The following is a 47,884-nucleotide window of genomic DNA, read 5'->3' as shown; positions in this document are numbered from 1 at the left end:
TCCCCCAACCCCCCCGCCTCGGCCCCCCCCCCCCCCCCCCCCCCCCGCCGCCGACACGCCCGTCAGGGTCAACCAGCTCGGCTACCTGCCCGACGGCCCCAAGCGGGCCACCGTGGCCGACTCCGCGACCGCCCCCCTCCCCTGGCAACTGCACGACGCCTCCGGCACCGTGGTCGCCACGGGCACCACCACCGTGCACGGTGCCGACCAGGCCTCCGGCCAGTCCGCGCACCTGGTGGACTTCGGCGCCTACACCGGCACCGGAACCGGCTTCACCCTGGTCGCGGGCGGCCGGACCAGCCACCCCTTCGACATCTCCGCCTCGCTGTACGACGGACTGCGCGCCGACAGCATGTCGTTCTTCTACCAGCAGCGCAGCGGGATCGCGATCGACGCCGCCCTGGTGGACGGCAGTGCCCATGCCCGCCCCGCCGGGCACCTGGGCGCCGCCCCGAACAAGGGCGACACCAGCGTCCCCTGCCAGCCGGGAGTGTGCGACTACGCCCTGGACGTGCGCGGCGGCTGGTACGACGCCGGCGACCACGGCAAGTACGTGGTCAACGGCGGCATATCCGTCTGGGAACTGGTCAACTCCTATGAACGCGCCAGGCGTTCGGGTGCAGACGCGGCGCTCGGCGACGGGACGCTGCGGGTGCCGGAGCGCGGCAACGGGACACCGGACGTGCTGGACGAGGCCCGCTGGGAGCTGGAGTTCCTGCTGCGGATGCAGGTCCCGGCCGGGAAGCCGATGGCGGGCATGGCCTTCCACAAGATGCACGACGCCCAGTGGACCGCCCTGCCGACCCGGCCCGAACTCGACCCCGAACGACGCGAGTTGCACAAACCGTCCACCGCCGCCACGCTGAACCTGGCGGCCACCGCAGCGCAGTGTGCCCGGGTGTACGCACCGTACGACTCCGCGTTCGCCGCCCGCTGCCTGGACGCGGCCCGCCGCGCCTGGACGGCTGCCAGGGCGAACCCGAACGTACTCGCCCCCGCCGGCGACAACACCGGCGGCGGAGCCTACGAGGACGCCGACGTGTCCGACGAGTTCTACTGGGCGGCCGCGGAACTCCTGGCCACCACCGGCGAGTCGCAGTACCGGGAGGCCGTCACCTCCTCCCCGCACCACACCAAGCCCGCCGACGCGTTCTGGTGGGGCGGCACCGCCACGCTCGGCCGCATCACCCTCGCCACCGTCCCCGGATCCTTCCTGCCCGCCGAGGACACGGCCCGGCTGCGCGGCCTGCTCACCGCGGCCGCCGACGCCCATCTGTCCACCATGGCCGGCCAGGGCTACGCGGTCCCCCTCCCCGCCACCGGGTACGTGTGGGGCTCCAACAGCGCCGTCGCCAACAACGCGATGGTGCTCGCCGTCGCCTACGAGCTCACCGGCCGGCAGCGCTACCGGACCGGAGCGCTGGAGTCCCTGGACTACCTGCTCGGCCGCAACGCCCTCGACCTCTCCTACGTGACCGGCTACGGGGACCGCTACTCCCAGAACCAGCACCACCGGTTCTGGGCGCACCAGAACGACGCCTCGCTGCCGCACCCCCCGGCGGGCTCCTTCGCGGGCGGTCCGAACGCGGGCCTGGAAGACCCCGTGGCCAAGGAGAAGCTGGCCGGCTGCGCACCGGCCGCGTGCTACGTGGACGACATCGGCTCGTACTCCACCAATGAGGTGGCCGTCAACTGGAACGCCTCGTTGGCGTGGCTGGCGGCCTTCGCGGCCGAGCGGCGCAGCGCCCCGGCGGCGCCCGCGGTCCAGGTGGCGCCGGCGGCCGTGACGGTCCCGGAAGGCGGATCGGCGAAGGTGGGCGTCCGACTCTCGGCGGCCCCCGCGCAGAACGTCACGGTGACGGTGGCCCGGAGCTCCGGGGACCAGGACCTGTCGGCGGCCGCGACCCTGGTGTTCACCCCGGCCGACTGGGCCACGGTGCAGCAGGTCCAGGTCTCCGCCGCGCAGGATGCCGACACGTCCCCGGGCAGCGCCACGTTCTCGGCCGGCGGCGCCGGTGTGCAGACGGCGACGTTCACGGCGACGGAGGCGGACGACGATGCCCCGGCGGCCTCCTGCACGGTGGCGTACCGGATCGACAACGCCTGGGGCAACGGCTTCACGGCGACGGTGACCGTGAAGAACACCGGGACCGAGGCGATCTCCGGCTGGACCCTCGGCTGGAGCTTCGCGGGTGACCAGCGGATCGGCAATGCCTGGAACGCCGCCGTGAGCCAGTCGGGCAGCGCGGTCACCGCCCGGGACGCCGGATGGAACGGCACGCTGGCGCCCGGCGGCAGCGCGAGCTTCGGCTTCCAGGCGGCGTACTCGGGTGCCAACACGGTCCCGGCGGGCTTCACCCTCAACGGTGCACCCTGTTCCTGACCCCCCTCACACCGCGCCCGCCCGCCGACCGGGGAGCCGGTCGGCGGGCGGGCGCGTGCGGGAGGTGCGTCAGGTGCGGGTCCACCGCTGGTTGCCGCCGTTCGAGCAGGTGTAGAGCTGGATCAGGGTGCCGTTGGCGGTGCCGTTGCCGACGGCGTCGAGGCAGAGGCCGGACTGGACTCCGACGATCGAGCCGTCGGAGTTCAGGCGCCATTTCTGGTTGTCGCCGCCCCAGCAGCTGTAGATCTGGACCTTGGCGCCGATGCCGGTGCCGGCGGCATCCAGGCACTTGTTGCCGTAGACCCTGAGCTCGCGCTCGGCGGTGTACGACCACTGCTGGTTGACGCGGTTGTTGCAGTCCCACAGGTTGACCTGGGTGCCGTCGGCGGTGGCGGCCCCGGGCACGTCCAGGCAGCGTCCCGAGCCGACTCCCCTGATCGGCCCGGAACCGGGTGCCGGGGTCGGGGTGGTACCGGCGTTGAGTGCGTTGAGCACGGAGGCGTAGGCGGGCTTCTTGTTGCCGCTGCCGTCGAACAGCAGCGGGGACTGCTCCGACCGCCAGGAGTCGGTGTCGCGCACCCCCCAGACGGTGATGCCGAGGCAGCGCGCAACGGCCAGGCAGTCGTTGGTCACGTTGGCGTACGTCGTGCCCGAGGCGCCCTGGATGTCGAGTTCGGTGACGGCCACGTCCACGCCGAGGGCGGCGAAGCTCTGGAGGGTGGTGCGGAAGTTCGCGTGGTACGGGCTGTCGTTGTTGAAGTGGGACTGGAAGCCGACGCAGTCGATGGGCACGCCGCGCTGCTTGAAGTCCCGGACCATGGCGTACACGGCCTGGGTCTTGGCCCAGGTCCAGTTCTCGATGTTGTAGTCGTTGTAGCAGAGCTTGGCGGCCGGGTCCGCGGCGCGCGCGGTACGGAAGGCGACCTCGATCCAGTCGTTGCCGGTGCGCTGCAGGTTGGAATCGCGCCGGGCCCCCGAACTGCCGTCGGCGAAGGCCTCGTTCACCACGTCCCACTGGGCGATCCGGCCCTTGTAGTGGGCCATCACGCCGTTGATGTGGCGGGTCATCGCCTGCCGCAGCGTGCTGCCGCTGAGGTTCTGCATCCAGCCGGGCTGCTGGGAGTGCCAGGCCAGGGTGTGGCCGCGTACCTGCTTGCCGTTCTGCACCGCCCAGTTGTAGACGCGGTCACCGGCGGCGAAGTCGAACCGGCCCTGCTGCGGTTCGGTGGCGTCGATCTTCATCTCGTTCTCGGGGGTCACCGAATTGAACTCGCGGCCCGCGATCGCCGTGTACGCCGGGTCGCCGAGCCTGCCCGAGGCGATGGCGGCACCGAAGTAGCGGCCGCTCTGCGCCGCCGCACCGCCGAGCGTGCTCTCGGCGGCCTGCGAGGGCGCGGGCGGCACCAGCACGGCAGCCGCGCCGAGGACGCCGACGAACAGCGCCGCTCGCAGTGCGCCGGTCTTCCGGCGGACGGGGGGCGGGGGAATGGCGGGTAATCCCATGAGGAACCTCCAGGACGGACGTGGTGTGTGACGGGGGAGGGGAGGGGTCAGTAGCCGTAGATCATCTTGTAGGCGACCTCCGGCAGGAACTGCCCGGCCGAGGAGCCGGCACCGACACCGCAGTTGCCGTCGGACTCGCCCGGGATCTTGATCCACAGCAGCATCTCGGCACCGCCGCCGCTCCGGCTGGGGGTCCCGATCCGGCGGCCGGCGGGGTTGCACCACTGGCCGTTGGAACCGTTGCCGTTGCGGCTGGTGTCGACGACGAACGGCTTGGTGTAGCCGTAGGAGGCCAGGGCGGAGTTGACCGCGTTGCCATAGGCCGTGTTCTGCTCGGTGGTGAAGTAGTTGGAGACGTTCAGCGCGAAGCCCCGGGCCCCACTGACACCCGCGGCGGCGAGCTGCTGCGCCATGGTGGAGGCGGCCACCCAGCCCGGGTTCCCGGCGTCGAGGTAGACCCAGGTGTTCGGCGCCTTGGCCTTGAACTGGGCGATCGCGTTCTTGAGCATGGCGTTGCGCTCGGCGATCTGAGCGGCCGTCATGCAGCTCTCGTGGCCGAGCGCGTCGGGTTCGAGGACGACGACGGCCGGGCGGTTGCCGATGCCGCCCGCGAAGGCGGCGATCCAGGTGTCGTACGCGGCGCGGCTCCCGGCGCCGCCGCCGGAGTGACCGGCGCAGATGTCCCGGTTGGGGATGTTGTACGCGACCAGGACCGGCAGCTTGTCGGAGGAGTCGGCACGGCCGACGTAGGCGCCGGCGGCCGCGCCGATGTCCCCGCTCCAGTTCCCGAACCAGCGGGCCGCCGGGGTGTTGGCGATGAACGCCCGGATCGCCGCCGCCCGCCCGTCGCCCGGGTTGGCGCCGGCCCAGCGCAGCGCGGAGTTGTCGGGGTCGGTGTAGAACCCGCTGGTCATGGTGGTCGGGTCGGCTGCGTAGGCCGGGCCGGTGCCGGTCAGGGCGAGACCGGCGGCGAGGACACCGGTGAGCAGTGCCGATACGGCTCGGATGCGTGTGCGCATGGTGGTGCTTCCTCCGAGAGGTGGGGAAGTTGGAAGCGCTCCCAGTCTTCCGTGCGGGGGTCGCGCTGTTGGGATGATTGGGGGGTGCGCCACGGTGTGTCAATAGGTTGAACGCAGAACAAACAAATGCCGCCGTCATGCCTCCACAGCTTGGAGGCAGCGCTCGGCCGGGACCCGCGACCATGCCCCTGACCAGGTGCGCAGCCGCGAGGAGCCGGGGCGGTTCACCCGCCGTTCCCGCCCGGGTACGTGAGGGTGAACCACCTGAAGTGGGCCTCGCTGGTGGAGGGGCGGCCGTGGGAGGTGGCGTACAGGCCGAGCTGGACGCTGGTGAACAGCGGGGTGAGGAAGGTGGCGTCGAGGGTGGTCAGGTCCTGCCAGGCGCCGTCCGGTGCCGCGTGGGCGAAGGTGTGGCGGAAGCCGCGGATGCGGACCCCCAGGCGGACGGGGCCCGGGGGGAGGCGGGTGGCGGCCAGGACCTCGGGACCGCGGCGGAGGACGAGCCCTTCCGCGGTGCGGAGGAAGAGGAGGTGTCTGTCGTCGTCGAGGACCACGGCGAGGCCCGCCTGTTCGTCCGGTGCGGCGGGGGTGAAACGCAGTTCGGTGGAGACCTCGCAGTCGGGATGTTCCTGGGGCCGTACCAGCAGGGACGGTGTGGTGCGCTCGCCCAGCCGTTCGGGGCGCAGCCGCAGGCGGAGCCCGTCCCCGGTGCTCCAGAACGGCGCGCGGGGGGTGCGCAGGGTGCTCCAGTCGGCGGAGAGGGTGGCGAAGTCCTCGTGGAGGGGGCGCCGAGGGGCCCTGTGGACGACGGGGGAGAAGAGCGGCAGGCCGTCGTCCCAGTCGATCCGGCTGAGGAACGTCTCGCGGCCGAGGGCGGAGCCCGGCCGGACGCCCAGCAGCACGGCCCGCCAGTCACCGTGCGGGGTCCGGACGAGGTCGGCGTGCCCGGTGCAGGTGACCGGGCCCTCGGCGGGCGGCAGCACCGGGTTGCCGGGGGCGCCGCGGTAGGGGCCGGTCACGCGGTCGGCGCGGGCCGCCACCACGCTGTGGTCCACGTCCGTACCGCCCTCCGCGGTGAGCAGGACGTAGCTCCCGCCGACCTTGTAGAGGTGCGGGGCCTCCGACCACCGGGCGCCCGGGCGGCTCCCCGCCCACAGGACGTGCTCCGGCCCCGTGAGCCGCCGTTCGTCCGGAAGGTATTCGCGCATCCAGATCTCGGTGCGCCCGGCGGCCTCGTCCACCACGCGGGCGGCGGTGAACCAGGCCCGGCCGTCCCCGCCGTCCGGTCCGTCGTCGAAGAACAGCGACGGATCGAAGCCCTCGCCGTCCAGCCAGTGCGGATGGGACCAGGGCCCGGCCGGGTCGGTCGCGGTGACCACGAAGTGCCCGGGACCGTCCATCAGCGTGCAGACGAGGTGGAAGACCCCGCCATGGTGCCGGATGGTCGGAGCGAACAGGCCCCGTGAGGGCCCGCACCCGTCCAGGTCGAGCTGGGACGGCCGGTCGAGCGCGGACCCGATGCGCCGCCAGTCGAGGAGATCGCGGCTGTGGAACACGGGAAGACCCGGGAACCACTCGAAGCTGGACGTCACCAGGTAGTAGTCCGCTCCCACCCGGCAGACCGACGGGTCGGGCCGGAACCCGGGCAGCACGGGATCACCGGAGAATCCGGAGAATCCGGTCATGGCACGGGGGTGATCTCGACCGGCACGGACAGCACCCGGTCGGCCCCCGGGTGGCGTACAGGGCCCTCCAGGGTGAAGGAGCCCCGGAGCGAAAGGTCGCCGCTGGACCGTCCGACCGCCACGCCCACCTCCCCGGGTTCCACTCTCCGGCGCAGGTCGAGCCCCGTGAAGGAGGTCCGGTCGGCGTGGACGGAGAAGGTGACGCGGGCGGCCGCACCCGGCCGCAGTTCGACCCTGGCGAATCCGGCGAGCCACCGCTGCGGGCGGACGACGGACGCCACGGGGTCGGAGAGGTACAGCTGGACCACCTCCGTCCCGGTCACCTCGCCGACGTTGCGTACGGTGACGGACACGGCGACCGTCCCGTCCGTCGCGGCGACGGGGTCCACCGCGAGGTCCGCGCAGGTGAAGTCGGTCCAGCTCAGCCCGTGTCCGAAGGGGAACAGCGGGGTCGGGTCCACCGAGCTCCAGGGGGTGTGCCCGCCGAGCCTGCCGTGCAGGTAGGTGCCCGGCTGCCCGCCGGCCCGCCGGGGGATGGAGACGGGCAGCCGCCCGGCCGGTTCCGCGGCCCCGCCGATGATCCGGGCCAGCGCCGTCCCGCCCTCCTCCCCGGGGAAGAAGGCCTGTACGACGGCCGATGCTCGCTCGGCCAGCCCGCCGAGCGCGTAGGGCCGTCCGGAGACGAGGACCAGGACGGTCGGCACCCCGGAATCCAGAACGGCCGAGGCGAGCGCGGCCTGGTCGCCGGGCAGGTCGAGGGTCTCCGCGTCGCAGCCCTCCCCGGAGGTGCCCCGGCCGAACAGGCCCGCCCGGTCGCCGAGCACCAGCACGTTCACGTCGGGGTCCTCCCGGGTCACCGTGAACCCGGCGGCGGTGAGCGCCTCGCCGAGCGTCGGTATCTCCACCCCGGGATCGCCGGGCGGCGCGACGTGGTTGGGGAAGGAGTAGCAGCCGAGGAAGGACTGCGGGTCGTCGGCGTACGGCCCGGCGAGCGCCACCCGGCACGGCCGCAGCGGCAGGACGCCGTCGTTGGCGAGCAGCACGGTGGACCGTTCGGCCAGGAGCCTGGCCAGGGCCCGGTTCTCCGGCGGGTCGAGGTCCACCGGCTCGGGCTCGGCCGGTTCCCAGTCGGGGTCGAGGAGGCCGAGTTCGGCCTTCTGCCGCAGCACCCGCTCCGCCGCCCGGTCGACGAGCTCCTCGGACAGCTCTCCCGACCGCACGCGTTCCGTCAGCGGCGCGCCGTAGCAGCGGGCCGTGGGCAGCTCCACGTCGATTCCGGCGGTCAGGGCCAGCGCGCCGGCTGCGCCGCGGGATCCGGCGACCCCGTGCCGGGTCTCCAGGAAGGAGACGGCGTAGTAGTCGGCGACGAGCACCCCGCTGAAGCCCAGGTCTTCCCTGAGCAGCCCGGTCAGCAGCCGTTCGTCGGCCGCCACCGGGACCCCGTCCACGTCGGTGTAACTGTTCATCACCGACCGGGCCCCGCCCTCGCGCAGGGCCCGTACGAAGGGCTCGACGAACACGTCGCCGAACTCGCGCGGCCCCGAGGCGACCGGTGCCATGTTCCGGCCGCCGCGCGAGGCCGAGTACCCGGCGAAGTGCTTGAGCGTGGCCACGATCCCGGCGGCTTCCAGCCCCTGCACGTAGGCGGTGCCGATCGCTCCGACGAGGTAGGGGTCCTCGCCGATGCACTCCTCGGTCCTGCCCCACCGGTAGTCGCGGACCACGTCGAGCACCGGGGCCAGCCCCTGGTGGACGCCGACCCGCCGCATCCCGGTGCCGATGGCGGCGGCCATCCGGCGCACGAGCCCGGGATCGAAGGAGGCGCCCCAGGCCAGGGGCCCGGGGAAGACCGTCGCCCCCAGCGTCATGAACCCGGTCAGGCACTCCTCGTGGGCCACTGCCGGGATGGCGAACCGGCCGGATCCGGTCACCTGTCGCTGGAGCGAGGCGAGCCGCTCCATGCCGGCTTCCGCCGGGACGGGCGCGGTGCCGAACACGCGGGTGAGCTGGCCGAGTCCGTGGCCGACGAGGTCGTCGAGGCCGGGCGCGGACTCGCCGGAGTCGTCCTCCACCGGCGCGACCGGTGCCCCCGGATCGGAGGGCAGCGCCCAGAAGCCGGTGAGCTGGCCCGCCTTCTCTTCCAGGGTCATGCGTTCCAGCAGGTCGGCCACCCGTACGGACACGGGCAGCAGGGGGTCGCGCCAGGGCTCGGTCAAAGGAGTTCTCCTAGAGACGGGGCGGGGCGGTGGAGAGCCGGACCTTGAGCTCGGTCGAGAGCTCCATCCGGGGGCTGACCAGGGGCTGGCCGTCCAGGAGCTGGAAGAGCGTGCGGGCGGCGAGCCGGCCCATCTCCTCCAGCGGCTGGCGCACCGTCGTCAGCGGCGGTGACAGCCATTCGCACATCGGCAGGTCGTCGAACCCGACCACGCTGAGGTCCTGCGGGACGCTCAGACCGCGCTGCCGGGCGGCTTCGTACACGCCCATCGCCTGCTGGTCGCTGCCGGCGAAGACGGCGGTCGGCGGCTCGGGGAGGGCCAGCAGCTCCCGGGCGCACCGGAAGCCGCCCTCGTGCTGGAAGTCGCCGAAACGGATCAAGTCGCGGTCGACTTCGACCCCGGCCCGCTCCAGCGCCGCCCGGTAGCCGTCGATACGGGCCTGGCTGCAGAGCATCTCCCTGCGCCCCCCGATCGCGGCGATCCGGCGGTGTCCCAGCTCCAGCAGGTGCTCGGTGGCGGCCAGGCCGCCCGCCCAGTTGGTCGCGCCGATGCTCGGCACCCCGTTGCCGGGCAGGTCGATGGGGTCGATGACGACCAGCGCCACCCCGGCCTCTTCGATCTGGGCGCGCTGGGCCCGGGTGACGGAGGCGGTGACGAGGATGACGCCGTCACTGTGGTGCAGGACCGGCAGTGCGGCCCAGCTCGACGGGGTGGCCTCGCCGGGCGGGACGAGCGAGACGACGGTGCCCACGCTCCGCTGTGCGCACTCGGCCTCGACGCCGCGCAGTATCTCCACCGCCCAGGCGCTGTCCAGACCGCCGATGATCAGGTCCACCAGGCCGGACCTGCGGGCCCTGCCCTGGCGGCCGGGGTGGAGGTAGTTGTGGGAGTGCAGCAGCCGCTCGATCCGTTCACGAGTCGAAGGCGCCACGTCGGAGCGTCCGTTGATCACCTTGGACACGGTGGCCTGGGAGACCCCGGCCTCGGCGGCGATGACGGCCAGGGTCGGACGCGGCTCGCTCAACTTCTCTCCTCTGCGTGTACGCCTCGGGCTGGCGACAGGTATCGCAAACTTTCGATGAGTCTCCGGGCGCCGTGAGCGGGTTGTCAACAGTCAAGAAGGCTCCAGGCAACGGGAATTCGGTGAAATGCCTTGACCGGGCGATCGTGTGTTCCTAGTTTGTGGCACCACGAATTCGAGAATGTTGCGAAACATTTTCGAACTCGCACCGGCATCCCCCTCCCGGAGGTTCCATGGCCAGCACACCCCCGAGCCGACGAAGCTTCCTTGCGCTCTCGGGCCTGACCGCTCTGTCCGCCTCGCTGACCGCGGCCTGCGGCGGCGGAGAATCCGGCGCGGGCCCGGGCGCCGACGGCAAAGTCACTCTGGCGTGGTGGAACATCGCCACGACGGAGCCGGGCAAGTCCCTGTTCCCGCAGATCTCCTCGGCGTTCACGGCCGCTCACCCCGGCATCTCGATCAAGACGACCTCGTTGGAGAACGAGGCGTTCAAGTCCAAGCTGACGGCCACCACCGCCTCGGGCCGGCTCCCGGACGTCTTTCAGACCTGGGGCGGCGGGGTCCTGCGGCAGCAGGTCGATGCGGGACTGGTCGAGGACCTCACCGACGCGTTCGGCTGGTCGTCCGACCTCACCCCCGTCTCGCTGCAGGCCTACCGGTTCGAGGGCCGGACCTACGCGGTGCCCTACGACGTCGGCATGGTCGGCTTCTGGTACAACAAGAGGCTCTTCGCCGAGGCGGGCATCACCGCCCCGCCGGCCACCTGGGCCGGGTTCCTGGAAGCCGCAAGGAAGCTCAAGGCCGCGGGCATCACGCCGATCGCCCTCGCGGGCAAGGAGAAGTGGCCGGGCCACTTCTACTGGGCCTACCTCGCGATGCGCGTCGCAGGACTCCCCGCCCTGCAACAGGCCGCCACCACCAAGGACTTCACCGGCGCCGGATTCGTACGGGCGGGCGTCCTCCTCAAGGAGCTGGTCGACCTGCAGCCGTTCCAGACCGGCTTCCTCGGCGCCGGCTACGCCACCCCGGGCGGCCAGGCGGCGACCATGGGCAACGGCAAGGCCGCCATGGAGCTGATGGGGCAGTGGGGGCCCTCGGTCCAGAAGGACGCGGGCGCGGACCTCGGAGCGGACCTCGGCTTCTTCCCCTTCCCGGCGGTCGAGGGGGGCGCCGGCCAGGTCACCGAAGTGCTCGGCGGCGGCGGCGGTTTCGCGCTGCGCAAGGGTGCGCCGAAGGAGGCGATGGACTTCCTGAAGTTCTTCGTCCTGGAGAACGAGGCGAAGCTGCTCGCCTCCAACGGCTACCTGCCGGTGGTCAAGGGCGCGGAGAGCCGGCTCGCCGACGCCAACAAGAAGGCCGTGGCCGACAGCCTGCTCAAGGCGACGGGTTTCCAGCTCTTCCTCGACCAGGCCTACCCGCCGGCGGTCGGCCAGGAGATCAACGACAGCGTCGCCGACCTCATCGCGGGCAGGAAGACGCCCGAGCAGGTCACCCGCTCGATCACCGATGCCGCGAAGGGTGCCTAGCTCCGTGGCCACGCCGACCAAGGAGCGCACGCAGGACACCGCGCCTGCGGGCCGGGCCGCCCCGGCACGCACCCTCCTGCGCGGTCTGCGCGGTCTGCACGGCCTGCGCGGCTGGGCGTCGGTCGCCTGGTTCCTCGTCCCGGCTCTGGTCCTCTTCCTGGTCTTCGTCCTCGCCCCGATCGCCGTCGCCGTCTGGACCGGGTTCCACAAGTGGGGCGGGATCGGCCCCATGGACGACTTCGTCGGCTTCGGGAACTACGCCGCCCTGTTCGGCGATCAGGTCTTCCTCGGCGATCTGGCGCACGGGCTGTACCTGATCGCCCTGTCGCTCACGGTGCAGTTGCCGTTCGCGCTGTTCACCGCCGTTCTGCTGAACCGGCGACTGCGCGGCCGGGCCGTCTACCGGATGCTGTTCTTCGCGCCGTACGTGCTGTCCGAGGTGGTCACGGCGGTCCTGTTCACGATGATCCTCCTCCCCGGCGACGGGATGGCCGACCAACTGGCCGGCGCGCTCGGCCTGGAGGGGCTGCAGGGCAGGTGGCTCGCCGACCCCTCGACGGTCATACCGACCCTGTTCGTGGTCATGACCTGGAAGTACTTCGGCTTCCACATGATGCTCTTCCTCGCCGGGCTGCAAGGCATCCCGGCCGAGGTCATGGAGGCCGCCGCCATCGACGGCGCCGGCGCCTGGCAGAGCTTCCGCCGCGTGACGCTGCCCCTGCTCGGCCCCACCATCCGCATCAGCGTGTTCCTTTCGGTCATCGGGGCCATCCAGCTCTTCGACCTCGTGTGGGTCATGACCGCCGGCGGGCCCAACCACTCCTCCGAGACGATGGCGATCTCGATGTTCCAGTTCGGGTTCAAGCGCTACCAGGTCGGCTACGCCAGTGCGATCAGCGTGGTGCTCTTCATGATCAGCTTGGTCTTCTCCCTCTTCTACCAGCGCTACGTGCTGCGCCGCGACCTGAGCGGGGCCCTCACCGCGGGAGGTGCCCGGTGAACGCCCGCAGAACGGTGCGGGGCCTCTCGCTGCACGCCGTGGTCTGGCTGATCGGCGCGTTCGTCGCCGTGCCGCTGGTCTACGCGGTGGTCTCCGGTTTCAAGAGCACCGGCGAGCTGACGGCCAATCCGTTCGGCCGGCCGGAGCACTGGAGGGCCGCCAACTACACCGGCATCCTCGGCGACGGGATGTTCTGGAGGCAGATCGCCAACAGCGCGGGCATCGCGATCGGCACCACGTGCTGCACGGTGGCGGCGTCCGCGATGGCGGCGTTCGTCCTCGCCCGCTACGCCTTCCGGGGGAGGGAGCTGTTCTACACCCTGTTCACCATCGGGCTCATGTTCCCGTTCGCGGTGGCCGTCCTGCCGCTGTTCCTGCTGCTGCGCACCTTCGGCCTGCTCGACAACCCGCTCGGGGTGATCCTCCCGCAGGCGGCCTTCGGACTCCCCATGACGATCGTCATTCTGCGCGGCTTCTTCCGTACCGTCCCGGCAGAAGTCGAAGAGGCCGCCATCATGGACGGCTGCGGCAAGTTCCGCTTCTTCTGGCAGATCCTCCTGCCCATGGCGCGTCCGGCGCTCGGGACGGTCTCGGTGCTGGCGGTCGTCGCGAGCTGGAACAACTTCTTCCTGCCCCTGCTGGTGTTCAACGACCCGAAATGGCAGACGGTTCCGGTCGGAGTCCAGCAGTTCCAGGGCCAGTACTCGACGGACTACGCCCTCGTCCTCGCCTACATCGTGCTCGCCATGGTGCCCGCCCTCGCGTTCTACGCCGTCGCCGAGCGGCAGCTGGTCGGCGGCCTCACCGCGGGCGCCACCAAGGGCTGACCCGTCCCGGGCGGCCCCGGAAGCGGCCTCGCCCATGCCGTCCGCACTCTTCCGTTCCGCATTTTGTTAGCGCTAACATCCCGGTCACTCCACCCCCCTCCCGCAAAGGAGCCTTCCCATGTGGTTTCGCCGCCCGTACGCGGTGCATGTGAGACGCCTGCCGGCCGTCCTCCTGCCGTTGCTGCTCCTGACCGCCTTCCTGACCGTGCAGCCCGCCAGGGCGGCGACCGTCGATCCCAACGCCTCGTACGTGCTGGTCAACCGCAACAGCGGCAAGGCCCTGGACGTCTACAACCTGGCGACCGGCGACGGCGCCCGCATCACCCAGTGGACCAGGAACGACCAGAACCAGCAGCAGTGGCGGCTCGTCGACTCCGGCGGCGGCTACTACCGCATCACCTCCCGCCACTCCGGCAAGGTGCTGGACGTGCAGAACGCGTCCACCGCGAACGGCGCCGCGATCGTCCAGTGGACCGACGTGAACGCGACCAACCAGCAGTGGCGGCTGGCCGACAGCCCGGACGGCTACGTGAGGCTCATCGCGCGCCACAGCGGCAAGGCCCTCGAAGTGCAGGGCGGATCCACCGCCGACGGCGCGAACATCGTCCAGTACGACGACTGGGGCGGCACCAACCAGCAGTGGCAGCTCGTCAAGGCCGGAGCGGGCAGCCCCGGCACGTGCGCCCTCCCGACCGCGTACCGCTGGAGCTCCACGGGCGCGCTGGCCCAGCCCAAGGCAGGATGGGCCTCCCTCAAGGACTTCACCGTCGCCCCGTACAACAGCAAGCACCTCGTCTACGCGACGACGCACGGCGCGGGCACGGGGACCGGCTGGGGCTCGATGAACTTCGGCCTGTTCGGCAACTGGCCGGAGATGGCCTCCGCCGCACAGAACACGATGGCCGACTCCGCCGTCGCGCCCACCCTCTTCTACTTCGCGCCGAAGAGCATCTGGGTGCTCGCCTACCAGTGGGGCGGAAGCGCCTTCTCCTACCGGACCTCGACCGACCCGGCCAACCCCAACGGCTGGTCCGCCCCGCAGACCCTCTTCTCCGGAAGCCTCCCCGGGCCCGGTACGGGACCCATCGACCAGACGCTCATCGCCGACGGCACGAACATGTACCTGTTCTTCGCCGGGGACAACGGCAAGATCTACCGGGCCAGCATGCCCATCGGGAACTTCCCGGGCAGCTTCGGCTCCTCGTACACGACGGTCATGAGCGACACGACGAACAACCTGTTCGAAGCCCCCCAGGTCTACAAGCTCCAGGGCCAGGACCGCTACCTCATGCTCGTCGAGGCGATCGGCTCGCAGGGCCGCTACTTCCGCTCGTTCACGGCCACCAGTCTCAGCGGTTCGTGGACGCCCCAGGCCGCGACCGAGGGCAACCCCTTCGCCGGCAAGGCCAACAGCGGGGCCACCTGGACCAACGACATCAGCCACGGCGAACTGATCCGCACCACCGCCGACCAGACCTTCACCGTCGACCCCTGCCGCCTGCAGTTCCTCTACCAGGGACGCGACCCCAACTCCGGCGGCGACTACGGCCAGTGGCCCTACCGGCCCGGCCTGCTGACACTCCAGCGCTGAGGGTGTGACACCGGTCCGGCCCCGCAGGGCGCGGGACGGCGGGCCCGGCCTCGTGCCGGGCGCGCCGTCCCGCATGCCCGGGGCCCGGGGGCACCGGCTTTGGCCGCGTGCGTGCGCGGACGTTAGGGTCGGTCGCCGTGTACCAGGAAGGCGGGGGCAGGGCTCATGAATGCGGATCACGTGGGGCTGGTCCTCGCAGCTCAGGCCGGTGACGCCCGGGCGCGCGAAGAGCTGGTCGCCGCCTACCTGCCGTTGGTCTACAACATCGTCCGGCGAGCGCTGAGCGGACATGCCGACGTCGACGACGTCGTCCAGGAGACGCTGCTGCGCGCCGTGCGCGACCTGCCCGCCCTGCGGGCCCCCGAGAGCTTCCGCTCCTGGCTGGTGTCGATCACCCTGCGCCAGATGAAGGCCCACTGGCAACGGCAGCACACCTTCACCGACCGGACCGCGGCCCTCGACGAGGCGTCCGCGATACCGGCCGTCGGCGCCGAACCCGAGGACGCGGCGATCCTGCGCCTGCACGTGGCGGACGAGCGCCGCCAGATCGCCGAAGCCGGGCGGTGGCTCGACCCGGACCACCGGGTGCTCCTGTCCCTGTGGTGGCAGGAGCAGGCCGGCCTCCTGAGCCGTGAGGAGACGGCCGCCGCGACGGGCCTCACCCTCGCCCACACCGGAGTGCGCCTGCAGCGCATGCGCGAGCAACTCGACCTGAGCCGGACGATCGTCGCCGCGCTGGCGGCCCGCCCGCGCTGTCCGCAGCTGGACGAGACCGTCGCCGGCTGGGACGGACTCCGCACCTCGGTGTGGCGCAAGAGGATCGCGCGGCACACCCGCGACTGCCCGGTCTGCACGGCGACGGCCACCCGCCGGGTCCCCGCCGAGCTCCTGCTGCTCAGCCTCGCGCCGCTCACCGTCCCGGCCGGACTGCTCGCCGCGCTGGCCGCCAAGGGCCTGCTGTCGGGGTCGGCAGCGGGCACCGCAGGGCTGGCCGCGGCACCGGTGGCCGCCGCCACGGCCACCGGCGGAGGCGGCCTGAAGGGCGTACTGGCCGGCAAGCTGCCCGCGGTGACCGCCCATCCGCTGATCGGCCTCGCCGCCGGTGCGGTGCTCATCACCGGGACCGCGACCTACGCGACCTGGCCGGAACCGGAGCACCGGGCGCCCGGCGCCGTCGCCGCTCCGACGGCGGCCGCCACGAGGGCGGGCAGCCCCACGCCGCACGCGCCCGCGCCGGTCCCGTCGAGCACCCGCCCGGCCGCCGCACCGCCGTCGGCGAGTCCGTCCGCCGCCGCAGGGACGGTTCCGCTGGGCGCACGATCGCTGGAATCCGCCGACGAACCCGCCTCGTACCTCGCGTATGCCGGCGACTTCGCGACGCTCGGCCGGCTGTCGGCGTCCAGCAGCCCGCAGGCACGGCAGCGGGTCAGGTTCACGGTGGTCCGCGGACTGGCCGACGCGGAGTGCGTCACGTTCCGTGCCGCCGACGGCCGCTACCTGCGCCACAGCTACCTGCGGCTGCGGCTGAGCCCGGACGACGGCAGCGCCCTGTTCCGGGAGGACGCCACCTTCTGTCCGCGCCCCGGGTCGGTCGCCGGGTCGGTGACCCTGCACGCCCACAACTATCCCGGATCGGTCCTCCGCCACCGCGACGGCGGCATCTGGCTGGACGGCTCCGACGGCACGCGCGCCTTCGCCGGCCAGGCGTCCTTCCTCGTACGCGGCGCCCGCTAGGACACGGCCCGGGGAGTCGGGGAGGGACCACCGGTCCGCGGGAGGGGCATAACGCTTTTCGCCTGTGGGATGGATCACCGGGCGATCACGGGGGTGGCGCCGTCGTTTTCGTTACGCGCCCCCGGCCCCGGAAGCCTCCACTTCGTGGGGCGCCCCTTCCTCCCGCTCACCGTGCGTGGCGGCGTGGGGGTCCCCATCCCCACGACGTATCCCTCAAGGAAGCACTCCTCATGAAGCGACATCCCCTCGCACCCCGGACGACCCGCACCCCCCGGGGTGGCGCATGAGGGGCGTGCACCGGCTCCGCCGGCGCCGCCGCACCTGGGTCATCGGCCTGTCGGCCGCATCGTTGCTGGCGGGGGCCGCGACGCTCCTGCCCGGCTCGGCCGGGGCCGCAGCCCTGGGCACCCAGGCGGCCCCCTCGGGCAGGTACTTCGGTACCGCCGTGGCCGCCGGCAGGCTCGCAGACCCGGCGTACACCGCGATCTCGGACCGGGAATTCACCATGATCACCCCGGAGAACGAGATGAAGTGGGACGCCACCGAGCCGTCCCGCGGCCGCTTCGACTTCGGCCCCGCGGACCGGATCGCCGACCGTGCAGCGGCGCACGGCCAGCGCCTGCGCGGCCACACCGCCGTCTGGCACTCGCAGCTGCCCTCCTGGGTCGGCGCGATCCACGACGCGGACACGCTGCGCAGCGTGATGAAACACCACATCACCGCCCTGATGGACCACTACAAGGGCAGGATCTACGCCTGGGACGTGGTCAACGAGGCGTTCGCCGACGGCGGCAGCGGCGGCCTGCGCAGCTCGGTCTTCCAGAAGGTGCTGGGCAACGGCTTCGTGGAGGAAGCGTTCCGCACCGCCCGCGCAGCCGACCCCTCCGCCAAGCTCTGCTACAACGACTACAACATCGAGAACTGGACGGACGCCAAGACCCAGGGCGTCTACCGCATGGTCAAGGACTTCGCGTCCCGCGGTGTGCCGATCGACTGCGTCGGATTCCAGAGCCACTTCGGGGCGGGCGGACCGCCGGCGAGCTTCAGGACCACCCTGGCCGCCTTCGCCGCCCTGGGCGTCGACGTCCAGATCACCGAGCTGGACATCGCCGGGGCGTCCCCCGCCGCCTACGCCGACACGGTCAGGACCTGCCTGTCGGTGGCCCGGTGCACCGGCATCACCGTGTGGGGCGTCCGGGACAGCGACTCCTGGCGCCGAGGCGAAAGCCCCCTGCTGTTCGACGGCAGCGGCAATCCCAAGCCCGCGTACAGCGCCGTCATGAACGCACTCCGCTCCGGCTCCGGCAGCACCCCGTCCGAACCTCCCCGGGGTACCGGGGAGGTCAAGGGCGCGGCCTCCGGCCGCTGCCTCGACGTCCCCGGCTCCGCCACCGCCAACGGCACCCGGGTGCACCTGTGGGACTGCGGCGGGCAGGCCGGCCAGCGCTGGACCCGCACCGCCGCCAAGGAGCTGAAGGTCCACGGCGACAAGTGCCTGGACGCCGAGCGCAAGGGCACCGCCAACGGCACGCCCGTGGTCGTATGGGACTGCAACGGCGGCGCCAACCAGCAGTGGGACGTCCACCCCGACGGCACCATCACCGGCGTCCAGTCCGGGCTGTGCCTCGACGCCGTGGGCGCGGCCACCGGCAACGGCACCCGGATCCAGCTGTACACCTGCGCGTCCGCCGGAAACCAGAAGTGGTCCGCCCCGGCCGGGACGGGCGGCGGCACGTGCGCCCTTCCGTCGAGGTACACGTGGAGTTCCACGGGACCCCTCGCACAGCCGTCCCACGGGTGGGCCGCGGTGAAGGACTTCACCCACGTGATGCACCGGGGCAAGCACCTGGTCTACGCGTCGAGCGCGTCGGGCACCTCGTACGGCTCGATGGCGTTCAGCCCCTTCGCGCACTGGGCGGACATGGCGTCGGCCGGGCAGACCGGGATGAGCCGGCAGGCGGTGGCGCCCACGCTGTTCTACTTCGCGCCGAAGAAGATCTGGGTGCTGGCCTACCAGTGGGGCGCAGCACCGTTCAGCTACCGCACGTCGAGCGATCCGACCGACCCCGACGGCTGGTCCGCGCCGCAGCCCCTGTTCACCGGCCGCCTCCCCGACTCCGGCACCGGCCCGATCGACCAGGCCCTGATCGCCGACGACCGCACCATGTACCTGTTCTTCGCCGGGGACAACGGCAAGATCTACCGCGCGAGCATGCCGATCGGGAACTTCCCGGGCAGCTTCGGCACCGCGTACACCACGGTCATGAGCGACACGGCGAAGAACCTGTTCGAGGCACCGCAGGTCTACAAGGTCCAGGGCCGGAACCAGTACCTCATGATCGTCGAGGCCCGGGGGGCGAACGAGCGCCGCTACTTCCGCTCGTTCACGGCCACCAGTCTCAGCGGTTCGTGGACGCCCCAGGCCGCGACCGAGGGCAACCCCTTCGCCGGCAAGGCCAACAGCGGCGCCGCCTGGACCGACGACATCAGCCACGGTGACCTGGTCCGCAGCAACCCCGACCAGACCATGACCGTAGACCCCTGCCGCCTGCAGTTCCTCTACCAGGGCAAGTCCCCGCGCGCGGACGGACCGTACGACCGGCTGCCGTACCGGCCGGGTCTCCTCACCCTGCAGCGCTGAGTCGCCCCGATCCCCGCCGAAACGCAAGGAGCACACCTCTTCATGAACATCCCCACCCGCGGCAGGAGCCGCGGCCGCCACCGCCGCCGCTGGAGCGCCACCGCCCTGCTGCTCGCAGTGCCCGCCGCCGTCGTGCCGTACCTTCTGCTCACCCAGGGGGACTCGCAGGCCACGACGGCCGCCGGGGCCGGACCCTACGTGTGGCGCAACGCGCAGGTGGCGGGCGGCGGTTACGTCACCGGGCTGGTGTTCAACGCCCGGGAGAAGGGCCTGCTGTACGCACGTACCGACATGGGCGGCGCGTACCGCTGGGACACCCGCGCCCGGCAGTGGACTCCGCTGACCGACTGGGTCGGTGAGAAGGACTGGAACCTGCTGGGCATCGACGCGGTGGCCACCGACCCCGTCGACCCCCGGCGCCTCTACCTCGCGGCGGGCACCTACACCAACGACTGGGCCGGCAACGGCGCGATCCTGCGTTCCGCCGACCGGGGCCGCACCTTCAAGCGCACCGACCTGCCGTTCAAGCTCGGCGCCAACGAGGACGGCCGCGGGGCCGGCGAGCGGCTGGCGATCGACCCCGCGCAGCACGGCACCCTCCTGCTGGGCACCCGCAAGAACGGGCTGTGGCGCAGCACCGACCACGGTGCCACATGGCGCCAGGTCTCCTCGTTCCCCGTCAAGGACGGAGCGGGCAGCGGCGCGGGCATCTCGTTCGTGACGTACGGCCCGGCCGGCAGCAAGACCGTCTACGTCGGCGTCGCGGACAAGTCCGCCTCCCTGTACCGCTCCACCGACGGCGGCCGCACCTGGCGGGGCGTCTCCGGGCAGCCCACCGGGCAGATGCCGCAGCACGGGGTGCTCTCCGGTGACGGCTCGCTCTACCTGACGTACACCAACGCCCTCGGACCCAACGGCGTGACGGCCGGTTCGGTGTGGAAGTACACGCCGGCGACCGGTGCGTGGAAGGACATCTCGCCCTCCCAGGGCGGTTACGGGTTCTCCGGCCTGGCCGTCGACCCGCAGAAGCCGTCCACCGTGATGGTGGCCACCCTCGACCGGTGGTGGCCGGAGGACGAGATCTACCGGACCACCGACGGCGGCACGACGTGGAAGGCGCAGGCCGCGGTCTCGGTGCGGAACGCCTCCGGCGCTCCGTACGTCGGAACCGGTACCGGGCACTGGATGACGGCCCTGGCCATCGATCCCTTCGACTCCGGGCACGTGCTGTACGGCACCGGCAGCGGCATCTGGCGCAGCAGGGACGCCGCCGCCACCGACAGCGGCGGCACGAGCCACTGGGCCGTGGGGGCGCGCGGGCTGGAGGAGACGGCGCTGATGGACGCGATCGCCCCGCCCGGCGGCGCGCATGTCATCACCGCCATGGGCGACTTGGGCGGATTCCGCCACGGGTCCCTGACCAAGGTGCCCGCCGGGCGGCTCAAGAACCCCATGATGACCAACAGCACGTCCATCGACTTCGCCCAGTCCCGCCCTTCGATGATGGTCCGCGTCGGCCGGGGCGGCGCACAGGACGGTGCCTACTCGACCGACGGCGGCCGCAGCTGGAAGGGCTTCGCCTCGGAACCGGTGGCCGGCGCCGACAGCGGCCGCGCAGCGCTCGCGGCCGACGGTTCCGCCATCGTCTGGACCCAGTCCGGCCAGGCCCCGTACCGCTCGACCGACAAGGGGGCCACCTGGTCGCAGGTCCGCGGGCTGGGCACCGGCGCCGTGGTCGTGGCCGACCGGTCGTCGGCCGCGGTCTTCTACTCGCTGGCCGGCGGCACGCTCCACGCCAGCACCGACGGGGGAGCGACCTTCAGCGCCCGGGCCGCGGGCCTGCCCGCCGACGGCCGGCTGGAGGCCGTACCCGGGGTCCCCGGGGACCTGTGGATCGCCGGCGGTGGCCGGGGGCTCCTGCACTCCACCGACGGCGGCCGCAGCTTCACCGCGCTCGCGGGGGTGCAGTCCGCCTCGGCACTGGGCTTCGGCAAGGCCGCACCGGGCACCTCCTACCAGGCCCTGTACCTCATCGGCACGGTGAAGGACGTGACCGGAGTCTTCCGGTCCACCGACCGGGGCGCCACGTGGGTCCGCGTCAACGACGACGCACACCAGTGGGGCAGCATCGGCGGCGTCGGCGTCATCACCGGTGACCCCGACACCTTCGGCCGCGTGTACGTCGGCACCAACGGACGCGGGCTCCTGTACGGCGACCCGTCCTGACATCCGCCGCGGCGGGGCCCGGGGTCGGCGGCCCCTGGCCCCGCCACGGCCGCGGAACCGGGGCGGGCGGGCCGGCCCGCGCAGTCCGCTCGACACGCTGTGCGCGGCGGACGGCCCAATCGATCTTGGGATCACATAATGCCGCCATGGGTTTCCGTCGAAAACTGTCGGGCGCAGCACGAGCAGTGCTGTCGTTGGGCATGGGTGCGTGTCTGCTCGGTTCCGCGCCCATGGGCGGAACGGACGGCGGCGTGCTGAGGATTGCGGTGTCGACGAACAGCGTGCCGGGCACCGGGGTCCACGTGCGGCCCGGGCAACTGCTGGTCCGCGTGTACCGGCTGCGCAACAACGCGGAATACGGCCTGCGCGGGGTCCGGGTGCGGGACGCGCAGGCCACCGGCGGACGCGTGCACTGCCCCCGGTCTTCCATGGCGCCGCTGGGGACGATGACCTGCCGGGCGGCCATCGCCGCTCTCACGGGCCGCCACCGCGTCCGGGTGACGGCCACCGGCACTGCGGCCTGGCCGGAGTACCCGGGCGGTCGCGCGTCGGCCACCGCGGGGTACCACGCCCGCGCCTCCGTCCTGGTCCTCAAGCGCCAGGCGTCGCAGAAACGTCTCTCCTATCGTCTGATGTACGCAGGCCCCGCCCCCTTGGACGACGTGCGCCTTCGCGACCCGCTGCTGCGTGCGGCCGGTCCGTTGACGTGCGCCGGCGGAGGGGGCGTCCCACCCCGGCTGCAGCCCGGTACGAGCGTCGAGTGCTGGGCATCGGCCCCGACCGCGCCCGGGCGCCATGCATCCGTGGCCGTGGCCACCGGCACGACGGCGGACCGGGCCGTCTCCGCGACCGGGTCGTTACTGCCCCCGCTGGCCCTGGTCGCACGGGCCGCCGCCGGGTACGCGGTGCCCCACCCCCGGCCGGTGCCGCGCCCGCCTCACCCCCCGGCGAGCCGGCAGCCCCGCCCCCCTGCCCCGCCTCGTCCCCCCGCCGCGCCGCAGCCCCCGGGCACGCCCCAGTCTCCGGGAGTTCCGCAGCCTCCCGGAGTTCCGCAGCCTCCGGGTGTACCCCCGTTCCCCGGTGTGCCGCAGCCCCCGGGCACGCCCCAGTCTCCGGGCGCCCCTCCCCGCGCATCCGTACCGCCCGGGGCTCCTCTGCCTCCGGGCCTTCCTCTGCCGCCGGGGGTGCCCCTGCCTCCGGGCCTGCCGCTGCCCCCTTGGAGCCCCTTGCCCCCGGGCGCGCAACTGCCCCCCGGTGCACCGCCGCCCGGCGAGGGCACGGCTCCGGGCCCCGCGGCGCCGCCGGGCGGGGATGCACCGGCGCCGCCCGGCGAGGGCGCGGCGGGCGTCGGCACCGGGCCGGCGGCCGCGGCCCAACTGCCGCCCCTGGCCCTCACCGCACCGGGAGGGCAGTTCCTCGCGGCCGGTCAGGCGGGGCGTGCCCGAGGGCAGTCCACCGCGGCGAGGCCCACCGCTCCCGAAGAGGCCGAGGCCGCCCGCGCACGCCCTCCGGGCACGTCTCCGGCCCGGTCCAGGCCGCGGTCCGAGCCGCTCATGGACCGGATGGACTGGGCGGTGCTGACCCTGGTGCTCGTGCTGTTCCCGGCTTTGCTGGCCGCGATGAACTTCGAGTCGCGGCGCACATCGAAATCCCGTGAGGAGTAGGGCCTGACATGTTCGGCGTGGGTGTGTTGTTCGCGTTCGTGGGTGCGGTGACGGCGTGCGGCCTGACGTGGGCGCTGTCCCGCAGCGAGGCATCCAGGAAGGCTCACCTGGAAGCTCCCGCGCTGGGCTTCGTGGGCAGCGCCACTCTGGCGCTGTTCGTGCTGACGGCGGCCTTCCTGGTGGCGAGTTCCTGGCAGCAGCGCAATGCCGCGAGTGACCACACCTACCAGGAGGCGCGTGCGCTGGAGGCCGCCTTCGGGGACATGCGGGAGCTGCCGGCCGTGGTGCGTCCGCAAGCCCGGGAGCAACTCAGGCAGTACACCGCGGAGGTGGCCGGACCGGAGTGGGTTCTGATGCGGGACCGGCAGATGAGCACGAAGGCCGCCGGCCTGCTCGACCAGGCGCGGCTGACCGTCGCGCGCGTACAGGGGACGGGGGAGGAGCAGACCGCCCGGGACGCGGTCGGCACCGCCCTGGACGGCGTGGCCACGGCACGCAACCAGCGCTCCAGCGACATGCGGTGGACCGTCCCGGAACCCATCTCGTACGCGCTCGTGGCCACGGCCCTGCTGGTCGTCCTCTTCCCGGCCCTGGTGGGCATCAACGCCGGTCCGCGGCACATGCTGGTGATGCTGCTGCTCGGCACCGTGCTGGGATTCGGCGTGTACCTGGTGTCGATCCTCCAGCACTCGTTCAGCCCGCCCCTCGGCATCGAGCCGGACGCGTACCGGCAGGCCCTGATGCGGTTCGACCAGATCGAGGCCGCACGGTAACGGACGACGCAGCCAAGTGATGCCGGTCTTGGGCTGATTGGGCTAAACCCTGTCATGCGCGCGAGTGTGGCGGGCAGTTGGCGCGGGCCCCGTTGCATGGTGAGGCGATGCGAGCCATTCGATCAACGAAGTCCTCCGGCGCGCCCTCCGGGCCGGGCCCCCTTTCGCGGCGCGAGTTCGCCGCGGGCGCCGCCTCCGCGGCAGCCGCTGTCGCCGGCGCCACGGCCGCACCGGCGACGGCGGCCGGTCCGGGACCGGCCCTCCTGGCCCCTCCGGCGACTTCCGCACCGTCCGGTCGCGCCCTCCGGGTCGCGCACGCGCTGCTGATGCGCGGCCCCGGAGGGGAGGACCTGGTCCCCTCCTACCTGCGGGTGCTGGTCGGCGACGGCCTGCCGAGGACTTCCGCGGCGCCGAAGAAGGTCCTCGTGGTCGGGGCCGGCCCGGCGGGGCTGGTGGCGGCGCTGCTGTTGCGGCGGGCCGGGCACGCGGTCACGCTCGTGGAGGCGAACGGCAACCGCGCCGGAGGCAGGATCAAGACGTTCCGCAAGGGCGGCCACGAGGGGGCAGCCCAGCCCTTCGCCGACCCGCTTCAGTACGCCGAGGCCGGAGCGATGCGCATCCCGCAGAGCCATCCCCTGGTCATGGCCCTGATCGACCACCTGGGCCTGCCACGCCGGAAGTTCCGCCTGGTCGACGAGAACCCCGACGGAACCCGTGCCCTGCGGACCTGGATCCACGTGAACGGAATCCGCGTGCACCGGGCCGAGTACGCGCGCAACCCGCGCCGGGTGAATCGTTCCTTCGGAGTGCCCCGCGCCCTCTGGGACGTGCCTTCCGCCACGATCCTCGCCGACGCGCTGGCACCGGTGCGGGACGAGATCAGTACGGTGGCGGCCGACGGGCGCCGCGTGGACAAGCCGGCCGGGGAACTGATCGCCGGATGGGTGCGGATCGTCGAGCGCTTCGGCGACTGGTCGATGCGGCGCTTCCTGCGGGAGTCCGCCAAACTCGACGACGCCACGATCGACCTGGTCGGCTGCCTGGAGAACCTCACCTCCCGCCTCTCCCTCTCGTTCCTCCACAGCTTCCTCGGCGCGGCCCTCATCGCCCCCGACACCGCGTTCTGGGAACTGCGCGGCGGTACGGCGACCCTCGCCGACGCCCTGCTGGAAGAGGTCCGGGAGTGCGTCCGCTTCGACCGGCGGGTCACCAGGATCGAGTACTGGGACCCGTCCCGTCCGCACGCCGACACCCCGCACGTCGGCCCCGACGGTCCGCGCGTATGGGTGGACACGGTGTCCGAAGGACGCGAAGGCACGCCGGTACGGGAGCAGTTCACCGCGGATGCCGCCGTCATCACGGTGCCCTTCTCGGGACTGCGGCACATCCGCATCGCCCCGCTCATGTCGTACGGCAAGCGCAGGGCCGTCACCGAACTCCACTACGACAGTGCCACGAAGGTCCTGCTCGAATTCAGCCGCCGCTGGTGGGAGTTCGACGAGGACGACTGGAAGCGGGAACTCGCCACGATCGACCCCGGCCTCCACGAGGCCTACCAGAAGGGGCGCGCCCCCGCCGACGGCAGCCTCCTGGGCCGCCACGGCTCCGTCACCGGGGGCTTCCTCTCCGACAGCCAGCGCGTGTACTACGCCGCGTACCGATCCGTGAGCCGCGACCAGCCGGAAGCCGTCGGCAGTCTGGGAGGCGGATCGGTGAGCGACAACCCCAACCGCTTCACGTTCAACCCCTCGCACCCCGTGCCGGGCAGCGCCGGGGGAGTGGTGCTCGCCTCCTACAGCTGGGCGGACGACGCCAGGCGCTGGGACGCCCTCGACGGCGACTCCCGCTACCCCTACGCCCTCTGCGGCCTCCAGGAGATCTACGGCCAGCGCATCGAGGTCTTCTACACCGGTGCCGGGAAGACCCAGAGCTGGGCGCGGGACCCCTACGCCTACGGCGAGGCATCCGTCCTCCTCCCCGGCCAGCACACCGAACTCTTCCCCGACATCGGCACTCCGGAAGGCCCGCTCCACTTCGCGGGCGACCACACCTCCCTCAAACCCGCCTGGATCGAGGGAGCCCTGGAATCGGCGGTCCGCGCCTCCCTGGAGGTCCACACCGCCGACTGACGGCCGCAAGCCCCTGCCGCGGTGGCGGGCGTGACGGCGACGCTGTCCGCAGGGGCCGGTCGGCGGCGCCCGCGGCGTCCCGCACGGCCGGGTGCGGGGCCCGCGGCTCAGCGGCCGACGTGCGTGAGCTGCCGGTTCAGCTCGTGCAGGAAGCGCACGACCGTGTGGAGTTCGCCGGCGTCGAAGCGCGCCCGTACGGCGTCCGTGGCGCGGGCCAGCGGTCCGAAGTACTCGCGCGCCACCTCCCGGCCGGCCGGCGCGTAGTGCAGGTGCACGACCCGCCGGTCGTCGGCCGCCCGGGAGCGCCGGATGTGGCCCGCCTTCTCCAGCCGGTCGATGCAGGCGGTCACCGCCCCCGAGGTGAGGTTCATGCGAGCGCCGAGCCGGCCGGGGGTCATCGGCTCGCCGTCCTCGTCCCGTTCGGCGTCCAGGACGGCGATCAGGGCCTGGACGTCGGTGAGGTGCAGGCCGTGGGAGTGGGCGAACTCCTGGGCGATGCGGTTGAACTCGGCGTTGAGCCGTCGCAGGAGTACCGCGAAGGACTGCAACCCGATCGGGTCCTCGTCGGGAGTCGCGGGCGGAGGAGTGACGGCGCTGCTCATGACCTCAGTCTATGATCTCTCGATGATTGAGATACTTTCTCGTAGAGTTGTCGGAGGCTGTCCATGAGGAGCACGTCGCGCCGGGCCCGGTGGCTGGTCCCGCTGGCACTGCTGCTGGTCTGGCTGGGGATCGGCGGGACGCTCGGCCCCTACGCCGGACGGCTCGGGGAGGTCGCGACCAACGACCAGGCCGCGTTCCTCCCCGCGAGCGCGGAGTCCACCCGGGTCCTCGAAGCCGGCAAGCCCTTCGAACGCACCGCATCGGTGCCCGCGGTCCTCGTGTGGCAGGCTGCCGGCACCGGCCGCGTCGGCGAGGCGCAGCAACGGGCGGCGACACGGGCCGTTGCGGGCCTGGCAGGCCGGGAAGGCATCGCCGGGCGGCCCTCACCCGCCCTGCTCTCCGAAGACGGCCGGGCGCTGCAGGCGGTCGTCCCCCTGGCCCCCGACCTCGGTGACGAACTGCCCGCCGTCCTCGCGGAGGTGCGCGCGGCCGCGGAGGCGGTGCCGGGGCTGACCGCCGGGATCGCCGGCCCGGCAGCCACCCGGGCGGACCTCTCGGACGCCTTCGCAGGCATCGACGGCCTGCTCCTCGGCGTCGCCCTGGGCGCCGTCCTGCTGATCCTGCTGCTGGTCTACCGGAGCCTGCTGCTGCCGCTGGTGATCATCACGGGCGCCGTGATGGCCCTCGGCCTGGCCTGCGCCGTGGTGTACGCGCTCGCCGACCGCGGGATCGTGCGCGTGGACGGACAGGTCCAGGGCATCCTGTCCATCCTCGTCATCGGCGCGGCCACCGACTACGCGCTGCTGCTGGCCGCACGCTTCCGGGAGGAACTCGCCGCCCGGGCCGACCGCACGGCCGCCGCCGTCGCGTCCGTGCGCCGGTCGGCCGGTGCGATCACCGCCAGCGCCGCGACCGTCGCCCTCGGCCTGCTCGCCCTGCTGGCGAGCGACCTGACGAACAACCGGGCACTGGGCCCGGTGGGCGCCATCGGCATCGCCTGCGCGGTGCTGAGCACCCTGACCTTCGTGCCCGCCGTACTCGCCCTGCTCGGGCGCAGCTCGTTCTGGCCCGCGACACCCGAGCCCGCGGACGCCACGACCGACGGGCACCGCATCTGGCGCCGGATCGCGGCCGTGATCGACGCCGCCCCGCGCCGGGTGTGGGTGTCGACGACCGCCCTCCTGCTCGCCCTGGCCGCCTTCGCCCCCACGCTGTCCTCGAAGGGCGTGCCCCTGGACGAGATCTTCGTCAACGACGCCCCGTCGGTGGCGGCCCAGCGGACTCTCGGCGAGCACTTCCCCGCAGGCTCCGGCCAGCCCGCGGTCATCATCGCCAACGAGGGGAAGGCGGCAGAGGCCCTCGCCGCCGCCCGGGCCGCCGACGGCGTCGCCTCGGCCGCCGCAGTCACCGCCTCGGGCCGCCCGGGAGCCGGAACCCCCCTGGCCGTCGACGGCCGCGTCCGCATCGACGCCACCCTGGCGGCCGCCGCCGACAGCCGGGCCGCCCGGACGGCGGTCGAAGGGCTCCGTACCCGCCTGCACGCCGTCCCCGGGGCCGACGCCCTGGTCGGCGGCTACACCGCCCAGCAGTACGACACCCAGCGGACCGCGGCCCGCGACCGGACCGTCATCGTCCCGGTGGTCCTCGCCATCATCCTGCTCATCCTGGTACTGCTGCTGCGCGCCCTCCTCGTGCCGGTCCTCCTGGTGGCGACCGTCGCCCTGAACTTCCTCGCCACCCTGGGCGTTTCCGCCCTCGTCTTCGAGCACCTGCTCGGCTTCAGCGGCACGGACGCCTCCGTCCCCCTGTACGGATTCGTGTTCCTCGTCGCCCTCGGCGTGGACTACAACATCTTCCTCATGTCACGGGTACGGGAGGAGAGCCTCGTCCACGGCGTCCGCCGAGGCGTCCTGCGCGGCCTGACCACCACCGGAGGGGTCATCACCTCGGCCGGCGTGGTCCTCGCCGCCACCTTCGCCGCCCTGATGGTCATCCCCCTCGCCTTCCTCGTCCAGATCGCCTTCATCGTCGCCTTCGGCGTCCTCCTGGACACCCTCGTCGTGCGCTCCCTGCTCGTACCCGCCCTGGTCCTGGAGACCGGACCCCGCGCCTGGTGGCCCGGCCGCCTGTCCCGCACGGCACCGGGCGGGGGAGCGGCGTGACAACCCGGCCGGCGCCCGTCAGCGGCGGGTCTGCACGAAGCCGATCTTGTCGATCTCCTCGCCCGCGCGGCCGTGGAACCCGGTGATCTGCCAGCCGGGCGGGGCGGTGTGGGTGACGCAGTCGGCAGTCGTCGTGCCGCCGGCGAGGGTGCGCCCGAGGTTGGTCGTGAACCTCGCGTGGAAGATCCGGGTGCGGCCGTCCTTCCGGGCCCGGCACAGGTACGCGGAGGTGACGTACTCGTCGCTGCCGAGCGTCAGGGAGGCCGCGGTTCCGCCCGTACCGCCGTGGGCGAGGGTCGTGCCGTCGTCCAGGGTGAGGGCCATCCGGTCGACGCGGGCGCCGGCCTGCAGGCCGATGCGGGTGACGCGGGCGTCCGCGGGGACGCGGTCGATGTCGTTGAAGCGGGCGCCGTGCGGTCCGCCGAACTGCTCGCTCAGCCGGTAGGCCGGATTGCGCTCCCAGGAGAACGCGACCGCGACGGGGTCGTGGTCGGAGAGCATGAGCCGGTCGCCGGTGAGGAAGGCGGCGTGCTCGTTGGCGTACGAGGTCGCGTGCAGGGAGACCAGCCGGCTGCCGCGGTAGAGCACTTTGTCGACGAGCTCGCAGGTGGCCGGCACGGTCGCGCCGGACTGGTCGCAGAGCAGGGGGTCGCTGCCCTTGGCGGGCGGGGTGCCGCCGCGGACCACTTCGACCCAGGCGTCGGTGAGGCCGTTGGCGGCGGCGAACTCGGCGATGGTGTCGCCGGCCCGGGTGTAGCGGGTGTTGGTGTCGCCCATGACGACGACCGCGTTGCCCGCCGAGTTGCCCCTGATGAACGCGGTGAGCTGGGTCAGGTTGTCGGCCCGTGCCGCGAGGTCGCCTGCGCTCGTGCCCGCGTTGGTGTGCAGGTTGTAGAAGTCCACGTACACCCCGTCGGCGAGGCGCTGCCGGGCGAAGCTGAAGCCCTTCGGGGTCAGGCAGTCACCCGAGTCGTACTGGCACGAGTTCCAGCGGATCCGCTCGAAGTCGTCCGTGTCGTAAGGGGACTTCGCGAGGGTGTTGAGCCCGCTGCCGATGCCCGCCCCGCCGCTGGTGGGGGTGCGGTACGGGTGCGCGGTGTCGGCTTCGTAGAGGCGCGCGTGGTAGTTGAAGTCCTCCTGCACGTGGACGATGTCGTACGGCGCGATCCGCCGGCCGATCTCCGTCGTGCTGGACTCGCGCGGCGTCGGGGCACTGGAAATGCTCTCGGGCAGGCCGGCGACGTTGTAGGTGAGCACGCTGAAGGTGCCGGAGTCGGCGGCCGCGGCCGGTGCCGCCATGGCGGTGGGCCCGGCGAGTGCGGCGGCCGCCGCCGTCAGCCAGACGAGCAGTCGGTGCATGGCGGTCTCCTGGCGGGTGGAGGTCATGGGCGGAGGCGGCGCGGAACGAGACGCCCCCCCACTCCCGTACGCAGCATGACGCCCCGAGTGTTAACGCTCACAACCAGTGCGTCAAGGCCCCGGACCGGGCTGCCGCGGCCGGTGCTCCGCCCGCAGCACTTCAGCTCGCGGGCGCGTCGGCCGCCTCCCCGTCGGTCAGGCGCGCCCGCCATGCGCCCACGTGTTCCTCCGACATGGCGGCGAGGCGTGCTATCTCCCGGTCGCCGCGCCCGTCGGACCACGCCAGGATCCGCGTCACGGTGCGGTTGCGCGCGGCGCGGAAGTCCTTGAGCGTGTTCTCCAGGCGCGTGACCTCCTCGGCCTCCGCCACGAGTTGGCGGTCGACGGCCGAGCGCTCCTCGGCGCGCAGGCCGTGCAGATGGGCGCTCAGGCCCGTCAGGGCCAGCCCCTCCTCGTGTGCGGCGTTCTGGAAACCCTCGGCCAGGGCCGCCAGCACGCAGTCGGGCACGTCGGCGAGAGTGGCTCCGAGGGGCTTGGCGGCCGCCCAGGCGCCGCGGCCCGCCTCCGTGGTCTCCAGCCAGACGCGGGCGTCCGTCGGAGTGCGGTCACCGCACGCCCGGGCACGGTAGGCGTACAGCGCGGCACGGTGGCCGTAGAACGTGAACCCGTCCTCGATCTGCCGCCCGGCGGCGCGGCACATCCGTCCCGGTACGCCGCCGTAGCCGCTCTCGGGCGAGTAGTCGGCGTAGGCGTCGAGCTCCGCGTCCGAGGCCAGACCCCAGGCGGGATCGCACAGGTCGGGGTTCATCGCCAGGAAGGCCCCCACCTCCACGCGCCAGGCCGGGGTCGGCGTCGCGCGCACCGGCACGGGCCGGCGGAGCCCGTCGGGGGAGGCGGCGGTGCGGGTCGCCGACCGCTCGATGTCCTCCCAGGCGGTGGCGGCCTCGGCCGACCACTCCAGCTCGGCGCCGGGCCCGACCCGGTGGATCGAGTCCACGAGCCGCTGTACGGACGGCAGGATGCCCCGCGCGAGCACGTGGAGCTCCTCGGCGGTGAAGAAGCGCCAGGTGCAGCCGCGCTGCTGGTCGTGGGTCAGGTGGCGGAGCAGCTGCACCACGACTCCGGGAGCCGGCAGGGCCCCGTCGCCGAGCGCCCTCCGTGAGGGGCCGGGCAGCCGAGTGGCGAGGTCTTCGCCCGGAGCCCGCCAGTCGGTGTCGCCGAACCAGACGGCGCCGGTGCGCACGTCCACCGCCAGCCACTGCTGGTACGCCGCTCCCGGCCCGTAGCGCCGATCGTGCTGCTCGGCGTGCTCGTCGTGCCAGACGTACTCGGCCGGAGGCGGGTCGAGCTCCACCGCCATGAAGCCGTCCTCGGGGCGGTAGCCGGTGAGGATGCGGGCCGTTGGGGGCGCGTTGTCGGCTGCGGTCATGAGGGGTTTCCTCTCGCTGGAACGTCAACCGCCGCCAACGTAGAGCTCCCGGCAGGCAATGGTTTAACTTTCAGCCATAGTGTTCGGTAGTCGGACAGGTCGGGAGGCCTGGTGGTGCGGTGCGGTCTACGCGCGTGCGGACGCCGCCAAGTTGGCGGATTCCGCACGTCCGCCGCGGTCCGGGCCCGTCCGGGCGTGGTGCGTGCTGCACACTCCACGGGGGCGCGCCCGGCGCTCGCGCGGCGAGCGTCCGCCCCCGCCAGCGCCGGCGTACGGGTGCCGCGGGGTGCCCATTCGGCCCGGGGGTGGACGTAACCCGCGCACCGGGCGAAGTTCACCGGCCGGATTTTCCCGACAGAAGTGTCTTGACACCCTCCGGTGCACCCCGCAGGATCACAGCGTGAACCTGTCAGACAGCCAGACAGGTGGCCAACTGCCGCGGCGCGTCAGCGCGATGGAAGCGGTCTTCGGTCACCTGCGCACCGCCATTGAGCGCGGTGAGTACGCCGTGGGCGACAAGCTCCCCTCGGAAGCCGAGATGTGCCGGACGCTCGAGGTCAGCCGGCCCGTGCTGCGGGAGGCGCTCCGGGCCCTGCAGGCCATGGGCCTGACCGTCTCCAAGAGCGGCAAGGGCACCTTCGTCCTCGCCAACACGGTGGAAGACCCCACCTTCGGCGACTACGCCGCAAGCGACCTGCTGGAGGTGCGCCGGCACGTCGAGATCCCGGTCGCCGGGTACGCCGCCGTGCGCCGCACCCCGGAAGACCTGGACCACCTGCGCCATCTGCTCGACCGCATGGAGCAGGAGACCGACACCACCGCCTGGGTGGCGATGGACACCGTCTTCCACCTGGCGGTGGCCGAGGCCTCCCGCAACCCCGTCTTCCGCCGCGTCATCGAGGAGATCCGCGACGCACTGGCGCGTCAGTCGACCTTCCTCAACGAGCTGGGCGGCCGGCGCGAGCAGTCCAACTGCGAGCACCGGGCCATCCTCGAGGCACTGGTCGACGGGTCCGAGCACGACGCGGTGGAGGCCATGTCCCACCACCTCCTGCGGGTCGAGACGACCCTCACCGACATCGTGCGCCCCCAGCACACGAGCACCCCCACGGAAGGCGGACCCGAGGCGTGAGCGAGCAGTTCCTCAAAGGCGAGAAGCGCACCACGACCCGTCACGTCGACGCCGGGGACACCGGGTACAGCAAGTCCCTGAAACCCCGCCACGTCAACATGATCGCCATCGGCGGTGCGATCGGCACCGGCCTCTTCCTCGGCGCCGGAGGACGCCTCGCCGACGCCGGGCCCTCGCTGTTCATCGCGTACGCCGTCTGCGGGGTCTTCGCGTTCCTCGTCGTGCGCGCACTCGGCGAACTCGTCCTGTACCGGCCGTCCTCCGGCGCCTTCGTCTCGTACGCCCGGGAGTTCCTGGGCGAGAAGGGCGCGTACACCGCGGGCTGGATGTACTTCCTCAACTGGGCGACCACCGGCATCGCCGACATCACCGCCGTCGCCACCTACACCCACTACTGGGGCCTGTTCTCCGACGTTCCGCAATGGGTGATCGCGCTCGTGGCCCTCGCCGTGGTCCTCGCCGTGAACCTGATCTCGGTGCGGATCTTCGGCGAACTGGAGTTCTGGTTCGCCATCGTCAAGGTCGGCGCGCTCGTCGCCTTCATGGCGATCGGGATCTTCCTCCTCGCCACCCGGCACCCCGTCGACGGGGCCGTCCCCGGCCCGGCACTGATCACCGGCAACGGCGGCATCTTCCCCAACGGCCTGCTCCCGATGCTGCTGATCATCCAGGGCGTCGTCTTCGCCTACGCCTCCGTCGAGCTGGTCGGCGTCACGGCGGGCGAGACCGAGAACCCCGAGGAGATCATGCCCAAGGCGATCAACTCGATCATGTGGCGCGTGGGCCTCTTCTACGTCGGCTCGGTCGTCCTGCTGTCGATGCTGATGCCGTGGAGCGCCTACAGCTCCGGCCAGAGCCCCTTCGTCACCGTGCTGTCCCACATCGGCGTCCCGGCGGCCGGCGACGTGATGAACCTGGTCGTCCTCACCGCGGCCATGTCCTCGCTCAACTCCGGCCTCTACTCCACCGGTCGCATCCTGCGCTCGATGGCCGTCAACGGCTCGGCCCCGCGCTTCACCGCCCGGCTGAGCCGTACGCAGGTGCCCTACGGGGGCATCCTCCTCACCAGCGGCATGTGCGTCCTCGGCGTCGGCCTCAACTTCGTCGTTCCGGCCGACGCGTTCGAGATCGTGCTCAACCTCGCCGCCATCGGCATCCTCGCCACCTGGGGCATGATCATGGTGTGCCACCTGCTCTTCTGGCGGAAGACCCGTGAGGGCGAACTGACCCGTCCCTCCTACCGCCTGCCCGGCTCCCCGTGGACCGAGATCGTGACGCTGGCCTTCCTCGCCTCCGTCCTGGTCCTGATGTACGCCGACGGAGGCGCGGGCCGCACCACCGTGCTGTGCGTACCGCTGATCGCCGCGGCGCTGACCGCCGGCTGGTACGCGGTCCGCGGCCGCGTGGCGGACGCCGCCGGCCGCGACGGCTGAGCCGGCACCCGCCCGTCCCGCCCCACGGCGCGCGGGCCCGCACGCCTCGCGCACCACGGCCGCTCCGGACCTCCGGGGAGCCGGCCGCGGACCCGCCGGGCACCCGCCCGCCGTGCCCGGCCGGCTCCGCACCCCTCACCGCTGCACCCACCACCCAGGAAGAGGGCCATGCCCACGACGACTGCCGCCACCCGCACCGAACACGACCTGCTCGGCGACCGCGACGTGCCCGCCGACGCCTACTGGGGCGTCCACACCCTCCGGGCCGTCGAGAACTTCCCCATCACCGGCACGCCCGTCTCCGCCTACCCGCACATGGTCGAAGCCCTCGCCGCCGTCAAGGAGGCGGCGGCGCTCGCCAACGAGGAGCTCCGCCTGCTGGAGCCCGCGAAGGCCGCCGCGATCGTCGCCGCCTGCCGGGAGATCCGCGCCGGCAAGCTCCACGACCAGTTCGTCGTCGACGTCATCCAGGGCGGAGCCGGCACCTCGACCAACATGAACGCCAACGAGGTGATCGCCAACCGCGCCCTGGAGCTCCTCGGCCACGCGAGGGGCGAGTACCGCCACCTGCACCCCAACGAGGACGTCAACCTCGGCCAGTCCACCAACGACGTCTACCCGACCGCCGTGCGGATCGCGACCGTGTTCGCGGTCCGCACCCTGCTCGACGCCATGGCCGTCCTCCAGGACGCCTTCACCCGCAAGGCCGCCGAGTTCCACGACGTGCTGAAGATGGGCCGGACCCAGCTGCAGGACGCCGTCCCGATGACGCTCGGACAGGAGTTCTCCGCCTTCGCCGTCATGCTCGACGAGGACCGCAGCCGGCTCGCGGAGGCCCTCGGCCTCATCCACGAGATCAACCTCGGCGCCACCGCCATAGGCACGGGCCTCAACGCCCCCGCCGGATACGCCGAGTCGGCCCGCCACCACCTGGCCGGCATCACCGGACTGCCCCTGGTCACCGCCGCCGACCTGGTCGAAGCCACCCAGGACTGCGGCGCGTTCGTCCAGATGTCCGGCGTGCTCAAGCGGATCGCCGTCAAGCTGTCCAAGACCTGCAACGACCTGCGCCTGCTGTCCTCCGGGCCGCGCGCCGGACTCGGCGAGATCAACCTGCCCCCCGTACAGGCGGGTTCGAGCATCATGCCCGGGAAGGTCAACCCGGTGATCCCTGAGGTGGTCAACCAGGTCGCCTTCGAGGTCATCGGCAACGACGTCACCATCACCATGGCAGCCGAAGCCGGACAGCTCCAGCTCAACGCCTTCGAGCCGGTCATCCTGCACTCGCTGTCGAAGTCCGTCACCCACCTGCGCGCCGCCTGCCTCACCCTCGCGGAGCGCTGCGTGGCCGGCATCACCGCCAACACGGAGGTGCTGCGCGCCACCGTCGAGAACTCCATCGGCCTGGTGACCGCCTTGAACCCGCACATCGGGTACACCGCAGCCACCGAGATCGCCAAGGAGGCCCTCGCCACCGGCCGCGGCGTGGCCGAACTCGTCCTGGAGCGCGGCCTGCTCCCGGCAGAGACGCTCGCGGCCCTGCTCCGCCCGGAGTCGATCGCAGGCACCGCAGCCCCCGCAGCCTGACGCACCGGCCCCTCCGGCGACCCCAGCCCCTCGCCGGAGGCCCACCCGTGCGGGCCCGGCCGTCCCCGGCCTGGGAGGCCGTGCCGTGGCGCGCGCCGCCGCCGGGGGAGCGCCGCCACTCGCCCGCGGCCCGGCCGGGGACCTGGCCTGCCGGTGCCTGCACCCCGGGAAAATGCCCGGGGTGCAGGCACCGCCCGCTCCTATGATCTGCAGATGACGGATCCCCTTCACCCCGCCAAGCCCCGCCCCGGAGACCGGGTCGCCGTGCTGTCCCCGGCTTCCGGCCTGCCGGGCCTCTTCCCCCTGCCCTACGAGCTGGGCCTGCGCAGGCTCCGGGACGACTTCGGGCTGGAGCCGGTGGAATACCCGACGACCCGCACGATGGGCGCGAGCCCGGCCGAACGGGCCGCGGACATCCACGCGGCCTTCGCCGACCCCGGCATCAAGGCCGTGATCGCCAGCATCGGCGGCGAGGACCAGATCACCGTCCTGCGCCACCTCGACCGCGACCTGCTCCGCGCCCACCCCAAGCCGTTCTTCGGGTACAGCGACAACACCAACCTGCTGCTGTTCCTGCGGAACCTCGGCATGGTCGCCTACCACGGCGGCTCGGTGATGGTCGAGCTGGGACGGCCCGGGGCGATGCACCCGCTGTCCGCGGATTCCCTCCGGGCGGCCCTGTTCACCTCGGGCGAGTACGAACTCGCTCCGGCGAGCAGCTGCGGGGACGTCAACCGCCCCTGGGAGGACCCGCGCACCTTCGAGTCGGCGCCGGAAATGGAGCCGGCCGACGGCTGGACCTGGCACCGCGGCGACCGGGTCGTCGAAGGGCTCGCCTGGGGCGGCAACCTGGAGATCCTCTCCTGGATGCTGATGGCCGACCGCGAGGTTCTGCCGGCCGAGGCCTACGTCGGCAACGTCCTCTTCCTGGAGACCTCCGAGGAGATGCCGCGCGCCGAGGAGGTGTACCGGATCCTGCGGAACATGGGGGAGCGCGGGCTGCTGGAGCAGTTCCCCGTGCTGCTGATGGGCCGGGCGAAGAGCTGGTCGTTCGAGAACCGGTTCGACGCCGGGGAACGGGCGCACTACCGCCGCGGGCAGCGGGAGTCCGTCCTGCGCGCCCTCCGGGAGTACGCCCCCGACACGATGGCGGTCTTCGACGTCGACCTCGGCCACACTGATCCGCAGCTCGTGATCCCCGTCGGAGGCCGGGTCCGGGTGGACGGCCCGGCGCGCCGGATCTTCGTCACCTACTGAGCTCGGCACGGTAGGCCGCGGCCGTCCGCTCCAGCGCCTCCTCGACCGGGGTGGCGACGGCGCCCAGCCGGTCCCGGATGAGGCGGGAGTCGACCACGTACGGTTCGGCGAACTCGTACCGCATCTCGATGAGTTCGCGCATCGTGCGGTTCACCGCCCCCATCGCGTACAGGGCGAGCGCGGGCATCCGGCGCAGCCGGGCGGCGCCGGGGCGGCCGGTGGCGCGGTGGGCCAGCTCGACGAGCCGGCGGGTGGTGCGGGTGTGCGGGTCGTTGGGGAGGTGCCAGATGCGGCCCGGGGCCTCGGGGTGCTCGCCGAGGAGAGCGAGCGCCTCCCCGATGTCGGGGATGAACGTGTACGTGTGCGGCTGGTCCGGATCGCCGAGGACGGTGGCGGCACGGCCGGACAGGAGGGCCGGGAACACCTGGTCGCCGAGGTTGGACTGGGCCCCGCCGCGGGGTCCGAAGTAGTCGGAGGCGCGGCCGATGGCCACCTCCACGCGCCCGGCCGCGTGCGCGGCGAGCAGCTCGCGCGCCATCAGCCCGCGGAGCCTGCCCTTGCGGGTGGTCGCGGCCTCGGGGGACTCCTCGGTGAGCGGGCGGCCCCCGGGCGGGCTGACACCACGGCCGCCCGCAGCCGCCGCAGGCGCGCGGGGCGGCTCTCCCCGCGGCCCGGTCAGCCCCGGGGGCCGGGCTCCCCGACCGGGCCTGAGCCGGGGCGGGGGGACGCCTCGGAGGACGGGTTCGCGGAGGCGGCGGGAGGTCTGGGGGCGGCCGGCGCCTCCGACGGGGGGAGCACCTGCGTGGAAGGCTGCGGCGCCGGAGTGGGCGTGGCGGGGCCGCGGGTGGGGCTCCGGTCCCCGTCGGGAGTGGTCCACCCGGGCGGGGCCGCCGGCGGCACGGGCCGGCCGCCCGGGGGGCCCGGGGCCAGGGCGACGTACGCGGCGACGGCGACGGCGGCTGCGCCGGTGAGTGCGGCCAGCGGAAGGCCCAAGCGGCGCAGCCGCTCCAGGGGCAGCCGCCGAAGGTGCCTGCCGGGCGGATCGGCGGGCCGCAGGTCCCGGACGGTCACCTCCCCGGCGCGGGCGGCGAGGGCCTCGCGCAGCCTCCGCTCCACGGGCCGCCGCGACCCGGTCTCGTCTTCGTGCTCGTACGTGGGGTTCACATCCGGCCTTCCAGGATCTTCTCCAGCGCGTCGAGGGCGCGGCTCGCATTGGACTTCACCGCACCCCGGCTGATGCCGAGGGCGTCCGCGATCTCGGCCTCGCTGAGCTCGCCCCAGTAGCGCAGGACCAGGACCTCGCGGCGCCGGGGCGTGAGCCGGGCGAGCGCGGCCAGTACCTCGCGGTGCTCCTCGTGGAGGATGGCGTGCTCCGCGGCGGACGGGACGTCCACCGGGACGGGCGGTGTCCAGGCGCGGGCCGTACGCCGCCGCCGCAGCACCGAACGGCAGGTGTTGACCACCGCCGTGCGCAGGTACCCGAGCGCGTTGTCCACCTCGCCGATGTGCTCGCCGTGGCGCCGGTAGAGGGCGGTGAAGGCGTCCTGCACGACGTCCTCGGCGGTGGGCAGGTCGTCGACGAGCAGCACGGCCAGGCGCACCATGCGGAGGCGGTGCGCGTGGTAGAGCTCGCTGACGGTGGGCGGCCGCCCACCGTCCGGACCGACCTCCCCGGCACGGGCGTACGGCGCGCACCCCGGGTGTTGCGGGTACGAGGCGTGCTGCGGGCGGGTCGGGTACGAGGCCCCGGACGTGGCCGGGCCGCCCCGGTCCCGGGGGGCGGCGGTCCGGGCGCGGCGCAACAGTCCGCGCAGCAGACCGCGCACCGCAGGGCCGAAGCCGTGCGGTGCGCGTGCGGGGCCGGGCAGCGGCGCGGGCTGCGGTACGGCGAGGTGGAGCACGGGATTCCTCGGGTGCGGCACGTCAGTTGCGCGTGCGGATCCGCCGTACGGCGTACAGGGATCCGGCGCCGGCGGTGATGAGCAGTGCGGCGCCGCCGCCCAGGGCTGCGGTGGTCGCGGTCGAGCCAGTATGCGCGAGCTCGTCCGCCGTACCGTCGGCGGGGGCCGGTGCGGGGGCGGGCGCCCCGGAGGGAGCCTCCGACGGCACGGCCGAAGGGTCGGCCGACGGCTGCTCGGCGGACGGGGCTGCCGACGGGGCGGCGGCGGGCCCGGCACTCGGCCTCGCGCTCGCTCCGGCACGCGGCCGCGCACCCGAAGCGGGCGCGGACACCACGGCGGGTGCCGCACCGCCGGGCGCGGCCGCGGGGGCGGCGGCAGGCGCGGCCACCTCGGCGGGGCCCGGGACGGCGGAGTCGGCCTGGGCCGTCCCCGCGGCAGCGGCGAAGGAGGCGAGCACTCCGGCCGCGACGGCCGCACCGCAAACGTGCCTGAGGTTCTTCATGTGGATCTCCTGGGTCGGGTGAAGGGCACGGAACCGTGGCCCTCACCCCGCACGACGCTTGACCCGCCCCCGGGTTGCCGCGCACCCGGAAGTTTTTCGGCGGACGGCGCGTCCGCCGCTTGAGGGGCCGGGATCGGCCGCCTCAGACCTGCCGGGCCCCGCCGTCCACGAAGAGTTCGATGCCGGTGATGTAGCTGCTCTCGGCCGAGGCGAGGAACAGGGCGGCGGCGGCCACCTCTTCCGGACGGCCGGGGCGGCCGAGGGGGACGCGGGCCGCCGCCGCCTCCACCACCCCGGCGGGCGCCCGCTCCAGGGCCGGGGTGACGATCGGGCCGGGGCTGAGGGTGTTCACCCGGATCCCGCGGCCGGCCAGTTCGAGCGCCATGCTGCGCGCCATGGACCGGACGGCGGCTTTCGTCGCGGCGTACACACCGAAGTGCTCCGACCCTGCGGACCCTGCGGCCGAGCCGAGCAGGACGACCGAGCCGCCGTCCCGGAGCAGGGGCAGGGCGCGCTGGACGGTGAAGAAGACCGCCTTGAAGTTCAGGTCCGAGGTCCGGTCGAACTCCTCGGGGGTGAGCTCCGCAAGTCGGGCCGCCCGCCCGCCTCCGGCCCCGGCCACCAGGACGTCCACGTGCCCGCAGGTTGCGGCCACCGCCGCGTAGAGGCGGGTCAGATCGGCCTCCCGGGTCACGTCTCCGGGAACCGCGGTGGCGGCGTCGCCCAACGCCGCGGCAGCCGCGGCCAGTTCCGCCCTCCGGCGGCCCGTGACGAAGACCCGGGCGCCCTCCGCGACGAAGCGCTGCGCGATCGCCAGACCGATCCCGGCCGAACCGCCCGTGACCACCGCGGTCTTGCCGTCGAGCCGTCCCATCCGCCCTCCGCCTTCGGTCTTCGGCCCTCCGCGCCGCGGCGAGCCGGCCCCGCGGTCCGGCGGGCGGGGCGATGGCGCCGAGGCTGGGGCAGGGGCCGTACGAAGTCAAGGGCCGCGCAAGGCCGGTGGTGCCGTACGGACCGCACCCGGCCCGCCGTCCCCCGGCCCGCCCCCCACGCCGGGGGACGGCAGGCCGGGGGAGGGCAGACGCCGGAGCTGCTGCCAGCGGGAGGCGCAGTTCGGGAATCCGGCGCGCGGGCGGGGAAGGCGCTGCCATCATGGCGGGAATGCGGCGGGCCGCAGCCCTCGTTCGGCCCGCCCGGAAAGGAATCGGGTGAAGCGCGAACCGGAGGCACTGCGGGCCGGTGATCCGACGCAGGTCGGCCCGTACCGGATCACCGGCAGGCTGGGCGGCGGCGGTATGGGGACCGTCTACCTCGGGCGCTCCCGCGGCGGCCGGGCCGTCGCGGTCAAGGTGGTACGGCCCGAGCTGGCGGAGGACGGGGAGTTCCGGCACCGGTTCGTACGCGAGGTCACCGCCGCGCGGCAGGTCAACGGAGTGTTCACGGCCGGCCTCGTCGACGCCGATCCCGACGCGGACCCGCCGTGGCTGGCCACCGCGTACGTGTCCGGTCCGTCCCTCGCGGAGGCCGTGCGCGCCCACGGCCCGTGGCCCGAGCGGGCGGTGCTCGCGCTGGCCGCCGGAGTGGCCGAGGCGCTGGAGGCGATCCACGCACAGGGGGTCGTCCACCGGGACCTGAAGCCGTCCAACGTGCTCCTCTCGCCCGACGGGCCGCGCGTCATCGACTTCGGCATCTCGGCCGTCTCCGACGGCGCGACCGAGCTGACGCGGACCGGATTCATGGTGGGCACCCCGGGGTTCATGGCCCCCGAGCAGCTCACCGGTGAACCCGTCACGGCCGCCACCGACGTCTTCGCGCTGGGCGCCCTGCTGACCTTCACCGCCGTCGGGACCGGCCCGTTCGGCGGGGGCACGGTCTCGCAGCTGATGTACCGGGTGGTCCACGAGGAGCCCGACATCGCCGGGCTGCCCCCGCGCCTGCGCCGCCTGGTGGGCCGGTGCCTCGCCAAGCGGCCGGCCGCCCGCCCCGCGGTGCCCGGGCTGCTGGAGGAGCTGTCCGGCACCGTCGGCGAGTCCGACGGACCGGACGCCGCGGGCGGAGCGCGCTGGCTGCCCTCCTCGCTGGCCGCACTGCTGTTCACGGAGCACGGTGCGGGACCAGGGGAGCCGGACCCCGGCGGTTCGGGGCGCCGCGGGCCCGCACGCCCCGGGCCCGCACCCCTCGGGGCCGACCCGCGGACACCCACCGGCGCCGACCCGCGTACGCCGACGGCCGTCCACCCGGGTACCCCCGCGGGGCCCGGTGCGGACCCGGCGGCCGCGACGGCCACGACTCCGCGGCGGCAGCGGCTGGACAAGCAGCCGCAGCAGCCCGAGCCGCAGCAGCCCGAGCCGCAGCGGCCGCAGCCGCCGGCACGGCAGCCGCTGCCGCCGCGGCACGGCGTCGGCGGCTTCGGACCACCGCCCGCGGGCCCGCCCGCCGGGCCGCCGTCCGGCCCCCGCCCGCTGCCCCCAACCTTCCCCCAGTACCCGGTGGACGAACGGCTCCACGGCGGTCCGCGGCGCCGGTCGAAAGGGCGTACCGCCCTCTACGCCACCGCCGCCGCGGCCGCCGCGCTCGGAATCGGCCTCCTGGCCTGGCTCCTGCCGGGGGCGGGGGAGGACACGAACGCTGCACCGGGCCCCGGGCCCGGCACCGGCAGCGGCCAGCCCGACGCGCGCAACGGATCGGGCCCGGAGCCCGGCCGGTCCGGACCGCTCGGAGGACCGGGCACCGCCGCCGGAGCCACGACCGTGGCCCCGTACCCGTCCGCGGTCGGCGTCCCCGGGGTGGTCGGCTCCTGGCAGGGCACCTACCGGTGCACCCAGGGCCTCACCCGCCTCGACCTGACCATCAGCAGCGCGGGCGGCAGCGCCCTGCGCGCCGTGTTCGCCTTCTCTGCGCACCCCGACAACCCCGACGTGCCGAACGGCTCGTTCACGATGATCGGCGCGTACGAGAACGGTCGGATGGCCCTGCGCGGAGACCGCTGGATCGTCCGTCCCCCCGGCTACCTGACCGTCGACCTGGAGGCCCCCGTCACCGCCGGCCGGCCCGCCGTGATCAGCGGAACGGTCAGCGCGCCCGGGGCCACCTGCTCCACGTTCGACGTGGCACGCCAGGAGTGACCGGAGCACGCACCGCGCCGTTGTCCGGCGTTGTGGTTCCGCTCGGGTCCGGCCTGCGTCATGCTGGAGTGGTGAGTGACCAGTCGTGTACGGCGTGTGGCGGGACGGGCTTGACCGAGCACATCGAGCATTCGGTGGAGACGGACGAGACGGGCCGCCAGCGCCCCGTCGTCCGCCACTGGACGGGAGCCTGCAGCAACTGCCACGGCTCCGGCAAGGCCTAGGCCGTGTCTTCCGGATCTTGCCTGACCCGCGACGCCTGGCACCGCGCCTCGCCGCACTGCGCTCGCTCCGCTCGCTTCGTCTCGGCTCTTCTTGAAGGCCCTTGGATGCCGAGCTGTCGGGCAGACCGAGTACGTCCGGTACGGCGGTCCACCCCCCGCGTTGCGGTGCGCGGCACCAGACGCCGCGGGCTTGACCGGCAATATCCGAAAGACACGACCTGGGAGGAAAGCGTGCGGACGACCTACGTGTGCTTGGGATGTGCGGCGATGTACCTGCCGCCGGAGACGATGACGTACCCCGCGGCCGGGACCGGTGCGAGCCCGGTGCACTGCTCGCTGCCGGCCTGCCGGAGCAGCGCAGAGGAACAGCTGCGGGTACTGGGCGTCTCCGAGGAGGTGGCGGCCGGGCTGGCACGGCGGGCCGCCGGCGTGGACGGACCCGTGCGCAAGGGCCGGGAGGGCCGCCCCGCCCGCGGCCGTCGGGCGGCACCCCGGCCGGGCTCGGCGCGGAGCAAACTCCTCTAGCGCTGCCGCCCTCTCCCCGGGTTCCGGCGGCCCCGGGCTACTCCTCGACGGCTCCGCCGATGGCGCGCAGGTGCCCGCGGAACGTCGTGCCGTCCCGGTCCCGTGCGGCGAGGTAGTCGGCGAAGCGGACCTGCTCCCGGAGGCTGGTGCCGAGCCGCATCCGCGCGGCCTGGTGGCGTTCGGTGTCGCGGATCTCCGCCGCCCGGGCGGCGATGTCGGCGGCGCGGTCGAGGGGGAGGAAGAGCAGGCCGTCCTCGTCGCCGAGTACGAAGTCCTCGCGGGTGACCTCCGTTTCGCCGAACCGGGCGGTGGCGAGGGAGTCGGGTTCCTGCAGATCGAGGCGCTGCGGGCCCGAGGGCAGGGAGCCCTGGCTGAAGACGGGCAGGCCGATGCCGCGCAGCTCGCGCGTGTCGCGGTGCAGCCCCCAGATCGCGATGCCGGTGAGCCCGGCACGTTCGGCTTCGAGGGCGACGAGGTCCCCCACGCAGGCCTCGTCGTTGCGCCCGCCGTTGTCGACGACGAGGACGTCCCCGGCGGCTGCGTGCCCCATGGCCTCCAGGAAGACGTCCACGCTGCCGTGGTGGCGCGCGGGCAGGGCCCGCCCGATCAGACGGGCCTCCGGCCACAACGGGCGGACGGACGCAGGGGCTTGGCGTACCGGAAGTCCCAAGCGCAGGAGGGCGTCCGCAACATGCGCGGTCGTCAGGTCGAGGTAGGCGAGGTGCAGCTTCAGCGCGTCCATCGGTGCGGTCCTCCTTGGCGTGCCGTCCGCGCAGCAGACGGGTGCCGGTCGTCGTCGCTCCGAGTATCCCCACCGCCACGGGGCCGCGACAGCACCCGCCGCCGCACCGGCGCTCCCGGCGGGCATCCCGGGCGGCCGGCCCGGGCCCGTGCGTGGATGATGCGGACCCGGCCGGGGTACGGATCCGTACGGGCGGACGCCGGGGGGCGGACGCGGGGCGGGGGGACACCGATGGGCCGGATCGTGCGCTGGGGCACCGCCGTTGCGGTGGCGGGTTTCGTCTTCTGGTACGCCTCGTACTACACGACGGTCCTCGTCTGGGAGCTCCGGAAGGTCTTCGCCTGGTTCGCCCTGCCCCTGGTGGCGTGCGTCGCCCTGGTGGCGGGCTGGCTGCTCGTGCGCCTGCTGCGCCGGGCGCGCCGCGCGGGGAGCAAGGCAGGGGGCGGGAGCGGCGCCGTCGCCCTCGGCTGGCTGGGCGTCATCGCCGGTCTGGGGCTGGCGGTCGCCTGGCTGGTGTACGGCTCCTACCTCCAGGACCGCGCGTACATGACCAGTGCCGAGGTGGTCGACGGGGCCGTGCCCGCACTCGCGGCCAGGGCGCCGTACGTGGTGGGGAAGGCGCAGGCGGCCCCCCACCTCGGCGATGTCACCGGTGAGATCGCCGACATCACCTACCTGCCCGACGCGGACCGGTTCGCCACGCTGGTCGAGCGCCGCGGCTGGCTGGCGGGGTACGAGGTCGGCCTCGTGCAGGAGGTGCCCCTCGGGAGCACCGGACGCAGCCAGGAGCGCTGCGCGTTCGACGTGGCGGCGGCGGACGCCCGGGTGAGCGGCTGGTTCGGGCACAACCTGGGGCGGAAGATCTCCGCGCAGCGCCGCTGGGTCCGCTTCGACGCCCGCGACGTGTACGTGCTCTGCCGCGGCGGCACGCCGGTCGTGGTGGTTCCGCTGAAGCGGCAGACCGGGTTCTTCGTCGTGACCGAACGGCCCGCCGGGGTCGCCCTCTACGACGGGCACACGGGCCGGCTCACCCTCACCACCGACACCGCCTCCGTGCCCGGGCCGTCCTATCCGCTGAGCCTGGCGGCCCGGCAGCGGGAGGCCACGGCCGCCGTGGGCGGCTTCGGCGACTGGTTCTTCGAGCGCAGCGGCTGGGACGCCTCCGAGGACGGCGCGAACGAGGGCAACGAATCCGAGTTCACCCTCCGCCGGGGGGATGCCGCCGGGGGGAGCGCCTACGTCACCCCCCTCACCCCGCAAGGGGAGGCCGCCTCGGTCGTCGCCGTGTCCACCGTGCCCACCCGGCACAGCGGTGGGGGACTCGCACCCATGACCATCCACCGCCTGCACCCCGCCTGGCCCTCCCCGCAGGCGCTGGTCGCGCTGATCAAGGCCGAGTACCGGGACGTGTGCTGCTACAACGACGACCAGGTCTTCGAGCTCGTGCCCACCGGCGGCACGACCTGGACCGCCACCGTCGGCAGCAAGCAGAACATCCGCTACCGGGTGGAGGGCCGCGGCCAGACCGACGGCCGCGAGGCGACCTGCCTCAAGGCGGCGGACGGGGCCCTGATCCGGTGCGCGTACGCACTGCCGGGCTCGCCCGAGGCGGCCGAACTGGCCGCCCGGGAGAAGCAGAAGCAGGACGCGGCGAAGAACCCCCGTGCCCCCGGGGACCTCAAGGACTACACCGACGAGCAGCTCGCCGAACTCCAGCGCCGCGTCACCGAGGAGGTCGTCCGCCGCCTGAAGGGCTCCTGAGCACCTGCCGCCCGCCGTTCCGGCCACCGCACCAGGCAGTGTCCTGGCGATCACGAGCGGAGCCGGATGACGAGCGCGGCTGCGGTGAGAGTGCCGAGGTAGACGTAGCCGCGCTTGTCGAACCTGGTCGCAACCGCGCGGAAGGCTTTGAGCTTGTTGATCGCCCGTTCGACGGTGTTGCGCTGCCTGTAGCGGTCCGTGTCGAAACCGGGCGGCCGGCCTCCGGCCCTGCCGCGTCGGACCCGGTTGGCGGCCTGATCGGCCTTCTCCGGGATGACGTACCGGATCCCGCGCCGTCGCAGGTACCGGCGGGTTCGCCGGTTGCTGTAGCCCTTGTCCGCGCTGACGCTGTCCGGCGTCGTGCGCGGCCTGCCGCGGGTCAGCCTCGGCACGCGGATGTTGTCCATCACCGGCTCGAACGGGGTGCAGTCGGCGCACTGCCCCGGAGTGATGACCAGTGAGAGCACCCGGCAGCGGCCGTCCGCACTCAGGTGGATCTTGGTAGTGAACCCGCCGCGCGAGCGGCCGAGCGCCTCACCTTCCGCACCACCTCCGCCAGCCGGTCGATCAGTTCCGCCCGGACCTGAGCGGCTGTACAGCACCCCGTTCGCGACCTGACGATGGTCCCGCCACCTGCCACAACGCCCGTTGCTCACCGGCAGGAGCGGCTCCAGGCGCGCTCCCACTGGGCATTCGTCAGATCACTCCTGCGCCCCATGGTCGTATCAACGACTCGACTGAGCAGCAGCCACGGCCAGGAGCGCGAGGGGAACGATCCACCCATCCCTTTCCACTCTCTGCCAACCACCCAGCGAAGACAAGACTGCAATTTTTACTGTCGAACCAGGACACTCGTTCCCGCGCGGAGTTCTGCACCGCTCTCCAACGGGAGGACACTCATGTCAGACGTCTGGGATCCACACGGCAGCCTGCGGCGCACCCTGTGGATCGGCGGCGCACAGTGGTCCGGCAAGACCACGGTCGCCGAACTCATCGCCAGGAAGCACGGATTGACGGTGTACCACTACGACTATCACGACGCCCGCGGCCACCAGGATCGCCGGATCGCGCGTCGGGTCGCCCTGGGTGAGCCCGTGGGAGATCCCACCCCCGACCATGTCTGGTTGGACCAGAGCCCGGAGGAGATGGCCTCCGAGACGCTGGCCGGCTTCCCGGTCCGCTTCGAGTGGGCGTTGGACGACCTGCGCGCATTGTTCACCGGCCGGCCGGCGATCGCTGAGGGATGGGGGCTGCGACCGGAGCTGGTCGCGCCGCTGCTCGACTCACTCCGGCGAATGGTCGTCCTCCTCCCCACCGAGGACTTCCGCCAGCACCAACTCCGGACCCTCCCGCGCGCGGGAACTCTCAACGTCCCTGTCAGCGACCCGGCCCGCTCCCAGGCCAACCGCATTGCCCGTGACCGGCTCGTCGCCGAGGACGCAGCACAGAACGCCCGCCGCCTCGGCATCCGCGTCATCGAAGTCGACGGCACGCTCGACGCGGTGGCGGTGGCGGCAGAGGTCGCCGAGCATTTCACCCCTTACCTTGGCGCGGCGACTGCTGCATGATCGCTCGGCCCAAGAGGCTTCCGCTGTTGATCGCCAGGACACTGCCTAGATCACGTCGAACTCGTTGCCCTCGGGGTCCTGCATGGCGGCGGCGTAGTGCCCCGTGGCCGGCTCGTCCGTGATCCGGAGCACGGTGGCACCCGCTGTGACCAGCCGTTCCACCGCGGCCTCGACCCGCTGTCTGCGCAGCTCCAGGGGAACGTCCCGGCCCCCGCCGGCCTTCAGGTCGAAGTGCCACCGGTTCTTGGCGGTCTTGGGCTCCGGCACCTGCTGGAACCACACCCGCGGCCCACGTCCCGCAGGATCGACGATCGACTCCGGAACGTCCCCGGCACCGGCGGGCAGCTCCGCCTCCGGCACCCCCATGGCCTGCCAGTGGGCACGCCAGGTGGCGTGCCCGCCCGGCGGCGGCTCGGGCACGTAGCCCAGGGCCTCGGCCCAGAAGGCCACCATCCTCTGCGGATCGGAGCAGTCGATCGTCAGCTGCACTGTCATCTCCATGCTCAGAGCGTCCCAGACGGCTCTGACACAGACGCCGCTCCCGCCGCCGCGCGGACCATGAACACGTCCACGGGATCCTCGGACTCCACGGTGAAGCCGTGCCGCTGGTACAGCCGTCGCGCCGGGCTGCCCTGC

The 47,884-nt window shown here is 73.1% G+C and carries 35 protein-coding genes and 1 pseudogene (1 of these 36 only partly in view); 20 read left to right on the top strand and 16 right to left on the bottom strand.

Annotation, left to right across the window (positions count from 1 at the left end):
* The coding region (locus ACZ407_RS09160; RefSeq protein WP_468126821.1) for a glycoside hydrolase family 9 protein at positions 1-2,383 on the top strand (2,383 nt) is incomplete at its 5' end.
* 69 nt (positions 2,384-2,452) lie between these two features.
* Here ACZ407_RS09160 and ACZ407_RS09155 read toward each other — a convergent pair.
* The 5 genes from ACZ407_RS09155 to ACZ407_RS09135 form a co-directional block, all read right to left on the bottom strand.
* Entirely contained in the window at positions 2,453-3,886 is a 1,434-nt protein-coding gene (locus tag ACZ407_RS09155) for an endo-1,4-beta-xylanase (protein ID WP_468126819.1), read from the bottom strand.
* A gap of 47 nt (positions 3,887-3,933) precedes the next feature.
* Positions 3,934-4,905 carry a glycoside hydrolase family 6 protein gene (locus tag ACZ407_RS09150; protein ID WP_468126817.1) on the bottom strand — a complete coding sequence of 324 codons (972 nt, stop codon included), beginning with the start codon at positions 4,903-4,905 and terminating at the stop codon, positions 3,934-3,936.
* A gap of 224 nt (positions 4,906-5,129) precedes the next feature.
* Positions 5,130-6,590: a glycoside hydrolase family 43 protein gene (locus ACZ407_RS09145; RefSeq protein WP_468126815.1), complete on the bottom strand. Its 1,461-nt coding sequence runs from the start codon at positions 6,588-6,590 to the stop codon at positions 5,130-5,132.
* On the bottom strand, positions 6,587-8,806 hold the full coding sequence (locus tag ACZ407_RS09140; RefSeq protein ID WP_468126813.1) for a glycoside hydrolase family 3 N-terminal domain-containing protein: 2,220 nt from the start codon (positions 8,804-8,806) through the stop codon (positions 6,587-6,589). The genes ACZ407_RS09145 and ACZ407_RS09140 overlap by 4 nt, the downstream gene beginning before the upstream one ends.
* A gap of 10 nt (positions 8,807-8,816) precedes the next feature.
* Positions 8,817-9,830 carry a LacI family DNA-binding transcriptional regulator gene (locus ACZ407_RS09135; RefSeq protein ID WP_468126811.1) on the bottom strand — a complete coding sequence of 338 codons (1,014 nt, stop codon included), beginning with the start codon at positions 9,828-9,830 and terminating at the stop codon, positions 8,817-8,819.
* 230 nt (positions 9,831-10,060) lie between these two features.
* Here ACZ407_RS09135 and ACZ407_RS09130 point away from each other — a divergent pair, with 230 nt between their 5' ends.
* The 9 genes from ACZ407_RS09130 (at position 10,061) to ACZ407_RS09090 (ending at position 25,938) form a co-directional block, all read left to right on the top strand.
* Positions 10,061-11,353 (top strand): extracellular solute-binding protein, encoded by a 1,293-nt coding sequence (locus ACZ407_RS09130; RefSeq protein ID WP_468126809.1) that lies wholly within the window; start codon positions 10,061-10,063, stop codon positions 11,351-11,353.
* Positions 11,334-12,353 (top strand): carbohydrate ABC transporter permease, encoded by a 1,020-nt coding sequence (locus ACZ407_RS09125; protein ID WP_468126807.1) that lies wholly within the window; start codon positions 11,334-11,336, stop codon positions 12,351-12,353. The genes ACZ407_RS09130 and ACZ407_RS09125 overlap by 20 nt, the downstream gene beginning before the upstream one ends.
* Positions 12,350-13,180: a carbohydrate ABC transporter permease gene (locus ACZ407_RS09120; protein WP_468126805.1), complete on the top strand. Its 831-nt coding sequence runs from the start codon at positions 12,350-12,352 to the stop codon at positions 13,178-13,180. The genes ACZ407_RS09125 and ACZ407_RS09120 overlap by 4 nt, the downstream gene beginning before the upstream one ends.
* Before the next feature lie 118 nt (positions 13,181-13,298).
* Positions 13,299-14,771, top strand: coding sequence for a non-reducing end alpha-L-arabinofuranosidase family hydrolase (locus tag ACZ407_RS09115; protein WP_468126803.1), 1,473 nt, complete (start codon positions 13,299-13,301; stop codon positions 14,769-14,771).
* A 165-nt stretch (positions 14,772-14,936) separates the two neighbouring features.
* Positions 14,937-16,505 carry a sigma-70 family RNA polymerase sigma factor gene (locus ACZ407_RS09110; protein WP_468126801.1) on the top strand — a complete coding sequence of 523 codons (1,569 nt, stop codon included), beginning with the start codon at positions 14,937-14,939 and terminating at the stop codon, positions 16,503-16,505.
* A 283-nt stretch (positions 16,506-16,788) separates the two neighbouring features.
* On the top strand, positions 16,789-19,146 hold the full coding sequence (locus tag ACZ407_RS09105) for a non-reducing end alpha-L-arabinofuranosidase family hydrolase (RefSeq protein WP_468126799.1): 2,358 nt from the start codon (positions 16,789-16,791) through the stop codon (positions 19,144-19,146).
* A 42-nt stretch (positions 19,147-19,188) separates the two neighbouring features.
* On the top strand, positions 19,189-21,372 hold the full coding sequence (locus ACZ407_RS09100) for a carbohydrate-binding protein (RefSeq protein ID WP_468126797.1): 2,184 nt from the start codon (positions 19,189-19,191) through the stop codon (positions 21,370-21,372).
* A 1,672-nt stretch (positions 21,373-23,044) separates the two neighbouring features.
* A complete protein-coding gene (locus ACZ407_RS09095) occupies positions 23,045-23,809 on the top strand; it encodes a bestrophin-like domain (RefSeq protein WP_468126795.1) in 765 nt (254 codons plus the stop codon).
* A 107-nt stretch (positions 23,810-23,916) separates the two neighbouring features.
* Positions 23,917-25,938 carry a flavin monoamine oxidase family protein gene (locus ACZ407_RS09090; RefSeq protein ID WP_468126793.1) on the top strand — a complete coding sequence of 674 codons (2,022 nt, stop codon included), beginning with the start codon at positions 23,917-23,919 and terminating at the stop codon, positions 25,936-25,938.
* A gap of 107 nt (positions 25,939-26,045) precedes the next feature.
* Here the strand turns inward: ACZ407_RS09090 and ACZ407_RS09085 are convergent, their stop codons facing one another.
* Complete coding sequence (locus tag ACZ407_RS09085) at positions 26,046-26,540, bottom strand: MarR family winged helix-turn-helix transcriptional regulator (protein WP_468126791.1); 495 nt, start codon at positions 26,538-26,540, stop codon at positions 26,046-26,048.
* A gap of 63 nt (positions 26,541-26,603) precedes the next feature.
* On the opposite strand from ACZ407_RS09085, the gene ACZ407_RS09080 reads away from it, so the two are divergent.
* Positions 26,604-28,703 carry an MMPL family transporter gene (locus tag ACZ407_RS09080; RefSeq protein WP_468126789.1) on the top strand — a complete coding sequence of 700 codons (2,100 nt, stop codon included), beginning with the start codon at positions 26,604-26,606 and terminating at the stop codon, positions 28,701-28,703.
* A gap of 18 nt (positions 28,704-28,721) precedes the next feature.
* Here ACZ407_RS09080 and ACZ407_RS09075 read toward each other — a convergent pair whose 3' ends face one another.
* Both ACZ407_RS09075 and ACZ407_RS09070 read right to left on the bottom strand, forming a co-directional pair.
* Positions 28,722-30,062, bottom strand: a complete 1,341-nt coding sequence (locus tag ACZ407_RS09075) for a jacalin-like lectin (protein ID WP_468127111.1) — start codon at positions 30,060-30,062, stop codon at positions 28,722-28,724.
* Positions 30,063-30,222: 160 nt separating this feature from the next.
* Positions 30,223-31,491, bottom strand: coding sequence for a hypothetical protein (locus tag ACZ407_RS09070; protein WP_468126787.1), 1,269 nt, complete (start codon positions 31,489-31,491; stop codon positions 30,223-30,225).
* 400 nt (positions 31,492-31,891) lie between these two features.
* Here ACZ407_RS09070 and ACZ407_RS09065 point away from each other — a divergent pair, with 400 nt between their 5' ends.
* From ACZ407_RS09065 to ACZ407_RS09050, 4 genes are all read left to right on the top strand, one after another.
* Complete coding sequence (locus tag ACZ407_RS09065; protein ID WP_468126785.1) at positions 31,892-32,623, top strand: FadR/GntR family transcriptional regulator; 732 nt, start codon at positions 31,892-31,894, stop codon at positions 32,621-32,623.
* Positions 32,620-34,056, top strand: a complete 1,437-nt coding sequence (locus tag ACZ407_RS09060) for an amino acid permease (protein WP_468126784.1) — start codon at positions 32,620-32,622, stop codon at positions 34,054-34,056. Before ACZ407_RS09065 ends, ACZ407_RS09060 begins: the two co-directional genes overlap by 4 nt.
* A gap of 168 nt (positions 34,057-34,224) precedes the next feature.
* Positions 34,225-35,643, top strand: a complete 1,419-nt coding sequence (gene aspA, locus ACZ407_RS09055) for an aspartate ammonia-lyase (protein ID WP_468126782.1) — start codon at positions 34,225-34,227, stop codon at positions 35,641-35,643.
* A gap of 213 nt (positions 35,644-35,856) precedes the next feature.
* Positions 35,857-36,900, top strand: a complete 1,044-nt coding sequence (locus tag ACZ407_RS09050; RefSeq protein ID WP_468126780.1) for a S66 family peptidase — start codon at positions 35,857-35,859, stop codon at positions 36,898-36,900.
* Here ACZ407_RS09050 and ACZ407_RS09045 read toward each other — a convergent pair.
* The 3 genes from ACZ407_RS09045 to ACZ407_RS09035 all read right to left on the bottom strand — a co-directional run bounded on the left by ACZ407_RS09045 (position 36,890) and on the right by ACZ407_RS09035 (position 38,801).
* Positions 36,890-37,438, bottom strand: a complete 549-nt coding sequence (locus ACZ407_RS09045; protein ID WP_468126778.1) for a Rossmann-fold NAD(P)-binding domain-containing protein — start codon at positions 37,436-37,438, stop codon at positions 36,890-36,892. The two genes, ACZ407_RS09050 and ACZ407_RS09045, sit on opposite strands and share 11 nt — an antisense overlap.
* Positions 37,439-37,575: 137 nt before the next feature.
* Positions 37,576-38,064, bottom strand: coding sequence for a hypothetical protein (locus ACZ407_RS09040; protein WP_468126777.1), 489 nt, complete (start codon positions 38,062-38,064; stop codon positions 37,576-37,578).
* A complete protein-coding gene (locus ACZ407_RS09035) occupies positions 38,061-38,801 on the bottom strand; it encodes an RNA polymerase sigma factor (protein WP_468126775.1) in 741 nt (246 codons plus the stop codon). The genes ACZ407_RS09040 and ACZ407_RS09035 overlap by 4 nt, the downstream gene beginning before the upstream one ends.
* A gap of 74 nt (positions 38,802-38,875) precedes the next feature.
* Here ACZ407_RS09035 and ACZ407_RS09030 point away from each other — a divergent pair, with 74 nt between their 5' ends.
* Entirely contained in the window at positions 38,876-39,325 is a 450-nt protein-coding gene (locus ACZ407_RS09030) for a hypothetical protein (protein ID WP_468126773.1), read from the top strand.
* A gap of 120 nt (positions 39,326-39,445) precedes the next feature.
* Here the strand turns inward: ACZ407_RS09030 and ACZ407_RS09025 are convergent, their stop codons facing one another.
* Entirely contained in the window at positions 39,446-40,177 is a 732-nt protein-coding gene (locus ACZ407_RS09025; protein WP_468126771.1) for an SDR family NAD(P)-dependent oxidoreductase, read from the bottom strand.
* 334 nt (positions 40,178-40,511) lie between these two features.
* Here ACZ407_RS09025 and ACZ407_RS09020 point away from each other — a divergent pair, with 334 nt between their 5' ends.
* Both ACZ407_RS09020 and ACZ407_RS09015 read left to right on the top strand, forming a co-directional pair.
* Positions 40,512-42,428: a protein kinase domain-containing protein gene (locus tag ACZ407_RS09020; protein ID WP_468126769.1), complete on the top strand. Its 1,917-nt coding sequence runs from the start codon at positions 40,512-40,514 to the stop codon at positions 42,426-42,428.
* A gap of 491 nt (positions 42,429-42,919) precedes the next feature.
* Positions 42,920-43,177 carry a hypothetical protein gene (locus ACZ407_RS09015; protein ID WP_468126767.1) on the top strand — a complete coding sequence of 86 codons (258 nt, stop codon included), beginning with the start codon at positions 42,920-42,922 and terminating at the stop codon, positions 43,175-43,177.
* Between the two features lie 37 nt (positions 43,178-43,214).
* On the opposite strand, the gene ACZ407_RS09010 is transcribed toward ACZ407_RS09015, so the two are convergent.
* Positions 43,215-43,919 (bottom strand): RraA family protein, encoded by a 705-nt coding sequence (locus tag ACZ407_RS09010; protein ID WP_468126765.1) that lies wholly within the window; start codon positions 43,917-43,919, stop codon positions 43,215-43,217.
* A 231-nt stretch (positions 43,920-44,150) separates the two neighbouring features.
* Between ACZ407_RS09010 and ACZ407_RS09005 the strand changes: the two genes are divergently transcribed.
* The gene (locus ACZ407_RS09005; protein ID WP_468126763.1) at positions 44,151-45,680 is read left to right on the top strand and encodes a hypothetical protein; all 1,530 of its coding nucleotides are present in this window, start codon (positions 44,151-44,153) and stop codon (positions 45,678-45,680) included.
* Positions 45,681-45,730: 50 nt separating this feature from the next.
* On the opposite strand, the pseudogene ACZ407_RS09000 reads toward ACZ407_RS09005, so the two are convergent.
* Positions 45,731-46,398 (bottom strand): annotated as a pseudogene (locus ACZ407_RS09000) (IS5 family transposase).
* Positions 46,399-46,579: 181 nt separating this feature from the next.
* Between ACZ407_RS09000 and ACZ407_RS08995 the strand changes: the two are divergent.
* Positions 46,580-47,248: a hypothetical protein gene (locus ACZ407_RS08995; protein ID WP_468126761.1), complete on the top strand. Its 669-nt coding sequence runs from the start codon at positions 46,580-46,582 to the stop codon at positions 47,246-47,248.
* 45 nt (positions 47,249-47,293) lie between these two features.
* Here the strand turns inward: ACZ407_RS08995 and ACZ407_RS08990 are convergent, their stop codons facing one another.
* Both ACZ407_RS08990 and ACZ407_RS08985 read right to left on the bottom strand, forming a co-directional pair.
* Positions 47,294-47,749 (bottom strand): VOC family protein, encoded by a 456-nt coding sequence (locus ACZ407_RS08990; protein WP_468126759.1) that lies wholly within the window; start codon positions 47,747-47,749, stop codon positions 47,294-47,296.
* Positions 47,750-47,751: 2 nt separating this feature from the next.
* Positions 47,752-47,884: the 3' portion of a GNAT family N-acetyltransferase gene (locus tag ACZ407_RS08985; protein WP_468126757.1), read on the bottom strand. Its footprint extends 356 nt past the window's final position; only the last 133 of its 489 coding nucleotides appear in the window; the start codon falls outside the window, past its right edge; the stop codon is at positions 47,752-47,754.

The sequence above is a fragment of the Streptomyces sp. NPDC030809 genome, from assembly GCF_055572195.1.
Note: the sequence above shows the minus strand (reverse complement) of the source record. Positions and strands in the feature narration are given on the sequence as shown.

What these genes read in the sequence shown, in the direction of transcription:
- ACZ407_RS09155 (WP_468126819.1), bottom strand. Translation starts at nt 3,886, where the DNA reads ATGGGATTACCCGCCATTCCCCCGCCCCCCGTCCGCCGGAAGACCGGC.
- ACZ407_RS09150 (WP_468126817.1), bottom strand. Translation starts at nt 4,905, where the DNA reads ATGCGCACACGCATCCGAGCCGTATCGGCACTGCTCACCGGTGTCCTC.
- ACZ407_RS09145 (WP_468126815.1), bottom strand. Translation starts at nt 6,590, where the DNA reads ATGACCGGATTCTCCGGATTCTCCGGTGATCCCGTGCTGCCCGGGTTC.
- ACZ407_RS09130 (WP_468126809.1), top strand. Translation starts at nt 10,061, where the DNA reads ATGGCCAGCACACCCCCGAGCCGACGAAGCTTCCTTGCGCTCTCGGGC.
- ACZ407_RS09125 (WP_468126807.1), top strand. Translation starts at nt 11,334, where the DNA reads ATGCCGCGAAGGGTGCCTAGCTCCGTGGCCACGCCGACCAAGGAGCGC.
- ACZ407_RS09115 (WP_468126803.1), top strand. Translation starts at nt 13,299, where the DNA reads ATGTGGTTTCGCCGCCCGTACGCGGTGCATGTGAGACGCCTGCCGGCC.
- ACZ407_RS09110 (WP_468126801.1), top strand. Translation starts at nt 14,937, where the DNA reads ATGAATGCGGATCACGTGGGGCTGGTCCTCGCAGCTCAGGCCGGTGAC.
- ACZ407_RS09105 (WP_468126799.1), top strand. Translation starts at nt 16,789, where the DNA reads ATGAGGGGCGTGCACCGGCTCCGCCGGCGCCGCCGCACCTGGGTCATC.
- ACZ407_RS09100 (WP_468126797.1), top strand. Translation starts at nt 19,189, where the DNA reads ATGAACATCCCCACCCGCGGCAGGAGCCGCGGCCGCCACCGCCGCCGC.
- ACZ407_RS09095 (WP_468126795.1), top strand. Translation starts at nt 23,045, where the DNA reads ATGTTCGGCGTGGGTGTGTTGTTCGCGTTCGTGGGTGCGGTGACGGCG.
- ACZ407_RS09090 (WP_468126793.1), top strand. Translation starts at nt 23,917, where the DNA reads ATGCGAGCCATTCGATCAACGAAGTCCTCCGGCGCGCCCTCCGGGCCG.
- ACZ407_RS09085 (WP_468126791.1), bottom strand. Translation starts at nt 26,540, where the DNA reads ATGAGCAGCGCCGTCACTCCTCCGCCCGCGACTCCCGACGAGGACCCG.
- ACZ407_RS09080 (WP_468126789.1), top strand. Translation starts at nt 26,604, where the DNA reads ATGAGGAGCACGTCGCGCCGGGCCCGGTGGCTGGTCCCGCTGGCACTG.
- ACZ407_RS09075 (WP_468127111.1), bottom strand. Translation starts at nt 30,062, where the DNA reads ATGCACCGACTGCTCGTCTGGCTGACGGCGGCGGCCGCCGCACTCGCC.
- ACZ407_RS09070 (WP_468126787.1), bottom strand. Translation starts at nt 31,491, where the DNA reads ATGACCGCAGCCGACAACGCGCCCCCAACGGCCCGCATCCTCACCGGC.
- aspA (WP_468126782.1), top strand. Translation starts at nt 34,225, where the DNA reads ATGCCCACGACGACTGCCGCCACCCGCACCGAACACGACCTGCTCGGC.
- ACZ407_RS09050 (WP_468126780.1), top strand. Translation starts at nt 35,857, where the DNA reads ATGACGGATCCCCTTCACCCCGCCAAGCCCCGCCCCGGAGACCGGGTC.
- ACZ407_RS09045 (WP_468126778.1), bottom strand. Translation starts at nt 37,438, where the DNA reads ATGGCGCGCGAGCTGCTCGCCGCGCACGCGGCCGGGCGCGTGGAGGTG.
- ACZ407_RS09025 (WP_468126771.1), bottom strand. Translation starts at nt 40,177, where the DNA reads ATGGGACGGCTCGACGGCAAGACCGCGGTGGTCACGGGCGGTTCGGCC.
- ACZ407_RS09015 (WP_468126767.1), top strand. Translation starts at nt 42,920, where the DNA reads ATGTACCTGCCGCCGGAGACGATGACGTACCCCGCGGCCGGGACCGGT.
- ACZ407_RS09010 (WP_468126765.1), bottom strand. Translation starts at nt 43,919, where the DNA reads ATGGACGCGCTGAAGCTGCACCTCGCCTACCTCGACCTGACGACCGCG.
- ACZ407_RS09005 (WP_468126763.1), top strand. Translation starts at nt 44,151, where the DNA reads ATGGGCCGGATCGTGCGCTGGGGCACCGCCGTTGCGGTGGCGGGTTTC.
- ACZ407_RS08995 (WP_468126761.1), top strand. Translation starts at nt 46,580, where the DNA reads ATGTCAGACGTCTGGGATCCACACGGCAGCCTGCGGCGCACCCTGTGG.
- ACZ407_RS08990 (WP_468126759.1), bottom strand. Translation starts at nt 47,749, where the DNA reads ATGGAGATGACAGTGCAGCTGACGATCGACTGCTCCGATCCGCAGAGG.